Source organism: Bradyrhizobium sp. B117, assembly GCF_038969555.1.
Taxonomy (GTDB): domain Bacteria; phylum Pseudomonadota; class Alphaproteobacteria; order Rhizobiales; family Xanthobacteraceae; genus Bradyrhizobium.
Map to the genome: position 1 here is coordinate 7,454,108 of NZ_CP152414.1, position 54,643 is coordinate 7,508,750.

Consider the following 54,643-nt stretch of genomic DNA (forward strand, 5'->3'; position numbering starts at 1 on the left):
CTCGGCGCCTCCACGCTCACCGTCGGCTTCATCGAGGGCGTCGCGGAGGCGACCGCCTCGATCACCAAGATCTTTTCGGGCGCACTGTCCGACTGGCTCGGCCGCCGCAAGCTGCTCGCCGCCCTCGGCTATGGGCTGGCCGCGATGACGAAGCCGCTCTTCCCGCTCGCCCCCAGCGTCGGATGGCTGGTCGCAGCGCGCTTCATCGACCGGGTCGGCAAGGGCATTCGCGGTGCACCGCGGGATGCGCTGATCGCCGACATAGCGCCTGCAGGCCTGCGCGGCGCGAGCTTCGGCCTGCGGCAGTCGCTCGACACCATCGGCGCCTTCGTCGGGCCGCTCGCGGCGATCGGCTTGATGTGGTGGACGGCGGATAATTTCACCCTCGTGTTCTGGATGGCCGTGCTGCCGGCCTTCCTGTCCTTCGCCCTGATCGCGCTCGCGGTCCACGAGCCGGAGCCGGACCCGAGCCGGGAGCCCGCGACCAATCCGCTGAATCTGACGGCGATGCGGCAGCTCGGATCGGTGTACTGGCGCGTCGTCGCGGTCGGCGTCGTCTTCACGCTGGCCCGCTTCAGCGAGGCCTTCCTGATCCTGCGCGCGCAGAACATTGGGCTCAATGCGATGTGGGTGCCGGCGGTGCTGGTGCTGATGAACATCACCTACGCGCTGTCGGCCTATCCGGCCGGCGTGCTCTCCGACCGGATCAACCGGACCGCCCTGCTCGCGCTCGGCCTCCTCTTTCTCGCCGGCGCCGACCTCGCGCTCGCCTTGCTGCCGAGTCTTGGGGGCCTCGCGCTCGGCGTCGTGCTGTGGGGGCTGCACTTGGGATTGACGCAAGGCCTGCTCTCGGCCCAGGTCGCCGACGCTGCGCCGCCGAGCCTGCGCGGCACCGCCTTCGGCTATTTCAACCTATTCACGGGGATTGCCTTGCTCGCCGCCAGCGTGATCGCCGGCGCATTGTGGGATGCCTATGGTCCTGCGGGCACATTCCTCGCCGGGCTCGGCTTCGCACTGGTGGCGCTCGTGGGGCTGCTCACTGTGGGCAACGGCCCCGTCGCGGAGGACAAGTGATGCTGAGCGGAGTGATCGCGATCGCGATCGGCAGCGTGCTCGGCGGCTGCGCGCGCTATTTCGTCTCCGGCGCGATCGCCCGGCGGATGGGCGAGACGTTTCCGTGGGGCACCATGACCATCAACGTCACCGGCGCCTTCCTGATCGGCATCTTCGGCGCGCTGGCAACGCATCCCGGCTCGGTGTTCGCCGCGCCCAATCCCTGGCTATTCGCGGTGACCGGCTTCCTCGGCTGCTACACCACGGTGTCCTCGTTCAGCCTGCAAACGCTGACGCTCGCCCGCAACGGCGAGCCGATGCACGCGCTCGGCAATGTCGTGTTCTCGGTCGGGCTCTGCCTCGCCGCCGTCAGTTGCGGCTTCCTGCTCGCGGACAGTTTTGGAGGCTAACGGCAGATGAAGTCCCCCTCCTCCGCCGAGCGCTGGCGCACCGCGACGCTCTATGCCTGGGTGGCCGCCGGCAGCATCATTGGCGGGCTGACGCGCTACCTGGTCGGGCTCGCGCTCGACACCGGGCCCGGCTTCCCCATCGCGACGCTGTTCATCAACGCCACGGGCTCGCTGATCATCGGCTTCTACGCGGCGCTGACCGGCCCCGACGGCCGCGTGCTGGCGCGGCCCGAGCACCGGCAATTCGTGATGACCGGGTTCTGCGGCGGCTACACCACTTTCTCCACTTTCAGCCTGGAAACCTTCCGCCTGTTCCACGGCGGCATGAAATATACGGCGCTGGCCTATATCGCCGCGTCGGTCGTCTGCTGGCTGGTGTCGGTTTGGCTCGGCCATATGCTGGCGAGCCGCTATAATCGCCTGAAAAGGAGCTGACTATGCAGATTCCCAATCAGGCGGTTTCGCTCCGGATCTTCATCGGCGAGAGCGACCATTATGACGGCAAGCCGCTTTATGAAGCGATCGTGACGACGGCGCGCGAGCGGCACCTCGCCGGCGCGACCGTGCTGCGCGGCCCGATGGGCTTCGGTAAATCGAGCCGGCTGCACACTTCCAAAATCCTGCGGCTGTCCGAGGACCTGCCGCTCCTGATCGAGATCGTCGACAGCGAGGACAACATCAACGCATTCCTGCCCATCCTGGATGGCATGATGTCGAGCGGCCTGATCACCTTGGAGAAGGTGCAGGTCCTGCAATATGGTGCGAAGGCCGCGAGCTGATCGCTCCGGCAGGAACCCGAGCCCGCCCTGTCGGGGAGGCGGAATGAACGACACCGTCACGACGCCGAAAACCAAAACCAAGACCAAGACCAAGGTCGAGCGGCCGCGGCTGCACAAGGTCATCCTGATCAACGACGACTACACGCCGCGCGAATTCGTGACCATGGTCCTGAAGGCCGAATTCCGCATGACCGAGGATCAGGCCTACAAGGTGATGATCACCGCCCACAAACTCGGCACCTGCGTGGTCGCCGTGTTCACCAAGGACGTCGCCGAGACCAAGGCGACACGCGCCACCGATGCCGGCCGCGCCAAGGGCTATCCGCTGCTGTTCACGACCGAACCGGAGGAATAGGCCATCCGCGCTTTCCGACTTTGCATTCCCGCCAGAGATCGCCGACAATGCCGCAAAACCGGGGCAGGCCGGACAACAAGCAGGGCGGGAAACGACGGAAGTGGGCAAATCAAGAAGAAGCTTCGTGACAAGAGGCCGACTGATTCTGACGCTGGCGGCGATCACCTTCCTCACTAGCAGCATGGCGCAAGCGGCCGAACGGGTCCGCATCGGGCTGCTGAAACTCTCCTCGGCCGCCCCGTTGTTCCTCGCCAAGGAGCGTGGCTATTTCGAGCAAGAAGGGATCGAGGCCGATCTAAAGTTCTTCGACGCCGCCGTGCCGATCGCGGTAGCGAGCGTCTCCGGCGATATCGATATCGGCTTCACCGGCTTCACGGCCGCTTTCTACAACCTCGCGGGCAAGGGCGGACTGAAGGTGATTGCCGGCACGGCGCGCGAGGCACCCGGCTTCCAGAATACCGCTTACGTCGCCTCCAAGCGCGCGTATGATTCGGGCCTGAAGGCGCTGAAGGATTTTCCGGGCCATTCCGTCGGCATCACGCAAATCGGCTCGACTTTCCATTATTCGCTCGGCCTGATCTCCGACAAGCTGAAATTCGACGTGACCTCCGTCCGGGTCGTTCCGCTCCAATCGTTGCCGAATGTCGCCGCTGCCATCAAGGGCGGCCAGCTCGACGCGGCGCTTACCGCCACGACCACGATCAGCCCGGTGGTCGCCTCTGGCGACGCGATCATTCTCGGCTTCGTCGGTGACGAGACGCCTTGGATGCTCGGCTGCGTCGTGGCTTCGAACGCGACGATCGAGAAGAACCGCAAGCTGGTCGAGAAGGTGCTGGCCGCCTATCGCCGCGGCGCCGACGACTATGCGCGCGTGCTGTTGAAACGCGATGCGGACGGCAAGTTCGTCCGCAGCGAGGAAGGCGACGCGATGCTTGCGATCATCTCCAAATACACAGAGCAGAAGGTCGAGCAGCTCCGCATCGGGCTCTCGGTCGTCGATCCCGCGCTCGACAGCGCCGACATCGCCCGTCAGATCGCCTGGTTCAAGCGCCAGAAGATGATCGAACCCGACATCGATGCCGAGAAGATCATCGACAAATCCTTCGTCCCGGACCGGCCGACGACGCCGAGATGACTGACGACAACGACAACAAGAACACGGAGCGAGCCATGAGCACGAGCGAAGTCACCGCGGGCACCAAAATCGTCCGGCGTGCCGCAAACCAGAAGCCGTCGCGCGTCGTCGCCGACATCTGCGTGGTCGGTTCGGGCGCAGCCGGCATGTCTGCGGCAATCGAGGGCGCGCGCGCCGGGCGCAAGGTGGTGCTGGTCGATAGCCTGCCCGCGCTCGGCGGCCAGGCGGTCAACTCCATCATCGGCACCTTCTGCGGCCTGTTCTCGAACGGCAGCGACGGCTACCAGTTCACCCACGGTATCGCCGACGATCTGCTGGGCGACCTCGGTGCGCAGGAGAACGCGCTGTTCTACCGCCGCGGGCCGCACACCACCGTCGTCTATTACGACGAGGTCGCGCTCGGACGCTGGGTCGAGAAGGCGATGCTTGCGGCCGGCGTCACCGTGATCGTCGGCGCCGTCATGCGCAACGTCCGCGTCGCCGGCCGGCGTGTGACCGGGATCGATCTCTCCACCCGCTACGGCGACGTCGAGGTCGAGGCAAACGGCTTCGTCGACGCCTCCGGCGACGCCGCGCTGGTGTGGCAGGCGGGTTTTGCCTGCCGCGAGCCGGACGACGGCCCGATCTACGGCACGCAAATGCTGATCGTGGAGAATATCGACGAGAGCAAGGTGCCGAGCCGAGAGGAATTGCCGGCGCGCATGCGAGAGAAGGCCGGCGACTACGGCCTGTTGCGGCGCGAGGGCCTGTCCTTCGTCATTCCCGGGCGCGGCGTTGCCGCCATGAACATGACCCATGTCGAAACGCCGCTGGAGCCGCTGGAGGCGAGCCGCAAGGGCATCGAGGGCAAGGACCAGGCCGACCGCGCCTTCGCCTTCCTCAGGAACGAATTCCCCGCCTGCTTCGGCAAAGCGCGCATCCGCGCCTATGGCTTTCCGGGGATCCGCCAGACGCGCTGGATCGTCGGCCGCCAGCAATTGTCGGTCGATGACGTCAGCGCCGGCACCAAATTCGAAGACGCGATCGGCCGTACGGCGTGGCCGATCGAACTGCACGACCACGGCTCCGGCCATCACTGGCACGTCTTCGACAAGGACCACGTCCACTATGTGCCGTTCGGCAGCCTGGCGCCGCAGGAGGCCGACAACATCGTCGCGGCCGGCCGCTGCATCGATGCCGACAAGGCCGCACTCTCCAGCGTTCGGGTGATGGGACCCTGCATGGCGATGGGCGCCGCCGCAGCGCACGCGCTCGACCTCGCCGGCAGCGGCAGCGTGCATCAGATCGACATCGACGCACTGAAGTGGCGCGTGCGCGACAATCTGGAGCGGACGGACTGAGGCGCGCGGCAGCCGAGAGCGGCGGCCGCAGTGCTCTGCTCAGCCGATCCGCGCGATCGTCGGCCTGAACGCGCTCACGCCATCACCACCGGCGTCTCCTCGCCAAGCCCGTAGACGCGCTGGGCTTTCGAAAATCCCGCGATCGGAAAATCGCCGAGCGCGCGCCAGTCGTGGCGGCAGACATTGGCAAAACCTTCCGAGGCGACGACGGTGCGACCGAGCCGGCCGGCGATCTTCTCCAGCCGCGCGGCGAGATTGACGGCGGGGCCGATGCAGGTGAAGTCGAGGCGGTTGCCGCCGCCAATGTTGCCATAGAGGATGTTGCCGACGTGGAGCGCGACGCCGAAGCGGAAACGCTCGACGACGTCGCCGACCGGAAAGGCGAGCGCCTCGACGCTGGCGCGGGATTCGCGCGCGGCCTCGAGCACGCGGGAGCAGACATGCTGGGCATCGCCGACATATTCGTCGATCGGGAACACCGCGAGCAGGCCGTCGCCCATGAATTTCAGCACCTCCCCACCATGGCCGCGGATCGCGGTGACCTGGCAGTCGAAATACTGGTTGAGGATCTCGACCACGGTCTCGGCCGGCAGCCGGTCCGACAGCGCGGTGAAGCCGCGCAGATCGGAGAGCCAGATCGCGGCCTGCATGGTGTCGTTGTGGCCGCGGCGGATTTGGCCGCCGAGGATGCGCGCGCCGGCGCGGTTGCCGACATAGGTGTCGAGCAGCATCTCGGCGGTGCGGCGCAGGCTGATGATCTCGGCGACGCGCGCAAGCGGCGTCACGATGGAGCGGATGGCCGCGACGTGGTCGTCGCTGAAGCCGCCGGGATGTCGTGTCACCCAGCTCGTCGCATGCACCGAGCCGTCGAGAAACGGTAGCGGCACCGCGATATAGTCGGTCGCCCCTTCGGCCCGCATGTCGTCGAGAAACGGAAACCGCTTGCTGTCCGGATCGTCCATCCGTCCGCGGACCTCCAGGCCCTGCTCGAACACGATCCGGAGCGGGCTCTTGGCGAATTCGGGCGTCTCCAGGATCTCGAAATCGACGGTGCCGATCTCGACCTCCTCGCCCTGCCGCCAGATGAAGTTGCGGCCGAATATCTCCGGATGCAGCGTGCGGATGAAGACGCCGAACCGCCACAATGGCAGCCCGGCCTCGACCAGATGTTCGCAGATGTCGGCGATCATCTCGGCCGGGGTCCTGGACGACCGCGCGCCGTCGATCAGCCAGTTGGTGATGCGCTGGAGCTCGGAGGTTTCCATGCGCGCATTTGCGGACGAAGTTGTGCTGACGTCAAGCTGCGCGGTGGGCTGGTACCGCGAGATGAGAGCGTCACCGCGGTGTCTTCACCTCTCCAGAGCGGGGAGAGGTGAAGAACTAGCGGCCGACCTGCCCGCGATCCCGGATGAAATGATCCGCCAGCACGCAGGCCATCATGGCCTCGCCGACGGGGACGGCGCGGATGCCGACGCAGGGATCGTGGCGGCCCTTCGTAAAAATCTCGGTGTCGGCGCCCTTGCGGTCGACGGTGAGGCGCGGCTGCAGGATCGACGAGGTCGGCTTCACCGCAAAACGCACCACCACCGGCTGTCCCGTCGAGATGCCGCCCAGAATGCCGCCGGCATGATTGGAGAGGAAGCGCGTGCCGTCATTGCCGGTGCGCATCTCGTCGGCATTCTCCTCGCCAGTGAGCTCGGCGGCGCCAAAGCCGGCGCCGATCTCGACGCCCTTCACGGCGTTGATGGTCATCATCGCGCCCGCGAGATCGGAATCGAGTTTTGCGTAGATCGGCGCACCTAAGCCGGCCGGCACGCCCTCGGCGACGATCTCCAGCACCGCGCCGATCGAGGAGCCGCTCTTGCGGATGCCGTCGAGATAGGTCTCGAAGAAGGCGGCCTTGTCCTTGTCCGGACAGAAGAACGGATTTTTGGCGATCTCGTCCCAGTCCCATTTCGCGCGGTCGATCTTGTGCGGGCCGATCTGCACCAGCGCGCCGCGCACCTTCACGTCGGGCAGCACTTTTCGCGCGATGGCGCCGGCAGCGACCCGCATCGCGGTCTCGCGCGCCGAGGAGCGGCCGCCGCCGCGATAGTCGCGCAGGCCGTACTTGGCCTCATAGGTGAAGTCGGCATGACCCGGGCGAAACTTGTCCTTGATCTCCGAATAGTCCTTCGAGCGCTGGTCGGTGTTCTCGATCAGCAGGCCGATCGGCGTGCCGGTCGTCACCTGCACGCCGGTCTCCGGATGCGCCATTACGCCGGACAGGATTTTGACCTGGTCCGGCTCCTGGCGCTGGGTGGTGAAGCGCGACTGGCCGGGCCGGCGGCGGTCGAGATCCTTTTGGATATCGGCTTCGGTCAGCGGGATCATCGGCGGGCAGCCGTCGACCACGCAGCCGATCGCCACCCCATGGCTCTCGCCAAAGGTGGTGACGCGGAACATGTGGCCGAAGGTGTTGAAGGACATACCGAACTGCTGCCTAACGTTGGATGACAACGCTTTTGCTGAACGTGACGTAACGCGATCTGGATGGGGGGTCAAATGGTCGCCAAGCTCGTCATGGCCAGGCTTGTCCCGGCCATCCACGTTCTTGGTCACGGCAAGCAAGAAAACACGTGGATGCCCGGGACAAGCCCGGGCATGACGGCGGGGGGGCGGGGCGGCGAGCCGGGCTTAACTAAACTTTTCCAGCCGGCCGTCGCGGAACACGTAGACGGCGCCCTGCTCGATATAGAGCTCAGCGGCGCTGGCGGGGGTCTCGAGCCCCAAGGCCACCATCAGGGCCCGGCAGGTGCCGCCATGGGCGACCGCGACAGTGTCGGTCCGGAGCTCGTCGTACCAGGCGCGAACGCGGACCTGCACGTCGGCATAGGTCTCCCCGCCCGCGGGGCCGACGGTCCATTTGTCGGCAAGGCGCCTCGCATAGATGTCTGGATCCTTCGCCTCGCTCTCGGCCAGCGTCAGCCCCTCCCAGCTGCCGTAGCCGATCTCGCGCAGACGGTCATCGAGCCCATAGTCGGCAGGCGGCAATTCGAGCTTGCCGCGCGCGAGCTCCATGGTCTGGCGCGCGCGGCCGAGCGGGCTGGATACATAGGGCAGCGCGGCCTTGTCACGGCCGTCACGCCTGAACAGATCGGCCAGCACGCTGCCGGCCTGCACGGCCTGAGCGCGGCCGCGCGCGTTCAGCGGAACGTCCTTGGTGCCCTGAAGCCTGCCGAGCGCATTCCACTCGGTCTCGCCGTGGCGAAGGTAGTAGATCGTAGGCACGGGCATTCCAGCTAAAGACTAGTTCTCTTGTTTGAGCATGATCTGATCGGAAAACCGGTTGCCACTTTTCCGGATCATGCTCTAGCCACCGAGCGAAATGTCCGGCGCGTCCGGCCGCTTCATGCCGAGCACGTGATAGCCGGAATCGACGTGATGCACCTCGCCGGTGACGCCGCGCGAGAGATCGGAGAGGAAATACAGCGCGCTGCCGCCGACGTCCTCGGTCGACACGTTGCGCCGCATCGGCGCGTTGTACTCGTTCCATTTCAGGATATAGCGGAAGTCGCCGATGCCGGACGCGGCGAGCGTCTTGATCGGCCCTGCCGAGATCGCGTTGACGCGGATGTTCTTCTCGCCGAGATCGGCAGCGAGATAGCGCACGCTGGCTTCCAGCGCCGCCTTGGCGACGCCCATCACGTTGTAATGCGGCATCCACTTCTCGGCGCCGTAATAAGAGAGCGTGATCAGCGAGCCGCCGTCCGTCATCAGCTTCTCGGCGCGCTGCGCCACCGCCGTGAACGAATAGCAGGAGATCAGCATCGACTTCGAAAAATTCTCCTGCGTGGTGTCGACATAGCGGCCGTCGAGCTGCTCGCCGTAGGCGATCGCGTGCACCAGGAAGTCGATCTTGCCCCACTTCTCCTTCAGCACCGCGAACGCCGCGTCGATGGTCGCCGCGTCGGTGACGTCGCAATGGCCGAGCACGAGGCCGCCGATCTCGGCGGCGAGCGGCTCGACGCGCTTCTTCAGCGCATCGCCCTGATAGGTGAAGGCGAGCTCGGCGCCGGCGGCGTGGCATGCCTTGGCAATGCCCCAGGCGATCGAGCGGTTGTTGGCGACGCCGAGGATCACTCCGCGCTTGCCTTGCATCAGACCTGAATTCTGCGCCATTTCTTCACGTCCCATCGAGCGGGTTGAGGTTTGGAGGTACACCAGCCCTCCCCTGCGGTACAGCCCTAATACGCGGCGTTAACGCTGTTTCGAGCGCCGGAATAGCCGTTCCATTCGGGTGTTATGATGATCGAGGCGTTCGCGCCTGATGTGAGGGACGTCAAGACGGCAATGAGTGCGTTTCGCCAGAGTGTGGAAGCCATGATTCCGGCGCTGCGCCGCTACGCCCGCGCGTTGACGCGCGATGCGGATGCGGCCGACGATCTGGTGCAGGACACCTTGGTGCGGGCGCTGCGTTCGGAGCGCCTGTTCCTCGGAGGCGACGTCAGGAGCTGGCTCTACACGATCCTGACCAACCTCAACAAGAACCGGCGGCGCTCGCTGGCAAGGCGGCCGCAATTCATGCAACTGACGGAGAACAACCCGGATGCCAGCGGGACCGAAGCCGAAGGGCGCGACATCGAGAAGGCGCTGGCGACGCTGGTCGAGGAGCAACGCTCGGTGCTGCTGCTGGTGATGCTGGAAGGCATGAGCTACCGCGAAGTCGCCGACATCCAGGGCGTGCCGATCGGCACCGTGATGTCGCGCCTCGCACGTGCCCGCGCCCACGTCAAAGCCTCACTGGAGGGCGAGCGCCCGGCGCTCAGGCGGGTGAAATGATGGCAGAGTTGATGCATCGCGTTTTGTCCCGCCTGCCGATGAGGCGAGCAAAGTTGAGTCACGAAGAACATTTTGGGCCGCAGAGCCAGAGACGAACGATATGAACGACCGCAATATCCCAGTGACCGAGGACGAACTGCACGCCTATGTCGACGGCGAACTGCCGGCCGAGCGCCGCGCCGATGTCGAGGCCTGGCTCGCCGCCCACCCTGAAGATGCCGAGCGCGTGCAGACCTGGCGCGCCATGGCCGAGATGCTGCACGCCCGCTACGACGCCGTCGCCCTGGAGCCGGTGCCGGCGCGGCTGGAGCTCGAGCGCCTGGAGCGCCGCCCCCGGCAATGGATGTATGGCGCCGCAGCGGCTGTGCTGGTGGCTTTCGTCGCCGGCGGCTCCGCCGGCTGGCTCGCGCATGGCGCCGCCAACGCCCCCTCGACCTTCCAGAGCCTCACCGCGGACGCGCTCGACGCCCACCGCCTCTATGTCGTCGAGGTCCGGCATCCGGTCGAGGTCGGGGGCAACGAGCGCGACCATCTCCAGGCCTGGCTGACCAGGCGCTGCGGCTGGACGGTGTTCGCGCCGAACCTGGAGGCGAGCGGGCTGAAGCTCGTCGGCGGCCGGCTCCTGCCGGGGCCGAACGGGCCGGCCTCGTTCCTGATGTATGAGGGCGCCTCGGGCGAACGCTACACAATCTACAGCGCCAAGACCGAAAATGGTGCAACGCAGATGCGCTACGCCAGGACGGACAAGGACGGGGCGCTGTTCTGGGCCGAGCGCGGCGTCGGCTACGTCGTCAGCGGCGTCGGCGGCGACCGCGACAGGCTGAACAAGGTGGCGCAAGCCGTTTACGACCAGGCAGAGAAAAACGGCGGCTGAACAACTGCACGAGCGCGGTGCCTAGATTCCGTCATCGAAAATTTCGAATCAAGACATGTGTGCGTCTCATTATCGCACCGGGTGATCACGCGATTATGAGTGGCGTTCGATCCGCCGATCGACGCGGGCGGCCTCGATTGGGGTTTTTGGTACCGCGCTGGTCCCCCTCTCGAGGCCGCACCTTATTATCGGCTGCCCCGCCGGACAGCCGACACGTCTTAGACGTCAGCGTCGAAGCGCGGCCCGCGCTTCAGGCGTGTGTTGAGCATCATCCTTGTGGGGAAGAGAATGCTCCGATCGTCGACGCGGTCTCGGACAGCGCCCTAGTTCTTGGGCATGATTTTTTCGGAAAACCGCTACGCACTTTTCCGAATCATGCCTTAGCCGAGCCCGCTACGCGGATTGTACGGATGTTGGTCCCGCCACTTCTCCATCAATGCTTCAAGCTCGGCGTCGTTCCCGTCTGGTAGCATAATCCTGATGGTGACAAAGAGGTCGCCGGTTCCGCCGGCCTTCGGCAGGCCTTTGCCCTTGAGGCGGAAGGTCCGGCCGCTGGAGGTGTTTTTCGGGACCGACAGCTCAACGGCATTGCCGAGGGTGGGCACGCGGACCTTGCCGCCGAGCACCGCCTCATAGAGCGTGACCGGCAGATCGATCCGCAGGTCCGCGCCCTCGACCTTGAAGTAGGGATGCGGCGCGATGTTGATGGTGAGCAGCAGGTCGCCGGGCGGATGGCCCTGCGCGCTCTCGCCCTGCCCACGCAGCCGGATCTGCTGGCCCTCGGTGACGCCGGCCGGAATCTTGACGTTGAGCTCCTTGCCGTTCGGCAGCCGGACCCGCTTCTCGCCGCCCTTGACCGCCTCTTCCAGAGAGACGGACATCGCGACATTCACGTCGAGATCGAGCCCGATCCCGCCAGTGTCGAACTCGAACTGGGCGCCGCCGCCGGCGCCGGGCCGCGCGCCGCGCACCCCGCCTCCGAACATGCTGTTGAGGATGTCCTCGAACGCACCGCCGCCCGGGCCGCCACCCGCACCACCGCTGCGGAACGTGTAGCTCTCAAAGCCGCCGGGGCCGGCGCGACCGCGCGGACCGCCGCCGGGAAAGCCCTGGAAGCGCGGCTTGCCCTCGGCGTCGATCTCGCCGCGGTCGAACTGCTTGCGCTTGTCCTCGTCGCCGAGGATCTCGTTGGCCGAGTTGATCTCGGCGAAGCGCTCGGCGGCCTTGGGATCGCCTTTGTTGCTGTCGGGATGGTGCTTCTTGGCAAGCTTGCGATAGGCGCTCTTGATCGCGGCAGCATTGGCGCCCCGCGGCACCCCCAAGACCTCATAGGGGTCGCGCATCCGTCACGTCTCCTTCAAGAATTCGAATTTGTTCAAAGGGCTCCCCACCCCAGCTGTGATCCATGTGGGGGCGGAGTGGCATTTTTGCAACTAGTCGGGTGAAGCGGACCGCTTCGATTCGAGCACGATCTTATCGGAAAACCGGTTCACACTCTTTGCGAACCGTCCTTCCGGGTCAGGATCCTGCTCAGCTCCGCCATGGCTTTAGCGTATGAATCTCCCAACGGCCATGGCTGCTTTGGCAGCCGGCGCCCTGGAGCCAGCTTTCGGTGCTGCCGTTGACGTAGCTCGCCAGGAAATCGCGGCACTTGCGGCCGCCCTCGGCGGCATAGGACTGCGCGATCGGCGTCACCGAGCCGCGCGCCCCGGTCTCCGGGTTCTCCCAGTGCTGGCTCGAATCCTTGTCACCCTTGCTGAGGACATCGGAGGCGGCGTTGCGCGCGAAAGCGAGATCGGTCTCGGTCGGCGGGGCATCCTTCCGCGCGATCGAACCGGTGAGGTCGCTATCGTCGGCCTTGGCATAGGCGGTCTTGTCATTGCGGGAAAAGCTGCAGCCGCCCGCACCGAGCCCGATCAGGATGATCGTCAAGACAAGGCCCGACGGACGGATCGCCGATAGGCCAACGCGTCCCCATGCCCTATATAGGGTGGGAGCGGACAACAGCGCGTTTTGGGCCGCGGGACGCAACTCGGACTCCGGACATGACCGACACGACCTCGATGAAACACCAGACACCCTTAACATCCGGTGATTTCACCGCCGCCGACGAGCCCTTTGCGCTGTTCGAGGCCTGGCTCAACGAGGCGATCAAGAGCGAGCCGAACGATCCGAACGCGATGGCGCTCGCAACCGTCGATCCCGACGGGCTGCCTGATGTGCGCATGGTGCTGATGAAGGGCTTCGACACCGAGGGTTTTGTCTTCTACAGCCACATCGCAAGCCAGAAGGGCCGCGAACTCGCCGCAAATCCTAAGGCCGCTTTACTTTTTCACTGGAAGTCGCTGCGCCGCCAGGTCCGCATCCGCGGCAACGTGACGCCGGTGACCGACGCCGAAGCCGACGCCTATTTCGCGACACGGCCGAAGCAGGCGCAGATCGGCGCCTGGGCCAGCAAGCAGTCCGAGGCGCTGGAGAGCCGCTTCGCCTTCGAGCAGGCGATCGCGAAAGTCGCGGCCCGATACGTCATCGGCGAAGTCCCCCGGCCGCCGGGCTGGAGCGGCTGGCGCATCACGCCGGTGCGCATCGAGTTCTGGCACGACCGCCCATTCCGCCTGCACGACCGCATCGAATTTCGCCGTGACGCGGCCGGCCAGCCGTGGTCCAAGACGCGGATGTACCCCTGAGCTCGGGCCGACCTGAAAGATGTCCATGCCGCATTCGTCGAACGCGCCGCGCCGCACGCTGCTCCTGACCGGAGCGAGCCGCGGCATCGGCCACGCCACCGTGATCCGCTTCTCGTCGGCGGGCTGGCGCGTCATCACCTGCTCGCGGCATCCCTTCCCGGAAGACTGTCCGTGGGACGCAGGGCCGGAGGATCACATCCAGGTCGACCTCGGCAACCCTGAAGACACAGCGCGCGCCATCACCGAGATCCGAAATCGTCTCGAGGGCGGCACGCTGCACGCGCTGGTCAACAACGCCGCGATCTCGCCGAAGGGCCCCGGCGGCGGACGGCTCGGCTCGGTCGACACCGATCTCGACACCTGGACCCACGTCTTCCACGTCAATTTCTTCGCGCCGATCATGATGGCGCGCGGATTGATCGCGGAATTGAAGGCGGCGAAGGGCTCGGTGGTGAACGTCACCTCGATCGCGGGCTCGCGCGTGCATCCCTTCGCGGGCGCCGCCTACGCCACCTCGAAGGCCGCGCTCGCCGCGCTGACGCGCGAGATGGCCTCCGATTTCGGCCGCGTCGGCGTGCGCGTCAACGCCATCGCGCCGGGCGAGATCGACACCTCGATCCTGTCGCCGGGCACCGAGAAGATCGTCGACCAGCAGATCCCGATGCACCGGCTCGGCACGCCCGACGAGGTCGCCAAGATCATCTACGTGCTGTGCACGGACACCTCGTCCTACGTCAACGGCGCAGAGATCCACATCAACGGCGGCCAGCACGTCTAGGCCGAAGATGTGAGGTGAAGGATGGGCCGGTTCGCGAGCACGGCCTCGCTCTACGAGCATTTGCGGCCGCCCTACCCGCGCGAGTTCTTTCGCGCCGTCGCGCACAAGCTCGGCGTCACCGAGCAGAGCAGCCTGATCGACCTCGGCACCGGACCCGGCCTCCTGGCGCTCGGCTTTGCGCCCTATGTCGGCCGGCTCGTCGGCGTCGACCCCGAGCCTGCCATGCTCGATGCGGCGCGCCGCGCGGCTGCGAGCGCGGGTCACACAGTTGCGTTGATCGAGGGCAAGGCCGAGACGCTTGCTGACGACATCGCCAGCTTCGACGTCGTGACGATCGGCCGCGCGCTGCACTGGATGGATCGCGAGGCAACGCTTGCGCGGCTCGACCGGCTGGTCGAGCGCGACGGTGCGATTGCGATCTGCGCCTCGTTCCCGGCCGCCGACGGCCGCAACCCATGGCTCGACGGTTACAACGAGATCCGCCGCCGCTGGTCGCCGGCCAAGCTCTGGGAAGAGGCCGGCCGTGGCTCGCGGACCCATCGCGACCTGCCTGCGTTCTTTCGCGGCAGTGCGTTTCGGCCGGCCGAGCTCGTCGCGGTCGAGACCAGCCACAACGTGAGCGTGGAGGACCTGACACGCCGCACCCTCACCTACTCGTCGTCCTCGCCGGATGCGTTGGGCGAGAATGTCGAATCAATGCTACGCGATATCGGAGAATTGCTGGCAGGCTTCAGCCGCGACGGCATGATTGCCGAGAGCCTCGTCTCGACGGCAGAAATTGTGAAGCGCTAGGTGATTTGCCGAAACACGGAAGCAGGCGATCCAGACAACGCCGCCGCAAGACCTGGATCGCCCTTGCCTTCCGTTCCTCAATCGAGTCGAATCCGACGTGACCTCTCGCGCGGCCGCGGAGCCGCCGTGCTGAACGCAGTCGAGCAGTCGTCGTCGTTCTCGCCGTCGAGCAGCGGAGCACCACAGTGCCGGCACATGCGTGCCGACATCGACGACGCCTTGCCGCTCGCCACGGACTGACGATAGTTCGCCAGATCGATGACGTTGCGGGGCGACGTTATGTGTTTTTCAACCATGGCTGTTCCTCGCGGCTACGCACTGCTTATCGCAGACAAGTTTCGCGCAAACGTTCAGCCCACCGCTCAAATTTTACCGGAGGAATTGGGGCGGCGCGCACACATCACCGCGCAGCCGCAATCCCGCTCTATTCTGCGACACGATACACCGTCTCTCGGCGAACGGCGTAAGGTATCGGTAGGTATCTTTGCCTGACGATCCTGTATCGCTACGAACGTCAGGCTGACGTTTCCAGCATGATCTCAGCGCAAGCGAGTTCCGGCTTTACAGCCACTTCTTCAACTTGAAGATCCAGTACGGAACAATCGCGGCGATCAGCATCATCACCAGCGCCATCGGATAGCCGTGGACCCATTCGAGCTCCGGCATCACCTTGAAGTTCATGCCGTAGATCGAGGCGATCAGCGTCGGCGGCATCAGGACAACGGCCATGACCGAAAACAGCTTGATGATGTTGTTCTGCTCGAGATTGACGACGCCGAGCATGGCGTCGAGCACGAAGGTGATCTTGTTGGAGAGATAGGAGGCGTGGTCGGTCAGTGACGCCACGTCGCGCTGCATGGTCTTGAGCTGCTCGCGCATGTCCTTGGACCATTTCACGCCCTCAACCACCGCAGAGAGGAAGGTGACGACGCGGCCGATCGAGACCAGGCTCTCGCGAACCTTCGAGGTCAGGTCGCCCTTGCGGCCGATCGAGATCAGGATCTGGGAATATTGCTTGGCGTGGCCGTGGCGCTCGCTCTCCGGCTCGAAGATGTCGTGCGAGACCTGGTCGATGTCGGAACCGCAGCGCTCAAGGATGTCGGCGCAGCGGTCGATCACGGCGTCCAGCAGCTCCATCAGCACCATCTCGCCGGTGATGGAAGGGGTGCAGGAGCGGGCGAGCTTGGCCTCGACCAGGGCGAAGGGCTTCGGCAGGTCGTAACGCACCGTCACCAGGCGGTGGTCGCCGAGGATGAAGGTCACCGCCGTGGTCCGGGGCATGTCGGTATCGGAGTGGCACATCAGCGTCGCCGTCATGTAGCGCGCGCTGTTCTCGATATAGAGACGGCTGGAGATCTCGATCTCCTGCATGTCTTCCCGGGTCGGGATGGCGATGCCCAGGAGCCGCTCCACGGCCTTGTCCTCGGCCGCGGTCGGGCTGACCAGGTCGACCCACACCGCATTCTCCGGCACGGCCGCCAGATCCTCGACCACGGCCCTTTTGAGGGTGCCCTCGGAGGGAACGAAAACAGAAAACATGCACCAACTCCAGCAGGGGCCTGCGACAGAATGGCAGCCCTTAGCGCGATTCTGACAAGTTCATGATGACAAGCACATTAATGGAGCGTTTGCATTTGTGGCGGCGCCGTGACCCAACCGTGGCACGGAATCGACAGTTCGGCATTCCTCGCCCAAAAACCAACCCAAGACCGCAAAAATTGCGGCAAAAAAGCCACAGCTTGGGTCTTGCAGCGCGGGAAAAGGTCCGAAACGCTGGAATTGTGGCAGATTTCAACCATAATGGGCCCAACGGAGTCGTGGTTTGAGCTTGGCTCAAGCCCCGGGAAAGCTTGTTGTTGTCGATTGGAACCAAATCATGTCGTCGCTGAAAGTTACGCTGGGTATTTTGGCTGCGGGCCTGATGCTGTCGGGCTGCATGCAGGCCACACATTTTGAGGCGACCGATACCAAGGCCTTCAAGCCGAAGGACAAGGAACTTCTCGCCAAGGTCCGGTACGAGAACACCCCCGTCGCCGAGCCGTTCCGCCGCGCCATCGTCGATTACCACCGCAAGGAATCGCCGGGCTCGATCGTGGTCGATTCCGACAACCATTATCTCTACTGGGTCATGGATGGCGGCAAGGCGATCCGCTACGGCATCACCGTCGGCGAAGAGGCCATGGCCTGGTCGGGCATCGCCAAGGTCGGCAGCATGACCGAGTGGCCGGCCTGGCATCCGACCCCGGGTGAGATTTCGCGCCTGGGCGTTCCGACCTATGTCGCGCCGGGTCCGGACAATCCGATGGGCTCCCGCGCGATGTATCTCTACTCGGGCGGCAAGGACACGCTGTTCCGCATCCACGGCACCAACCAGCCGGAATATATCGGCGCCTCGATCTCGTCGGGCTGCATCCGCCTGACCAACGAGGACGCGATCGACCTCTACAATCGCGTCAAGGTCGGCACCATCGTCGTGGTGCTCGAGCCGAAGCACGGCGACTCGCCGTACAACTCGCGCCTCGCGCTCGGCAGCAGCCAGACCGGTCAGGCCGGCAGCTACTGATCGCTTCCTGATCTGACGAATCCAAAAGCGCCGGTTTCACCGGCGCTTTTTTGTTGCCGGCTTGTGCTGCCAGGCTTTGCCGCCATCGGCCGTCGGCTTGTCCGCAGGCGCCGGAGATTTCTCCGCCGCCTCGTCATCAGCCGCACCCTTATCCTCCGGCTTGGCCGCGACCTCGCGCGGCGGCGCGTCCTCGGGCCGTTCCGCCGGCAGAAGCGGAGCGACCTGCGGCATGGGATCCCAGACGTTCCACTGGCAGATCCGGTAGTCGTTGCGACGCTGCGCCAGATCGAGATGGATGTGGTCCTCGTGGTACCAGTCCGAGCCCGGACCGAGCACGGTGGAGAACCGCGAACAGACCGAATGCAGCACGCGCTCGCGCACGTCGCGCGACATGGTGCGGTCGGTGAGGCCGATCGACTGCCCGCTGGCGAGCTTGATGGCGCGGACGTCGAGCGCATTGGCCTTGCCGTGCTCGGACAGCATTGCGCCGACCACGCGGTTACGACCGCGGCACTCAAAACTGTCGAAATTGTCGAGATCGCTGATGGTCGAGCCGAGGCTCGCCGCCAGCGGCACCATGTCCTTGCGCACCCAGTCGGCGATCGCGGAGGCCATGGTGCAGCGGAGGATCGCCGCCGGCTTGACCGAAACCTTGCGCTTGTCCGGCAGCACGATGGCCTCGAGCCGCACCAGATCCTCGCCGCCGCAGGCGCCGGGACCGCGGATGTCGGGAATGGAGGGCGCGATCGCGATCTCCTCGGTCAGCGCCAGCCGGCACGCCGAGAGCTGCTTCTCGGGCGGCGCGGCCTCGGCGGGCTTGTTGGCGCCGGGCTTGTCGGGAGAAGCCTTGTCCGGGGAAGGCCTGCCATCGGGCTCCGGCGCGGCCTCGTCCGTCGCCTCGGGGGCTTCGTCAGGGCGAGGTTTGGGTAGCGGTATCTTCACCGAATGAACCGCCGCGCGCGGCCGTGGTGTACCAAGACCAAAGATATCGAGCGGCGCAGCATATTTGCGCGCCTCTGCCCGCTCAGTCAGCACGAGCGACAATCCGACTACAGCGGTAACCATTGCCGCGCGGGCGGACATATAGCCGCGACAAGACCATTTGCGGCGAAAGTCCGGCAGGCTAAAACTCATGACAATTCTTTGGCCCAACGCTGAGAGCTATAATCCGCCCAGCGAATTCTCGGAGGAACTTCGGAATGCTCGGTTTGATGCAAGATTGGCCCCTGCTCTGCCACCGGATCATCGAACACGCCGCCAGGATTCATGGCAAGCAGGAGGTGGTTACCCGATCGGTCGAGGGACCGATCCATCGCACCAACTATGGCGAAATCCACAAGCGCGCGCTGAAGGTCTCGCAGATGCTGGAGCGCGACGGCATCAAGCTCGGCGACCGCGTCGCAACGATCGCCTGGAACACCTGGCGCCATCTCGAAGTCTGGTACGGCATCATGGGGATCGGCGCCATCTGCCATACCGTCAATCCCCGTCTTTTCCCCGAGCAGATCGCCTGGATCATCAACCATGCGCAGGACCGCATCGTGATGACCGACATCACCTTCGTTCCAATCCTGGAGAAGATCGCCGACAAGCTCCCGAGCGTCGAGCGCTACATCGTGCTCACCGACAAGGCGCACATGCCGCAGACCACGCTGAAGAACGCGATGGCCTACGAGGACTGGATCGCGCAGGCCGACGGCAAATTCAAATGGAAGGACTTTGACGAGAACACGGCCGCGGCGATGTGCTACACTTCTGGCACCACGGGCGACCCGAAGGGCGTGCTGTACTCGCACCGCTCCAACGTGCTGCACGCGCTGATGGCCAACAATGTCGACGCGCTCGGCACCAGCGCCTCCGAGACGATGCTGCCGGTGGTGCCGCTGTTCCACGCCAACAGCTGGGGGATCGCCTTCTCCGCGCCCTCGCAGGGCACCAAGCTGGTGATGCCCGGCGCCAAGCTCGACGGCGCCTCGGTCTACGAGCTGCTCTCCACCGAGAAGGTCACGCACACCGCCGGCGTGCCCACGGTGTGGCTGATGCTGCTCCAGCACATGGCCGCCAACAATCTGAAGCTGCCGGAACTGAAGATGGTGATCTGCGGCGGCTCGGCGATGCCGCGCTCGATGATCAAGGCCTTCCTCGACATGGGCTCGAACGTCCGCCACGCCTGGGGCATGACCGAGATGAGCCCGATCGGCAGCGTCGCAGCGCTGAAGCCGCCGTTCCAGAACGCGACCGGCGATGCCAAGCTCGACGTGCTCCAGATGCAGGGCTATGCTCCCTTCGCCGTGCAGATGAAGATCACCGACGATGCCGGCAAGGAGCTGCCCTGGGACGGCAAGACCTTCGGCCGCCTCAAGGTCTCCGGGCCCGCCGTCGCCAAGGCCTATTACCGGGTCGACGCCAACATCCTCGACGAGGAAGGCTTCTTCGACACCGGCGACGTCTCGACCATCGACGAGGCCGGCTACATGCGGATCACCGACCGCTCCAAGGACGTGATCAAGTCCGGCGGCGAGTGGATCTCCTCGATCGACCTGGAAAACCTCGCAATCGGCCATCCCGCCGTGGCGGAGGCCGCGGTGATCGGCGTGTTCCACCCGAAATGGGACGAGCGGCCGCTCCTGATCGTGCAGCTCAAGCAGGGCCAGCAGGCTACGCGCGAGGACATCCTGAAATACATGGACGGCAAGATCGCCAAATGGTGGATGCCCGATGACGTCGCCTTCGTCGACGGCATCCCGCATACGGCGACGGGCAAGATCCTGAAGACGGCGCTCCGCGACCAGTTCAAGGACTACCGCTTCCCGAATGCGGCGGCGTGAGCGGACCGGAATAGCTTGCCCCAAGACCTTCTTGCCCCAAGACCTGGTCGGTCCTGCGGTTGCGAATTCGCTTCATCTCCCCCGCTTGCGGGGGAGCTCGGTTTCATCACGAACGCAAATCGATCCAATCTCGTGAGGGCCTCTGGCCCTCCGGGAAGTATCAAGGTCGGGCAGAGTGATCATGATCTGATGCGACCTTCGGCGGATCATGCTCTAAAGCGCGATGAGATTAGGATTGATCGTCATCGCGCTTTAGGTCGTTGTTTGAGCATGATCTTTTCGGAAAACCGCTGCGCACTTTTCCGGATCATGCTCTAACGCTTTGCCTCCGCCTGGCCGGTGCTCTTCTGCCATTTCAGGAATTGTTGATAGAGCGCCTCGTCCTGTTCCGGCGTTCGCGCGCCCTGCTGGCCGGTTTCGCGGGTCTGTGCGGCAAGGAACTGGTCGAATCTCGCGCGTGTGTCGGAGGCTGGACCGGAATGCTGGTCGAGCCACTCCTGCGCCGGCGGGAAGCGATTCCATCCCTTCAGTGGCGCGCTCAACACCACCTCCTTCCACTTCGGATGGAAGGGCGACCGCTGCAGGTCTTTCAGACGGTCGAAGAAGACCTGAACGAAATGCTCCACCTTACCGTATCGCTCGGTCTTTGCGGGCCAGTTGTAAGCCGCAAGGATGGCGGGCACAGCGATCGTGTCAACGCGGCCGCCAGGTGGGATCAGTGAAGGATAGTCCTCCGCCTTGAGGACGGATGGAAGATAGTCGCTCTGCAAGGGCCCGCTATATGGGATCGGCACGAAATGCAGGTCTTCTCCCTTCACCTGGCTCACGGCCTTGGAGGGACTTCCCTGCACCGCGATCACCGCGTCGAGTTCGCCGTTCTTCAGTTTTTCATAGGCGATGCGCTGCTCGATATAGGCGTAGACCGGCTTGACGCCGAGCCTCTCGAAGATCGTAATTGCGGTGACGAAAGTGCCTCCGTTCGGCAAGTCGACGGCAACACGCCGGCCGTTCAGGTCGGCAAGGCTGCGGATCGACGACCGCGCGACGACGTGCATCTCCTCATTGTAGAGCTTCGTGATATAGACGAACTGGTTGCGGATGTTGCCGGTGTAGCCCTTCCTTTCCAGGTAATCGAGCGTGTCGGCGCGCACGATGCCTAGATCGACCCCCTTGAGGAAAAGGATGTCCGCGATGCTCTGGACAGAGCCCCTCCCGATGATCGGCAGCACCCGCATCCGGTCGCCGTCATCCAGCGCGGAGGCAAGATCGGCGCCGAACTGGACATAGGTTCCGCCGATCGTGCCTGACATCAGCGTCACGGTGTTGGCGTTGAGCCGCTCGCGCGTGCTCTTGCTGGTGCTGGAATAGCTGAAAACCGCCTTCAGGCCCTCGCTTACTGCGGCCGGGTCGACCTCGCCTCCCCTGTCTTGGGAAAAGGCCGGCGTCGCCAGCAGCACCGCGACCCCGGCCGCGCAGCCGAATGCCAGGTCGGTCAAACGTCGGATGATCATGTCGTGAAACTCCGAATGGTCGAGATTGACAGGCGCGCGCGACGCACGCGGCCGGGATCAGCGGGCGGGCGTGAGCGTATCAAGCTGTCGCTGCGCCTCGGGGTCGCCCCATTCTTTTGCCCTCTGGTACCAGTTGCGGGCCTGCGCGAGGTCCGCGAGCGGTCCGCTGGCGCCCAACTGCTTGAGCACGTTCGGATCGTAGGTCCTGGCCACCAGCAGCGCGGCGCGCGCGTCTCCTGCTTCGGCCGCACGCAGCAGCAGGAGCCTCGCCGCCGAGACGTCGCCGCTGGTGAGCAAATCCTGTCCACGTTTGACGAGGCCAGAAATTTCCTTCGGATCCAGGCTACGCACGGCGTCCGTCTGCGGCGGTGGGGTGGCCACCAAGGAGCGCGCGGGCGGTACGGCCGTGACGGCTGTCGACGGCTGCGGAGCGTCTCTGGCGGCGGGTTTCCAGGAAAGTCGGCTCGAGCCAACCACGAGCACGGCGCCGTTGTTGTCACGCAATTCTGCCATCGCGACCATCTGGCCGACGAAACCGTCTGGCGGAATGACCGACACGGCGGAAACTTCCGACGCCGGCACGCGCCACTCGTTGGCGACGCGCTTGCCAGACGTCAACCGTGCGTCGGCTGGCAGTCCGTTGATGGCAACGATAGCGCCGGAAGGGGGAGCACCCACGCGCATCCCGAGCGGCAAGGGGGCGTCGGCAAGCCCGCTGCTGTCCTCCACCGCAAGGGTCGCGACCTGCTTGCGTTGCGGTGCCGGACCGATCGCGGCTTTCACCGATTGCCAAAGCGACGAGATCGATGTGGCGTCGTTCGATTGAACTCCAGGCCTTTGCGATGCCGGAATGACGATGACGAGAATCAGCGCGATGCCTCCCGCAACTGCTGCCGCGATCGCGAACCTGACCACTACGCTGAGCAGCGCGCTCCTTCCCGAGTTACGAAGGGCGGCCGGCACCTCCATGGGCTCCATCGCCTCGTGCATGGCTTGGGCGACGGCTTTGGAGAACACGTCCGAATGGTCACGACGTCGCGGGTTGCCGGGCGATTGCAGGGGCGCTCCACCGGCAGTCGACTCCGTGGATCGTCTTGGCGCCGCCGTCGGCTGCACCGTCCGCTCGCGCAAGTCGCGCGGCGCGTAGTACATCGGATCTTGCGGATCGATATCGCTTTCGTGCCGTCCACCACTCATACTGAACACTCGCCCTGATGGGGCGGCCCACCAGCCGCGCTGGTCGGCACCGGCTACGCTGTTTGCGATCCTTGCAGCTCATGAGGCGCAACCGCGCACATCCGGTCAGCCTTTGCGGCACGACCGGGAGCTGAGGTCACTCTTAACGTGTCCGGCTGACGCCCGCCGTTGTTCCTTGCCGTTGTTCTTTTTTGACCTTTCGCCGGACGGTCCCTCGCCTCGGCGGTTCCGACAACCTGCAGTAGAGCCTTGGGGCGAAACTGCGACCAAGTCAATCTACAACTAAAGATCATTTAGATTGAATGGTTAATCAATGAAGTTGCAAAATCCCGTCTGTTCTCTGTGCCGTATCGTCCGCAAACCTTGAAATTGCCGGGCCGCCGTGGTCTCAAGCAGCCAGTTTTCAATCGGCCCCCCTGGCGGCGGGCCAAGCCCCAACCCGGCAGTTTTCATCAATGGCCCGCAGGTTTTCCGCTCCCTATCAGTCGGAGCCCGTGTCCAGTCTCGCGAGCTGGGCGCGCAATCTGGCCGTGTTCGCGGTGGTGGCGGTGCTGGTGTCGATCCTCATCGTCCGCTTCGGCTTTCTGGAGCCGAAGCCGGCGCTCGTCACCTTCTTGGGGGGCCTTGCGATCGCCGGGCTCTCCATCCTGTTCGGTCTCGCCGGCTTTGCCGCGATCTGGCAGAACGGCTCGCGCGGCATGGCGCGCATCCTGCTCGCCTTCCTGATCGACGGCGCGATCCTCGCCTACCCCGCCTATCTCGGCCTGCAATACCGCAAGCTGCCAGCGATCCACGACATCACCACCGACCCGATCGACCCGCCGCGCTTCGAGGCGCTGGCGCCCCTGCGCGCCGTCGAAGGCGCCAACACCGCGGTTTATGCCGGTCTCTACTCGGCCGAACAGCAGCGCCAGTTCTATCCCGATATCGAGCCGATCGAGCTCGAGATCCCCGTCGACCGCGCCTATGCGATCGCGCGCCAGCTCGTCCTCAAGCGCAAATGGCTCGTCATCGACGAACGTGAGCCGAGGCCGCCGCGCCGCATCGGCCGCATCGAGGCGGTGGCGCGCACGCCGATCATGGGCTTGCGCGAGGACATTTCCATCAGGGTCGTGCCCGATGGTGACGATTCCCGCGTCGACATCCGCTCCGCCTCGCGCCATTTCGACAGCGACCTCGGCAGCAACGCCGCGCGCGTGACCAAGTTCATCGAGGACCTCAACACGGCCGCCGATGCCGACGCGCTGAAGCCGGTGAAGAAGACGCCGGTGACGCCGCCGAAGACGGTGAAGAAGTGAGATTGGCGAATGGAGAGTAGCGAATAGCGAGTGGAAGACCGCCTATTCGCTACTCCCCATTCGCTATTCGCCCTCAGGCCATCCGGTACGATCCCGTGATCACGGGATCGCCATCAGTGGCCACCACGCCGCGGGCGACGAGATCCTCCAGATGCGCCAGCACGGAATAGCCGGCGGCCGTCGTCAGGCGCGGGTCGATGCCGATATAGATCGCGCGCACCATGGTCGGGATGTCGGTCTCGCCCTTGGCGAGGCGATGCAGGATCGAGGCCTCGCGCGCCTTGCGGTGCCTGATCAGGAAACGCACGAAGCGCTGTCCGTCCGGGATCTCAGGGCCATGGCCGGAGAAATACAAATCCTCATCGCGCGCGGCGAGACGGTCGAGCGATTCCATGTAGTCGATCATCGAACCGTCGGGCGGCGCCACGATCGAGGTCGACCAGCCCATGACGTGATCGCCGACGAAGTTGAACTTCCGCTCGGGCCAGGCAAACGCCAGATGGTTGGCGGTGTGGCCGGGCGTTGCCACCGCCTCCAGCCGCCAGCCGTCGCCCTCGACGACGTTACCATGGGCGATCCTGATATCCGGCGCGAAATCGCGGTCGGCACCGGATTCCGGATTGTGCTTCTCGCTCTCGAAACGCGGACGCGAGGCGCGGTGCGGGCCCTCGGCATAGACCGGCGCGCCGGTCGCCTGCTTGATCCGCGCCGTGTTCGGCGAATGGTCACGGTGGGTGTGGGTGACGAAGATGTGGCTCACGGTCTCGCCGCGCACGGCATCGAGCAGCGCGGCCGCATGCGCCGCATCGTCAGGACCGGGATCGATGATCGCGACGTTGCCCTTGCCGACGATGTAGCTGACGGTGCCCGTGAAGGTAAACGGGCTCGGATTGTTACAAAGCACGCGCCGCACGCCGGGGCGGACTTCCTCGACGATTCCGGGCTTCAGCGGAAAGTTGCGGTTGAACGGGACGTCGTCGTTGTCGGACATGAGACTTCCTGTGCACTCCTGCCCCACCCCCGCCGTCATACCCCGCGAAGGCGGGGTATCCAGTACGCCGTGGCGTCAGTGGCGAAGGCGAGGTCTCTGGGATACTGGATCGTCCGCTTTCGCGGACGATGACAGCTGAGCAAAAACAACGACCACGGAATTCGTGGCGCTCAGAAAAACGCCTGAATGCCCGTAATCGCGCGACCCAGGATCAGCGCGTGGACGTCGTGGGTGCCCTCGTAGGTGTTGACCGTCTCGAGGTTATGGACGTGGCGCATCACGTGGTATTCGATCGAGATGCCGTTGCCACCGTGCATGTCGCGCGCGGTGCGGGCGATGTCGAGCGCCTTGCCGCAATTGTTGCGCTTCATGATCGAGATCATCTCGGGCGCGAACTTGCCCTCGTCCATCAGGCGGCCGACGCGAAGCGAGCCCTGGAGGCCGAGCGCGATCTCGGTCTCCATGTCGGCGAGCTTCTTCTGCACCAGCTGCGTTGCGGCGAGCGGCTTGCCGAACTGCTTGCGGTCGAGCGTGTACTGACGCGCGCGGTGCATGCAGTCCTCGGCGGCGCCGAGCGCGCCCCAGGAGATGCCGTAGCGGGCGCGGTTGAGGCAGCCGAACGGGCCCTTCAGACCGGAGACGTTCGGCAGCAGCGCGCCCTCGGGAACCACGACGCCGTCCATCACGACCTCGCCGGTGATCGAGGCGCGAAGCGACAGCTTGCCGCCGATCTTCGGCGCGGACAGGCCCTTCATGCCCTTCTCCAGCACGAAGCCGCGGATCTGGTTGTCATGCTCGGCCGACTTGGCCCAGACCACGAACACGTCGGCGATCGGCGCGTTCGAGATCCACATCTTGCTGCCGGTCAGGCGATAACCGTCCGAGACCTTCTCGGCGCGAGTCTTCATGCCGGCCGGGTCGGAGCCGGCGTCGGGCTCGGTCAGGCCGAAGCAGCCGACCCACTCGCCGCTGGCAAGCTTCGGCAGGTACTTCTTGCGCTGGTTCTCATCGCCATAGGCGTAGATCGGGTACATCACCAGCGAGGACTGCACCGAGTTCATCGAGCGATAGCCGGAGTCGACACGCTCGATCTCGCGCGCGACGAGGCCGTAGGCCACGTAGCTCGCATTGGCGCAGCCATATTCCTCGGGCAGCGTGATGCCGATCAGGCCGAGCTCGCCCATCTCGTTGAAGATCTCGCGGTCGGTCTTCTCTTCGAGATAGGCCTTGGAAACGCGCGGCAGCAGCTTGTCCTGGGCGTAGGCGCGGGCGGTGTCGCGCACCATGCGCTCGTCTTCGGTGAGTTGCTCGTCGAGCAGGAACGGATCGTCCCACTGGAAGGAAGCCGCAGCCGGCTTGTCCTTGGTTTGAGGGCGCACGCTCATGAAACGTCCTTTCGCGTCTGGTTCCGTCAAATAATTGCCCGACAAATTAAAGCGCCGCGGCAACAAGTGCAATTGCATCCTGGTTTCGGTCATTCCGGGCCGTTACGAAGCGTCAGACCCGGAATCCCTTTGCTCGCCGCTTCGAGATTCCGGGTCTGGCGCTTTCAGCGCCATCCCGGAACGACACTGCGTGTCAACTCTCGAGCTGCTCGTTGGCGACGATCTCGATGCCAAAGCCCGACAGGCCCTTGTAGTCGTGCACCGAGGAAGTGAGATGGCGGATCGAGGTGACGCCGAGATCGCGCAGGATCTGCGCGCCGACGCCGACTTCGCGCCACTGGCGGTTGCGGTCGGCCTCCGTCGAAGACTCGTCCGGCAGCGGCGACACGGGAACACCGGCCGCACCGTCGCGCAGATAGACCAGCACGCCGCGGCCGGATTTCTTGAAATGCTCGAGCACCGCCGCCATGCGCTTGTGGCCGGTAAAGGTGTCCTTGACGATGTTCGGCTTGTGGAAGCGCGTCAGCACGTTCTTGCCGTCGCCGACGCCGTTGTAGACGAAGGCGACATGGGCGATGGAGTCGAACGGCGAGCGGTAGGCGTAGCCCTGCAAGGGGCCGATCGGGCTCTCGGTGACGAAGGTCGAGACCCGCTCGATCAGCTTCTCGCGCGCCTGGCGGTAGGCGATCATGTCGGCGATGGTGACGTGCTTGAGCTTGTGCCTGGCCGCGAACTGCGCGACCTGCTCGCCCTTCATCACGCTGCCGTCGTCGTTCATCAGTTCGCTGATGACGCCGACCGGCGGCAGGCCGGAGAGCTTGCAGAGATCGACGGCGGCCTCGGTATGGCCGGACCGCAGCAGCACGCCACCATCCTTGGCGATCAGCGGGAAGATATGACCCGGACGGGCGAAGTCGTGGGCGCCGACATTGGGATTGGACAGCGCACGGCAGCACGAGGCGCGCTCCTCGGCCGAGATGCCGGTGCCGCCGTCGGGCTTGTAGTCGATCGAAACCGTGAAGGCGGTGGTGTGCGCGGAATCGTTGTGGGCGACCATCGGATCGAGCCGCAGGCGACGGGCGTCCTCGGTGGTCACGGGGGCGCAGACGATGCCGGAGGTGTGGCGGATGATGAACGCCATCTTCTCGGCGGTGCAGAGCGAGGCGGCGACGATCAGATCGCCCTCGCCCTCGCGGTCTTCGTCGTCGGTGACGACCACGAGCTCGCCCCGGGCAAAGGCTTGCAATACTTCCTGAACGCTATCGGGCATGTCCCAATCTCTATCGGTTATGAGCGGGAGGCTTAGCCGGACTTCGGCCGGGGCGCTAGTGTCCTGGACGCAACCGCATATTCCGGCTCGCGGGCCTGCCCGCGGCTTTCAGGCTTGCACCGCGGATACCAGCGATATAGGCGCGGATGGCCCAGGGGGAAGACCGCCGTCAGGGCAGCACTTCGCGCCGCTCGCCGAGCCGCAGGTCAAGCTCGGCGCGCTTGTCGGCCAGAAGCCCGGCCTGGGCGGCTTCGATCACGGTAAACAGCTCATGAGCGTCGCTGAGGCGGGTCACGGTGACGTAGCTGGCACCGGCCTCGTAGAGCTCGCCGACATCGGCCAGGAGGTCGGCGGTGGCCACGATCAGGGCGGTCGGGTTGAGGGCGCGGACGTGGCGGACCAGTTTTTCGTTGGTGGCGCCCTTGAGCAGCGAGTCCGGCACGCTGAGGATGATCATCTCGGACTTGGCGATGCCGGCATGGAGCAGCGTGTCGACATTGCTGATGTCGCCATAGATCACGTGCAGGCGGCGCGACAGCAGCGTCTGGTACACATTGGGGTTGAAATCAACCACCGTGATCTGCTCGAGCAGCACTGGTGTCTGCCGTTCGATCTCGGCCAGCAGCGCGCTCGCCGCGCGGAAAAAGCCGAGGATGACGATGCGGCGGGCCTCGCCATGGCCGCCCTCGTGGCCCTCCTCGCCGCGCGTCTGGCCGTCGTCGAGGTCCTTCAGGCCGATCCGCTTCAGGGGGCCGATCGCCCAGCGGGTGATCTCGTCGCTGCGGCTCATCGCGAAGGTCGAGAGCACCGCCAGCACCACGAAGGCGAACGAGGCCGCATTCGCCGTCTCGGGCGCGATGTGGTGGTCGGTGACGCCGGTCTGGATCACCACCAGCGAGAACTCGGAGATCTGCGCGAGGTTGAGTGCCGGCAGCAGGCTGGCGCGCAGGCCCTGCTTCATCAGATAGAGCGGGGTGAAGGTGGTGACGAGCCGGCTCACCACCGTGAACGCCGCGATCATCAGCGCGAGCCCAATCACGGAGAGACCGGGCACGGGAATGGTCATGCCGAGCGCGACGAAGAACAGCGTGATGAAGAAGTCCCGGAGCGTCGTGACCTTGGCGGTGACGTCGAGTGCGTAGGGAAAGGTCGAGAGCGAGACGCCGGCGATCAGCGCGCCCATCTCGCGCGACAGCGACAGCCGCTCGGCGGTCTCGGCGACGAGAAAGCACCAGGCCAGCGCGCCGAGCAGGATCAGCTCGGGCCGGCGGGCGATCTGGTGGAACAGACGCGGCAGCACGTAGCGGCTGACCAGGAGCGCAGCGGCGACCAGCACCGCGACGCGGCCGATCGAGAGCAGGATGACGCTGAATTCCAGGTTTGCGAGGCTCGGCTGCACCGCCAGGAACAGGATGGCGAAGATGTCCTGGAGCACCAGCACGCCGAGGGTGATGCGGCCCGGCAGCGTGTCGAGCTCGCGCTTCTCGTAGAGCACCTTGACGATGATGACCGTGCTCGACAGCGCGCAGGCGACGCAGAGATAGAGCGCATCGAAATGGCCGCCGCCGAGCGACAGGCCGATGCCGACGAAGAACAGCATCCCGAGCAGGCAGCCGCCGAGCAGTTGGCCCCCCGCCGCGAACAGGATCACCTTGCCCGCCCGCACGATCTTCTTCAGGTCGATCTCGAGCCCGATCATGAACAGCATGAAGATCAGGCCGAGCTCGGAGATGACGCTGATCGATTCCTGCGACTTGACCCAGCCGGCGCCGAATGGACCTATGCAGAAGCCGGCGATAAGGTAGGCCAGGATCAGCGGTTGCCGGGAGAAATGGGCCAAAAGGCCCAGCATCCAGGCAAACAGGATACAAAGAGTGATGTCGCGAATGAGCTCGTGCATGCCAAATCGGTCCGTTTTGCCGCACCCTAGTGACCGAGTGCAGCGCGGCAAGCGAGCAATTCGTCACATGCGGATCGTGCTCTGGCTGATAGCCTTACTAGGTTCGTTCGCGCCTGCAATCGCTCAGCCCAAGGTCAATATCGAGCAGGCCTTTGCCGATTCGCTCACCGCATTGCCGAAGGAGGACCTGGCCGTCTCCGGCGGGTTCTACGTGCCGGCCTATTCCAGCGTTGCGATGAGCCAGGGCAAGCTGCGTGTCGACTTCTCGGTGACCCTGAGCGTACACAACGCCTCCGAGACGCAAGCACTCGTGGTCAAACGCATCGCCTATTTCGACACCGCGGGCAAGCAGGTCGAGACCTATCTGAAGGCGCCAGTCGCGCTCAAGCCCCTCGCCACCGTCTCGATCTTCATTGCGACCGACGACGTGCGCGGCGGGACCGGGGCCAATTTCCTCGTCGACTGGGCCGCAACGGGCGAGATCGCCGAGCCGGTGGTCGAGGCCTTGATGGTTGGCGGCGTCGCCAATGCGCATTACGCTTTCATCAGCCAGGGCCGTCCGACCAGGACGGCCGGCAAGAAGTAAGGCCGCCTCTCCCGGGCGACCGGCAAGAAGAAACAAGGCTGGCCGGCGCAATGCCGGCTGCTCAACAAGAACAGAAACGAGGAACGCCCCATGACGTCCAGCTTCGATTTCGCCCCCCTGTTTCCCGCAGGGCTGCCGGCCCCTTCTGCGCGCTGGACGGGCCTTGCCAAATACAGTTTTGTCGGCGGCAATAACGATTCCGAGCAACTGCCACTCGATGGCCTGATCGAGGCGACGAACTCGGCCCTGCAACGCGAGGGCCGCTCGCTCGCCACCTACGGACTGGCGCATGGCCCGCAAGGCTATTTGCCCCTGCGCGAGTTCCTCGTGACGAAACTCAAGCGCGATGCCGGCATCAACTGCACCGTCGACGATCTCCTGATCGTGTCCGGCTCGCTGCAGGCGCTCGACCTCGTCAACAACACGCTCCTGGCGCGCGGCGACACCGTCATCTTCGAGCAGGATAGCTACCAGGGCTCGTTGACCCGCCTGGCGCGGCTCGGTGTCAACGTGGTCGGCATCCCGCTCGACAAGGACGGCATGCGCATGGACGTGCTGGCCTCGACGCTGGCCGATCTGAAAAGCCGCGGCATTCGTCCCAAATACATCTACACCATCCCCACCGTGCAGAACCCGACCGGCACCATCATGCCGGAGAGCCGCCGCGCCGAGCTGGTACGGCTCGCGACCGAGTACGGCGTGCCGATCTTTGAGGACGATTGCTATGCCGACCTCGTCTGGTCGGGACAGCGGCCGCCCGCGATCCACGCGATGAGCCCGAACGGCGGCGTGATCCATATCGGCTCGTTCTCGAAGTCGATCGCGCCGGCGCTGCGCGTCGGCTTCATCGTGGCGCCCTGGGATGTGATGTCACGGATGCTGGCGCTGAAGACGGATGCCGGCTCCGGCGCGCTGGAGCAGATGGTGCTCGCGGCCTATTGCAAGCCGCATTTTGCGAGCCACGTGCCGGCGCTGACGAAGGCGCTGCGCACCAAGCTCGATACGTTGATGGAGGCCTTGAACGAGCAGTTCGGCACGGCGGCCGAATTCGAGGAGCCGAAGGGCGGCATCTTCCTCTGGGTCAAGCTGCCCGATCAGGTCGATACGCTAAAACTGTATCAGGCTGCGCTCGCCGCCGGCGTCTCGATCAATCCGGGGCCGGAATGGTCGACCAACAAGAGCCATTCCAGCTCGCGGCTGCGGCTGTGCTTTGCAAGCCCCTCGCATCAGCAGATCCGCGAGGGCGTCGCCGTGCTGGCCGAGGTCTGCCGCAAGGAGTTCGGCGTGCCGGCCCGCAGCGCCAATGTGGAGAAGCGGGCCTAAGCTGGAGCGTTAGGCGGCCTGGGGCTGGCTGCCGTGGATCGCGGCGGCCAGCCGCAGCAGCAGCACGATCGAGACGTTGCCCTTGCCGGCCTCGATCTGGGCGATGTAGCGCTCGGAAATGCCGGAGCGGCGGGCCAGCTCCCGGCGCGACAGCTCGCAACGCGTGCGCGAGGTTCTCAAGCGCTCGCCGAGCTCGGCCAGAAACGCGGCCTCGGAATAAGGCGGCACGGCGCAGCTGCCCGGCAGCACCTCGCCCGCGAAATCCATGACTTGATTCAGCATCGCTCTCACCACGCATCGCCTTCGGGAGCGCCATCCTACGCCCGACGCGACCGGCCTCATTGACGCGGATCAAATTCGCGCGCGATCGGCAGCCGGCGTGGACGATCGCGCCCGGGATGCTACACTTTGGAACTATTCGAGGCGGGGTTTTCCAGGATATGACGCGTTGTCTCAGCCGCTGGACCACGGCGGCGGTGCTATGGATTGCGTTCGCGTCCACGGCCGGCGCAGAGACGCTGGCGGTAACGGTCGAGCAATGGGGCCTGCTCGGCTCATGGGCTGTCGATTGCGCAGCAAGGCCCGACCGAGAGAAGGGCGCGCGACTCACTTACGAAATCCGGAAGGACGGCCGGGTGATGTACCGGCGCAATTTTGGCGAAGCCAAGGACGAGAACGAGGTCGTGTCGGCGACGATCAACGCCGAAGGCCTGCTCAATGTGATGGTGTACTTCCCTTCGATGCAGCAGACGCGCGAGTTCGGCCTGCTGCTGTTGAAGGACGGCGGCTTGCGCGCGATCTACAATCGCAGCGAGCGAGGGGTGTACACGATCAGGGACGGCAAATACGTCGGCACGGGCGAGCCGACGCCGGCGCAGCAGCACTGCGATTAACCATTGCGTCCGAACATGATCTTCTCGAATCACTCTGTCTGAATATCCATTCAGAAATCTCTTCCCGTTCCTCCGGAACGTTCATGCGAATGCGCGGTTTAGATTTGCATTCGATTGGAGGAGGACATCATGAAGAAGCTTGGTTATGTGGTTGCGGCCCTCGGTGCGCTCGTGATCGCGGCGCCGACGCTGGCCAGCGCCGAGACGGTGGTGGTCAAGCGCGGTCATCATAACGGCCTGTACGGCGCGCGCGCCGAATACGGCATGCATCGCGACCACGGCTGGCATCGCGGCTGGCACCATCGCGACCGGGTCGTCGTGATCAAGCGCGGCCATCGTCATCACTGGGACTAATGCGCAACGCAACGAGGAAATGGCCCCTCACGGGGCCATTTCTTTGTGTGCTTTCTTCCTTCTCCCCTTGCGGGAGAAGGTGGCGCAAAGCGCCGGATGAGGGGTTGCCTCAGCGAAACTCCAACGCAAGAGATTCATGCGCGGAGAGATACCCCTCACCCGTCTCGCCGCTTCGCGGCGAGCCACCCTCTCCCGCAAGGGGAGAGGGTAAACAGTGGCTGCCTCGGCCTACTAATCCCAGGCAGGCGCAAAGCCCGGATTGACGCAGCGCCTGTCCTTCGGCAGCGCGGCGATCTTCTTGCGGTCGGCATCGTCGAGCGTGATCTTCAGCGCGTCGAGATTGGCCTGCTGGCTCTCGCGGCGCGAGGCTTTCGGAATTGCGGCGACGCCGTTCTGGTCGAGCAGCCATTTCAGCGCGACCTGGGCTGCGGTCGCATCGTGCTTGGCGCCGATCTCTGCCAGCACCGGATCCGAGGCGATGCGCCCCTGCGCGAGCGGGCAATAGGCGACCAGCGGGATCGACTTGCCGTTGAGATAGGCCAGCACCTTCGATTGATCGAGCATCGCGTGATATTCGATCTGGTTGCAGGCGATCGGCGCCTTGATGTCCTCGACCGCGATCTTGAGCAGCGCCGTGGTGAAATTGGCAACGCCAATCGCCCGCGTGCGCCCCTCCTCTTTCAGCTTCATCAGGGTCTCGAATACCGCGCCCCAGTTCGCGGACTTCGATGGCCAGTGCACGAGGTAGAGGTCGACGTGATCGAGCCGAAGCTTGGTCAGGCTGGCGTCGAAAGCCCGGCGGATGGCGTCGGGGCTGAGATTTTCGTGCCAGACCTTGGTGGTGACGTGCAGCTCGCCACGCGGCAGCCGGGCCGCGGCAAGCGCGGCACCGATGGCTTCCTCGTTGGCATACATCTCGGCGGTGTCGATGTGGCGATAGCCGATCGCAACCGCGCTCTCGACCGCGGCGCGGCAGACGTCGCCTTGCATGCGGAAGGTGCCGAGGCCGAGCTTGGGCATGCTGATGCCCTGTGTCTTCAGATGATCCATGAGCTAACTCCTGACGTCTTTCATGCCGCCAGACACGCGGTGGGACCGCGGGGGACAGACTCTTCGGTGATGGAAAAGAAGTGGCGGGAGCGGGCAGTGTAGCGCGTGAGGCGCGCGCCAGCCAATCAAGATCGGGTTAGGCCTCGGGGCGCGCAGTGCCTCCCCAACGTCATGGCCGGGCTTGTCCCGGCCATCCACGCCTCGCCGCGCGAAGAACGTGGATGCCCGGGACAGGCCCGGGCATGACGACCGGGGCGCAGAGCCGCCCCCCTCACGAATGCTGCGCCACCACAGCAGGGCGCGCCTGGGGTTGCGGCACGATGTCGACCGACCAGAGGTGGCGGTTGTCGACGTCCTTCAAGGTCACGGTCATCACGCCGCTGGCGCCGTCGATGTCGACGCGGCCGAAGAACTGGAGGCCGAAGCACGGCGCTAGGTTGTTGCCCTGCGCCGCGCTGCATCCGTTCTGGTACATCGCGACCGGGCCAAAGGTGTTGTCGAGCTCGCCCGGGCCCCAGCTGCCGGCATGCAGCGGGCCGGAGACGAACTCCCAGAACGGCTCGAAATCTTGGAACTGCGCCTTGTTCGGATCGTAATAGTGCGCCGCCGTGTAGTGCATGTCGGCGGTGAGCCAGACGATGTTGCGCACGCCGGCGCGCTTGATCGCACTGAGCAGATCGGCAATCTCGTGCTCGCGCCGGTCGGGCGCGCCGTCGCCAAGCGCGACGGCATCGAGACTGACGAGGCCGATGGGCAGGTCGGCCGCGATCACCTTCCAGGTCGCACGCGAGGCGGCGAGCTCCCGCTTCAGCCAGGCGAGCTGCTCGGCGCCGAGAATCCAGCCGCGATGATCGTCGCCCTTGTTCCAGCTCTCGTCGCGATAGCTGCGCATGTCGATCATGAAGACGTCGAGCAGCGGGCCGTAGCCGATCTTGCGATAGACCCGGCCCTTGCTCGTGCCGATGTCGCGGATCGGCATGAAGTCGAAGAAGGCGCGGCGAGCGCGTGCGACGAGGCGCGGGGTGCCGTCGTCCTCGAAGCCGGCGTCATCGTAGCTGCCGATGGGCGACCAGTCGTTGGTGACCTCGTGATCGTCCCACTGCGCGAACATCGGCACGTGCGCATGGAAGGCTCGAAAGTGCTCGTCGAGATGGTTGTATTTGTAGTTGCCGCGGAACTGCGCCAGCGTGTGTGCGACCTCGGCTTTCTCCTCGGTCACCACATTGCGCCAGATCTCGCCGTTCGGCAGCCTCTGCTCGGAGGGAATCGTGCAATCGGCGTAGATGTGATCGCCGGAATGGATGAAGAAATCCGGGTGGTTGTCGAGCATGGTACGATAGCTGCGATAGCCGCCGCGCGAGACGTCGATGCCCCAGCCCTGCCCGGCGACGTCACCGGACCACACGAACGAGATCGACTGGCCGGCCGCCGGCGCGGTGCGGAAATGGCCGATGCGGCTTTCGCCGGCGATGCCTGTCGCGATGTCGTCGAAGCGCACGCGATAGAAGATGTCCTGCCCCGCCGGCAGATCGTCGAGCTGCAGCTTTGCTGTGAAGTCGGCATCGGGCAGCGCGTCGCGCGAGGCGGATGCAATGATTGTCCTGAAGCTTTCGACAGTGGAGCACTCCACCTGCATGCGCGCAGGCCGATCCGCGCGCCCCCAGATCACGGCGGAGCCATCGCAGACATCGCCCGACTGGATGCCGCCCGCGATCTGCGGGCGATCGGCGGCGCGACTGATCGAGGGCTTCGCAAGCGCGGCGATGGCGAGGCTGGAGGCGGAGCGGACCAGGAATTGCCGCCGGGTCCATGCGCGCGAGGCGCGGAGCGATGCCATTCAGGAGACCTTCGTCGAATCGCGACGGAAGGTGCCTGCGCTCCTTGACTCCAAGCTTACGGTTTCTTGACTCCACGCCTACGGTTTTGCGACGCGGAGATGACGCATTGAACGGGAGCCGCAGCGGCGGTCCACTCCTCGCCCCGTTCTTACGGGGAGAGGGTTGGGGTGAGGGGCTCCATCCACACGTGCGATCGTCGCGGGACCTGTACCCCCTCACCCGGAATCCGCGCTACGCGCGAACTCCGACCTCTCCCCGCAAGCGGGGCGAGGTAAAGACACAGCGACAGCGCGCCTAATGCTTCCAGTTGCAGATGCCGCCGGAGCGGCACGGCCAGGTCTGGATGCGGGTGTCCATCGCCTGCGCGTCGAGCGGATTGCCGCGGCGATGTGCTAGCTTGGTGCGCGCTGCACCGCGCGGCTGGGCGCTCCTGGCATGCGCGACCTTCGGCTCGGGGACGTGCACACGCTCGGCGGCGACCTTCTTCGGCACATCCATCGGCTCGACACGGGCCTGCGCCTCGTTGCCGCCCTTGGCCTGGAGCGCCACTGGCGCGAACTGCGTCTCGGGTCCGAGCCGCTTCGGCGACAGCACGGCTTTGGAGAGGTCGAGGCTGAGATATTCGTCGGGCTTGTAGTCGTCAGCGCGTGCGAGACCGCCCCATGCGAGCACGAGGACAATGGCTGCAAAAGGCACGCTTTTCAGGACCACGGACGCCTCCTGAAATTGAATGATTAGAGGGGTAATTTACCCCTATTTAGGAGGCGTCTCGCGCAATTCCAGCGGCCAATTGCCGCCGTGGTTAAGAAGTTTGACGGTCTCAAGCGACCTTTCGCGTCGCACCTGTCCCGTCCAGGAACCCCATCAGGCGGCTGCGGATGATGGTTTCCGCCTCGCTCATGATGCGATCGACGAGTTCCTTGCAGGTGGGAATGTCGCGGATGAGCCCTGCGACCATGCCGCAGCTCCAGGCGCCCGCGTCCATCTGCCCGTCCAGCATGATTCTGGGGTAGACGCCCGCGACTTGGTCGTGGATGTCATCGATGGTGAGCTTGGCGCCCTTCTCGCGCTCGATCTCGAGCAGGCGGTCGACATTGGCGTTCTTGAGGACGCGCTCGGTGTTGCGCAGTGCGCGCATGATCAGGCGGGTGTCGAGTTCGGTGGCGGCGACCAGCGCGTTCTTCACGTTCTGATGCACCGGCGCTTCCTTGGTGGCGATGAAGCGCGTGCCCATGTTCATGCCGGCCGCACCGAGCGAGAGCGCCGCGACGAGGCTGCGCCCATCGGCCATGCCGCCGGAGGCGCAAACGGGATCTTCAATTCCTCGGCCGCGCGCGGCAGCAGAATCATGTTCGGAATGTCGTCCTCGCCGGGATGGCCACCGCACTCGAAACCATCGACGCTGACGGCGTCGCAGCCGATCTTCTCGGCCTTCAGCGAATGCCGCACCGAGGTGCATTTGTGGATGACCTTGATGCCGGCGGCTTTCAGCGCGGGCATGTATTGTTCGGGGCTGCGGCCCGCGGTCTCCACGGCCTTGATGCCGCCTTCGACGATGGCTGCGATGTATTCCGGATAAGGCGGCGCCGAGAAGGTCGGCAGGAAGGTGAGGTTCACACCGAACGGCTTGTCGGTCATGTCGCGGCAGCGCGCGATCTCCTTCGCGAGCAATTCCGGCGTCTTTTGCGTGAGACCGGTGATGATGCCGAGCCCGCCGGCATTGGAGACGGCGGCAGCCAGCTCGGCAAAGCCGACGAAATGCATGCCGCCCTGGATGATCGGGTGCTCGACGCCGAACAGTTCGGTAATCGCGGTCTTCACGTAAGTCCTCCTCCCGGAATTTGATCAGGTTGATTTCAGTCTAGCCGGACTTTTGCGCCGCGGTCACCATTTCTCTCCGAACGGGCGGATCTCCATCTCGAAGGTCCAGGCGCTCTTCGGCTGCCGGTAGAGCTGCCAATAGGAGTCGGCGACGGCCGACGGCGGCATCAGCAGATCGGGATTGTCGAGCGCATTGGGGCCAAGCGCTTCGAGCCGGCGCTGCCGCACCCATTCGGTGTCGACACCGGAATCGATGATGAGATGGGCGACGTGAATGTTCTTCGGGCCAAGCTCGCGCGCCATCGCCTGCGCCACTGCGCGCAGACCGAACTTCGCGCTGGCGAAAGCAGCAAAGCCGCTACCGCCGCGCAAGCTCGCGGTCGCCCCGGTGAAGAAGATGTTGCCGCCGCCGCGCGGCAGCATCAGCCGCGCCGCTTCACGGCCGGCGAGGAAGCCGGAATAGCAGGCCATCTCCCAGACCTTGCGGAAGACGCGTTCGGTGGTATCGAGGATCGGAAAGTTGACGTTGGCGCCGACATTGAAGATGCAGACTTCGAGCGGTGCAAGCTTGTCGGCATCCTCGAGGAATGAAATGACCTCCTCCTCCTTGCGCGCATCGAGCGAGCGCGCGTGAATCTCGCCGCCGGCAGCTTCGATATCCTTCACCAGCGGCGCGAGCTTGTCGCCGTTGCGGCGGCCGGCGAAAATCGAAAAGCCCTCTGCGGCGAATTTCTTGGCGATCTCCGAACCGATGAAATCGCCGGCGCCGATCACGGCCGCTGTCGCGTTTCGCTTGGGCAAGGTCGCCTCCTCCTCCGAAGACACGTGATTGGGCCGGAGGCTATAATCCCAGCATAAAGCCGTCAAATACCCACGAACTCAATGCCCCCGCGCCGGCGCATGCAGATCGATCGGCCGCAGCACCGCCGCGGTGGGGATCATCAGCACCGCGACGATCGCAAGCGTCCAGAACACGTCGATATAGGCGAGGAAATCGACCTGCTGCTGCAAGGTGCGGCCGACCCAGGCCACCGCCTGTGACGCCGCATCGCTCGCATTCGAGCCCTGCGCCTGGAAGTAGCGCGTCATGGCGTCGATGGTCTGCTGGTAACCGAGGTCGGACGGTGCGGCGTGCTCGATCAGACGGCTCTGATGGAATTGCTGGCGCTGCGCCAGAATGGACTGCGCCAGCGCAACGCCCATGGATCCCCCGATGTTGCGCGCGACGTTGATCAAGGCAGAAGCCTGGTTGGTCTTGTCCGGCGGCACGCCGTCATATGAGGCGGTCGTCACCGGCAGGAACAGGAAGGGAAGACCTATCGCGAGGAAGATGCGCGAGAGGGCCGCATAGCCGTAGGTGATGTCGCCGCTGAGCCCGGTGAGATGCCACATCGAGAACGCGACAATCGCGGCGCCGAACATGATGAGATATTTCGGCTGCACGGTGCTGACGAGACGGCCGACCACGGGCATCAGCACCAGCGTCGCCATGCCGCCGGGGGACAGCGCGAGACCGGCCAGCGTGGCCGTGTAGTTCAGCTCGGTCTGGAGCAGTTGCGGCAAAAGCTGCGTGGTCGAGATCAGCACCGCGCCAGTGCCGAGCATGACCAGGAAGCAGGCGCCGAACTGGCGGCGGCCGAGCAGGCGGAGGTCGACAATGGGGTCCTCGCGCGTCAGCTCCCACGGGATCAGCGCAAGCAGGGAGACCGCCGCGAGCACCGCGAAGACGATGATCATGTTCGAGCCGAACCAGTCGTTGCGCTGGCCTTCGTCGAGCACGAATTCGAGCGAGCCGAGACCGATCGCGACCAGCAGGAAGCCGACATAGTCGACCCGCAGCCCGCTGCTCAGCAGTTTCTGCCTCTCCTCCTCCGCGCCCGAGGGCTCCTTGACCAGCGTGCCCACCAGGAACAGCGAGAGCAGGCCCATCGGCACGTTGATCAGGAAGACCCAGTGCCAGCTGTAGGTGTCGGTGATCCAGCCGCCGAGCGTCGGACCGATCACCGGCGCGACCACGACGGCAACGCCGTAGATCGCAAAGGCCTGGCCGCGCTTGTGCGGCGGGAAGGAGTCGGCGAGGATCGCCTGCTCGCTGGTCGCCATGCCGCCGCCACCGAGACCCTGGAGAATCCGGAACAGCACCAGGGCCTCCAGATTCCAGGCAAAGCCGCACAGCAGCGATGCCACCGTGAACGTTGCCACGCACATCATGTAGAAGCGCTTGCGGCCGATCACGGTCGAGAGCCAGCCCGAGATCGACAGCACGATGGCATTCGCAACGAGATAGCTGGTGATGACGTAGGTGCTCTCGTCGAGGCCCACCGCGAGCCCGCCGGCGATGTGACGCAGCGCGACATTGGCGATGGTGGTGTCGAGCACCTCCATGAAGGTCGCGATCGAGACCACGAAGGCGATCAGATAGGGATTGTGCCCGCCGGCCGCCGAGCGCTCCGGCGACCAGCCTCCGGCGCCCGCTTGCGTGGCGTCCGTCATCGCACCCTGGTCCAGGGCACGACCGACATGCCGGGACCGACAGGCAGATCGGCCGGCCAGTTGTCGACCACGATCTTCACCGGCACGCGCTGCACCACCTTGACGTAATTGCCGGTGGCGTTCTCCGCCGGCAGCAGGCTGAACGCGGTGCCGGAGCCTGGCTGCACGGAATCGACATGGCCAGTCAGCTTGCGGCCGGGATAGGCGTCGATGCGGACCTCGACCGGCTGGCCCGGACGCATGTCGTTGAGCTGCGTCTCCTTGTAGTTGGCGACGATCCAGACCTCGTCCGGCACGAACATCATCAGGCTCTGGCCTGCGGTGACGAAGGTGCCTTTGGCGCCTGACAGCTTCACCACGCGGCCGGACTGCGCAGCGACGACATTGGTGTACTGCAAATTCAATTTGGCCTGATCGAGCTGCGCCTGCGATTGCTCCAGCTGTGCCTTGGCGCCTGCGAGCTGGGCTTGCAGCGTCTTGATGCCGACCTGTGCGGTCGTGACCGCGGTCTTGGCGCGCTCGGTGTTGGCCTGCTGCGCCTGAAGGTCGGAGCGTGTCTGCTGCTGGCGCTGCACGGTGCCGGCGCCCTTCTCGACGAGATCTTCTGCGCGCTTGAACTCCTCCTGCGCGAACTGGAGCTGGGCCTGCGCCTGATCGAGCTGCGCCTGGGCCTGCTTGATCTGCTCCTCCTGTGAGACGATCTGCGCCTCGACGTTGCCGATGTTGGCCCTGGAGACTTCAACCTGAGCCGTGGCCTGATCGACTGCGATCCGGTAGTCGCGCTCGTCGATCTTCGCCAGCAGATCGCCGGCACTGACATGCTGGTTGTCGCTGACCGGCACGTCGGTCACGTAGCCGCCGACCTTCGAGGCCACGGAAAAGCTGCGCGCCGCGACGAAGGCGTCGTCGGTGGACTCGTAGTGGCGGACCTCGAGCCAATAGAGCGCGCCGCCGATGAGGGCCGCGATCAGCACGACGGTGCCGACGGTTGCCAGCAGCCAATGCTCACGCAGCCGGTCGCGCAACGACGGTGTCTTCGCCGACTTCTGGCCGTCGGCGTCGCGGGTCTGATCAGGAGGGGTTTTCGGAGCCTCCTTTGCCCTCTGCGGCTGCTCCGCGGACGGATCGCGCTGCCGTGTCTGAGCATCCACGGTGAACACCTTTCTTGCGAATCTTGCGAACTAAACCGGCGGGAGAGCAGAGAAGAGCAACTCGCGCGCTGCGAGCCTAACCGCAGCACTGAGGCATGGTTCCGGCTTGAAGAAGCTCACTGTCATTCGTGATTGCACGGCTCAAAGAACAAGCGCGGCACTCTCGGTGCCGCGCTTGCCTGAAGTGCCGGTGTGGCGCACTTGGTTCAGTGCGCCTTGGTTCAGTGAGTCTTGGTCTCGTGCCATTTCTCGAGATCGGGCTTCACCTTGCCCGACCCCTGCTCCTTCTCCGGAGTGCCCTTCCAGGGCGTGTCCGTCTGACTGTGCGAACCCCAATCGTTCTGCTGCCGGGGATCGTCGTTGGGTCGTTCCTTGCTCATCGCAGGCTCCTTCGCTGGCTCCTACGCGAAGGGAACGCCGTAATAGGAGTTGATGCCGCGAACCGCGGCGTCATCACCCCAGTTCCAGTCGCTCCTATCGCCGTATTTCGGCGCGCCTTCCAGTTCCTTGGTGGTGATGCCGGTGACATAGCCGCCGAGCTCCGTGTCGTATTTGAGCGACTGCCAGGGTAACGGATAGTGATCATTGCCGAGCCCCAGGAAGCCTCCGAAGCCGAGCACGGCGTAGGACACCTTGCCGCTGACCTTGTCGATCATCACGCGCTCGATCGAGCCGATCCGGTTGCGATCCGCGCCATAGACCGATGTTCCCTCGACCTTGTCGCTGCCGATCAACCGGCCCATCTCGCTGCGGTCCAGTTCGCCTTGATTCAGCATGTCAATTCTCCACTCAGCCAATGTGTGAATCAACCGCACAGGCAAGCGATCGTTCCGGCACGCAACCTGCGCAACATCAGGAACATCGCCGGAAACGCGCGGTTCTCTAACGTCACCGCGAAGGAAACCGGGAGCCGCCTCGATGTCCCAGACCGTCTCCGACTTCATCATCCAGCGCCTGCAACAATGGGGCGTGCGGCACTTGTTCGGTTATCCCGGCGACGGCATCAACGGAGTGTTCGGCGCGCTGAACCGGGCGGACGGCAAGATCGGCTTCGTGCAGGCGCGGCACGAGGAGATGGCCGCGTTCATGGCAACCGCCTATGCGAAGTTCTCGGGCGAGCTCGGCGTCTGCATCGCGACCTCCGGCCCCGGCGCCTCGCATCTCATTACCGGCCTCTACGATGCGCTGCTCGATCATCAGCCGGTGCTGGCGATCGTCGGCCAGCAGGCGCGCGATGCGCTCGGCGGGAACTACCAGCAGGAACTCGACCTGGTCTCGATGTTCAAGGATGTCGCCGGCGCCTATGTCATGCAGGCGTCCTCGCCCGCGCAGGTGCGGCACCTGATCGATCGCGCGGTGCGGACCGCACTGGCTCGACGCGCCCCCACAGCGATCATCCTCCCCAACGATCTCCAGGAGGAACCCTACGAAACGCCGCCCCGTGCGCACGGGACACTGCATTCCGGCATCGGCTACAATTCGCCCAGCATCATGCCGCGCGACGCCGACCTCGACCGCGCCGCGGAGGTGCTCAACGCCGGCAGGAAGGTCGCGATGCTGATCGGCGCCGGCGCGCTCCATGCGACCGACGAGGTCATCGCGGTCGCCGACCGCTTGTCGGCCGGCTGCGCCAAAGCGCTGCTCGGCAAGGCCGCGCTGCCGGACGACCTTCCATGGGTGACCGGCTCGATCGGCCTGCTCGGCACCGAGCCCAGCTACAACATGATGATGGGCTGCGACACGCTGCTGATGGTCGGCTCCGCCTTTCCCTATGCCGAATTCCTGCCGAAAGAAGGCGCCGCGCGCGGCGTGCAGATCGACATCGACGCCAGCATGATGTCGATCCGCTTTCCCATGGAGGTCGGCCTCGTCGGCGATGCCGCCGAGACGCTGCGTGCGCTGCTGCCGAGGCTCGCACCCAAGACCGATGCCGCCTGGCGCAAGGGCATCGAGGACGACGTCGCGAAATGGTGGAAGACGCTGGACGACCGCGCGCATCAGCCGGCCGCGCCGGTCAATCCGCAACTGGTCGCCTGGGAATTGTCCCCGCGCCTGCCCGACCGCGCCATCGTCACCAGCGATTCCGGATCCTGCGCCAACTGGTTCGCGCGCGATCTGAAGATGCGCCGCGGCATGATCGCCTCGCTCTCCGGCGGCCTCGCCTCGATGGGCGCCGCAGTGCCTTATGCGCTCGCCGCGAAATATGCTCATCCGGACCGGCCGGTGATCGCGCTGGTCGGCGACGGCGCGATGCAGATGAACAACATGGCCGAGCTGATCACGGCCGCCAAATACTGGCGCTCCTGGCGCGACCCGCGCTTCATCGTCTGCGTCTTCAACAACGAGGATCTCAACCAGGTCACCTGGGAGCAGCGCATCATCAACGGTGATCCCAAGTTCGAGGCCTCGCAGCGCATTCCCGACGTGTCCTATTCCCGCTTCGCCGAGATGATCGGCCTCACCGGCATCTTCGTGGATAGTCCGCAGCTGATCGGCTCGGCCTGGGATCAGGCGCTGGCGAGCGAGAGGCCCGTCGTGCTGGAGGTGAAGACCGATCCCGAGGTGCCGCCGCTGCCGCCGCACATCACGCTGCAGCAGGCCAAGAACTTCTCGCTCGCGCTGATGAAGGGCGATCCGAACGAGAGCAGCGTCATCAAGGGCGCGGCACGGCAGGTGCTCGAAACCATCCTGCCCGGAAAGGAGTGAACCATGAGCGACTTCCGCGATATCCAGCATGGCGTCAACGATCCCGTCGATGGCGTCGACGTGAAGCAGCACTTCAACGACAACAAGACGCCCCACGAGCGCGCACAACACCATGCCGACGTGCGTGCGGAGCCTTCGGCCTCGCCAAGCGAGCCGTTTCTGCCCGAGCGACTGCGGCGCAAGCCGACCGATCCGATCAATCCGCGCACCGGCCGCAACCCCACCGATTAGCCGTTAGGAACCTCGGTCCCTGCGGTGTGTTGGTCGACGCAACGTCGCGCGGCGGGAGGCTGCGCGCCCACATTGGAGGGATCGGACCATGAAACGGACCATCATCGCGATTGCCTGCGTGCTGCTTGCAGGCCCCGCGCTCGCCCAGTCGCTGGGCGAGAAGACCGGGGTCAATTCGGCACTCGGCGTCGCGCCCACCACAGCCGACTTTGCCAAGGAGGTCGCGATCAGCGACATGTTCGAGATCGAATCGAGCAAGCTCGCCGAGCAGAAGGGCAACGCACAGGAGAAGGCCTTCGCCCAGCAGATGGTGACCGACCACACCAAGACCAGCGGCGAGCTGAAGGGCTTGGTCAGCGACGGCAAAGTGCAGGCGACGCTGCCGACGGCGCTCGACAGCTCGCATCAGAGCAAGCTCGACAAGCTCAAGGGCGCGACGGGCAAGGATTTCAGCTCTGACTACAATTCCTACCAGGTCAGTGCCCACGAGGACGCCGTGTCGCTGTTTGAACGCTACGCCAAGGGCGGCGACAATTCCGCGCTGAAGGACTGGGCCGGCAAGACGCTGCCGGCGCTCAAGCACCATCGCGACATGGCCAAGGAGCTCGGCAAGGCGCCGAGTGTCGGTCAGTCGAAGTAACCATCTTCTGATGGACGCCGGCCCTTCCGGCGTCCTCCCGGTTAGCAACGATGCCCGTCTCCGCGGATTGATCTCAAAATCGCGGAGATCATCGTGACACAGCAAGACAAGACCTCATTCACCCGCCGGCACGTCGTCCACGCCGCGAGCGCAACGCTCGCGGCGGCTTCGCTGGCGTCTTCGTCAGCGAAAGGAGATACATCCATGTCCGAGCAGAAGCTGATCGACCCCGTCGGCCGCTATCCGAAGCCGCCGTTCAAGAAGCAGTCACAGCCCTGGCCGGGTCTTGCCGGCAAGATGGAGCCGCGCCCCGATCATGGCGAGACCAGCTACAAGGGCTCCGGCCGCCTCGCCGGCCGCAAGGCGCTGATCACCGGCGGCGATTCCGGCATGGGCCGCGCCGCCGCAATTGCCTATGCGCGCGAGGGCGCCGACATCGCCATCAACTATTTCCCGACCGAGGAGGCGGACGCACAGGACGTGATCGCGCTGATCAAGAAAGAAGGGCGCAGCGGCGTTGCCATCCCTGGCGATCTCCGCGACGAGGCATTCTGCGAGACGCTGGTCGAGCAGGCCGTGCAGCAGCTGGGCGGGCTCGATATCGTCGTCTGCAACGCCGCGCGCCAGCAGAGCCGCGAGTCGATCCTCGACGTTTCGTCGGAGGATTTCGACGCGACCATGAAAACGAACATCTACGCGCCGTTCTGGATCATCAAGGCGGCGCTGCCGCATCTCAAGCCGGGCTCGTGCATCATCGGCACGACATCCGAGCAGGCTTACGATCCGTCTCCGGAGCTCTATGATTACGCGCAGACCAAGGCGGCGACGATGAACTACGTGAAGTCGCTGGCCAAGCAACTCGCCTCGAAGGGCATCCGCGTCAACGGCGTCGCGCCGGGCCCGATCTGGACGCCGCTCCAGGTCTCCGGCGGCGCATCGATGGAGAAGCTCGAGAAGTTCGGCGGCATGACACCGCTCGGGCGCCCCGGCCAACCTGCCGAGCTCGCCTCCATCTACGTGCAACTGGCCGCGGCGGATGCAAGCTACGCGACCGGTCAGGTGTATGGATCCGCCGGCGGATCAGGTCAGCCATAGCCTCGGCGCCGCGGGCCGACGACAGGGTAAAGTCCAGGAACCATCGCCGTCTTCCGGCTTTACACAACTGACATAGAGGAACCACCGCCTGCGGACCGATGGCGCTCGTAACAGTCAAACCCACCCGGATCGATACGGCGATCGCGAACGAGATCGCGGACCACACCAACCCAGGGCTTGAGCACACCGCCGAGACATTGACGTGGGGAGCCGACGAGCACGTGCTGCTCGCGCTCGCCGCGGCAGGATGGCTCTACACAAGGCTGCGGCAGCCGCAGACGCGCCAACTTGCCGATCACGTGCTGATAGTGTCGCTGGCGGCAACCGCGCTGCCGCACGTCCTGAAGTCGGTGTTCAATCAGACAAGGCCGGACCGGCTGACGGTGCGCGGCCATTGGCGCGGCATTCCCTTCTCCGGACGATCCCGGGACGCATTTCCCTCAGGTCACGCCGTGCATATGGGCGCACTCGCCTCCGCCGCCGGCCTGTTGCCGCCGGCGCGACGCCAGGTGGCGCGCGCACTCGCGGTGGCGCTGTCGTTGACGCGCGTGGCACTGCTTGCGCATTGGACCAGCGACGTGGTGGCAGGTTTCACGCTCGGCGTCCTCGTCGAGCGACTGCTCAGGCCGTTCACACTTGGAAAGTCACGGCAGCCGCGGCCTTCAGGTTCACGAGTCCGACCATGACGGAATATCTCCTGCGTTTCATCGCCGGCGGTCTGATCGTCTCCGTGTTCGCGATCTGCGGCGACATGCTGCGGCCGAAAAGCTTTGCCGGGCTTCTCGGCGCAGCACCCTCGGTCGCGCTGGCGACCCTTGGCATCGCCATGGTCCAGCATGGCCCGCAATATGCTGCGGCCGAGAGCTGGACGATGATCTACGGTGCGACTGCCCTTGCCTGCTACAGTCTCGCGGTCTGCCATTTGCTGATGAGGCTTCGTCTCGCCGCGCTGCCGGCCACCATTGCCGCCTTCGCGGTATGGCTCGTGGTCGCCTTCGGCCTGCTCGCGGGCTTCGGAGGTGCGGCCTGATGCTGGTCAAGCTGTCGTCATCGGCGCTGAAACAGGCGCGTTGGTATGAATACGCCGTTCGCTTCCTGCTCGGCGGCCTTGCGACGGTGCTTGCGGGATTCATCGGCTCGCGTTTCGGTGTCTCCGTCGGCGGGCTCTTCCTCGCGCTTCCCGCCATCTTCTGTGCCAGCGCGACCCTGATCGAAAGCCACGAGCGTCAGGCCAAGGAGAAGGCCGGGCTGAGCGGGGGGCGGCGCGGACAGAAGGCGGCGGCGCTCGATGCGGCAGGTGCGGCGCTGGGCAGTATCGGCCTTGCGGCATTCGCCCTGGTGTTCCATCTCGCGGTCGGGTCAAGCGCTGCGGCGGCTTTCATCGCCGCGCTGACGGTTTGGGCTATTGTTTCCGTGGCGGCCTGGTGGCTCAGGCGCAAGCTTCGCATCGTCTCCCGCCACCCTCGGCGATCAGCGCATCCGGCAAAGAGCCACGGCCTTTCCTCGTGAAGGCTTAACCCGCTTTCGCCCGCGACGGCTGCGATGTCGGCGGCTGAAGACCGGGGCTGTTGGCCCAGCGCTCCACTTGCTCGATGATCTTCTGGTGGCTTGGTCGCACCGGCTTGAAGGCATCGGCCTCTTCGGAAAGCTTGCGGGGCAGTCGGACTTCGTCCGTCATCACATCTCTCCCGTTTCTGCCCTTTGGCCGAAGATGCGCCTTCTCCGAGCGAGATGCAATAACCTATCTTATTGATTTTGCTTTTATTTTTTTACTCATTTGGAGTCTTTATCGCCACCTGCGGAACTCTTGCCAAGTTGGTTTGTTGAGTAAACTACTCAAACTGCTCATTTGGTGTGGTTTGCTATGAATGATCTTCGCGCCGAGCGACTTCAGGTAATGCTCTCGCCGGAGGAGCTGTCCGCTCTCGACGATTTCCGGTTCAAGCATCGAATGCCGACGCGCGCGGCGGCCGTCCGCGAACTGCTCAAGCTTGGGCTCGCGGCTGCGGGCGTCGATGCCCGCGCCGGCATCAAGTCCAGCGATTACGGAGTGTTCGGCCGCGGGCCGGAGGGGCACACGCAGACCAACGGCGAGCACGACGCCGAGGATTGACCGGCCTTACCGGAGCTCACAAGCAAAACGGCCCCGGCACGGGGGTGCCAGGGCCGTCCTTGGAGATTGCTTCCGGCGCACCGGGGGCATGACAGCCGAAAGCACTCCGTCGACTCTTCGCGCTGGGATTCGTTCCTCGCGCTATTCTGGGAGCATGATCTCTTCGGAAAACCGCTTCACACTTTTGCCGATCATGCCTAGCCGCTCGGTGCGGAGCCGGAATCATCCGGCGTCATGCCCGAGCCCGGTGTCTTGCTGTTGTCGTTGAGCTTGGGATCGCGCGTCGCTTCACGCGACGGCGAGCCCTTCGGGTTCGTTGTTTGGGGATCCGTCTTGTGCACGGTCTGTGCGCGCTGCTTGTCGCGGGGCTGCTCTTCAGCGCGCTTGTCCCTGACGATGCCGTGGTCAGAATGCGCCATGATGTCCTCTCGCTTCTCCGATGTCTCGAAGCGCTTACGCACCGCGGCGCCGAATGTTCCGGCGTGACACTAACTGTGCGCGGCGTGGACCGCGACCGATGCCTTCTCCAGATGCACCTGCCGGACGGTCGTCACGGCCGCGAACGCGACCGAGACGCCGAAGGCGAGAATGAGTGAAAGCAGAGCCAGACGTGGAGCCATCGCAAAACCTCCTTCCGGAATCGGAAAAATCAGCGCGATCGACTGTTGCTCAATGATCCCAAATTGGTCGCTTGCATTCCGTGAGCGGTCTCACACGCGGGTTTACGAAGCGAGAGTTGCTTACGCACTCCGCGTTTGAGGGGTCCGGATCGTAACGGGCGGGATTTCGCCATCAAGCCAATCCTGCTCGTTGGCGAGCGCCGTCCAGGCGTCCGCCATGCGCGAGTAGCGCTTGTGGGCAGGTAGTCCTCCCGCCCGCTCGGCGAGCTGAAGACAGTTGTCGGCGTTATCCCTGAAAATGTCGGACTGTTTCATCACCAAGATCTGGGGATGGAACTCCCGGGTCGCAACCGGCCCTTACTCGATCGTAACGTCCAGGGAACTTCGCACGCCACCAGTTATTGGAGCTGCATGAGGATTCTTGTCGCGATTGTCCTGACCTTCATCAGCACCGCGGCGCTCGCCGACAATACGGGTGAGCGAACCGCCGGCGACCGCACGCCGACCGCGACCGATGTCATCAGCGGCCTCTACAGCTTCAGCCGTTTCCAGCAGGGCCTTCTGGAGAGTACCGATCTGAAGGGCAACGCGGAGGTCAAGAACCTCGCCGCCTTGCGCGCCGAAGAGGCGGCCAAGCGCGACAAGGCGCTGAAGCAGATCCAGGAGGCGATCGGTACGGAGCCGCGCGCCGGCAAGACGACGTCGGTGAGCGCAGGTCTCGTCGAACCCGAGAATTCCGACGGTCCGACTTACGTCAGAAGCTTCTATGCCGCGCAGATTCCCGAGTATGAATCCGCCATCAGCCTGCTCGAGCACTATCTGAAGGGACCGGACAATGCGGCACTAGCCGCCTTCGCGCGCGAGCAGCTCCCGAGGCTGCGCGCGCAGGTCAGGGACGCCGAGCGCACCATGGCGGACAAGTAGCCGCTCCTACTTGTCGTTCGGATGATGTTGCTGGCTTTCCGGCCGCACGGTGCGGTCGCTGTCCGGCATCCTGTCCCGGCCCGCATCGCCATTGTCATCCTTGCCGCCCGAGGTCGAGGTGCCGCTGCCGCTCGGGTTCGACCTGGTCGACAGACCTGTGGTTGACGTGTCCGCATGCGGGGTGGCGGAGCTGGCGGCAGGATCGCCGGTCTCGGCCCCCCGCCCGCTGGGCGTACCCTGGGCAAACGCCGATCCGGCGGCGAACGATAGGACGATGATCGCGGCAATTCCTGCTCTCATATGCTCTCTCCCTCTGTCGGGCTAACCGCAGGATCGACGCTCCGTTCCGAGGCATTGCCGGTGTTGGAGGGGCACCCGCCTATGGCAATTTATTCCGAAGCCGCGTGGAACCAATCCGATGGATCGCGGTTAAATCGGCCGGGCTGAGCAAAGCAGGTTCCATTTCCCGGCGTCGCAACCTTGGCGCTTGATTTCGAATTTGGCTGACGCTCTATTTTGACCAAACGCGTCGTGCCAGGATTCGGCCGATGCTTGCGGGGGAATCAGTATGAGCGACCTCGATCCCGGAACTGCATCACGCTCCGGTCGTCGCGTCCCAAAACCAAAAACCAACGGTATGTCAGAGCCGGATTCCCGCGCGGAACTGCTACTCGCCTTACAGGCCATGCGCAGCGGCGATTTCTCCGTGCGGATGAGCGGCGACTATCTCGGCATCGACGGCAAGATTGCCGACACTTTTAACGAAATCATCGCCGCCAACCAGCGCATGGCGCAGCAGCTCGAGCTGGTCGGCCAAGTGGTCGGCCGCGAGGGCAAGACCCGCCAGCGCGTGAAATTCGGCCTCGCCTCGGGCTCCTGGGCCGACATGGAAGGCTCGGTCAACACGCTGATCGACGATTTGCTCTGGCCGACGCGCGAGGTGACCCGCGCGGTCGCCGCCGTCGCCCAAGGCGACCTGCTCCAGACCGTCAAGCTCGACGTCGACGGCCGGCCGCTCCGCGGCGAATTCCTGCAGTCGGCAACCATCGTCAACACCATGATCAAGCAGCTCGGCGTGTTCACCTCCGAGGTGACGCGCGTCGCGCGCGAGGTCGGCACCGAGGGCAAGCTCGGCGGTCAGGCCCAGGTGCCCGAGGTGACCGGCGTCTGGAAGGACCTCACCGAGAGCGTCAACTCGATGGCGAACAACCTGACCAACCAGGTTCGCAACATCGCCGAGGTGACTATCGCGGTCGCCAACGGCGACTTGTCGAAGAAGATCACGGTCGACGTGCGCGGCGAGATCCTTCAGCTCAAGGAAGCCATCAACACGATGGTGGACCAGCTGCGCTCCTTCGCCTCCGAAGTGACGCGCGTCGCGCGCGAGGTCGGCACCGACGGCAAGCTCGGCGGCCAGGCGATCGTGCCTGGCGTCGCCGGCACCTGGAAGGACCTGACCGACTCCGTCAACGCGATGTGCGGCAACCTCACCGCACAGGTCCGCAACATCGCCAACGTCACCACGGCCGTGGCGCGCGGCGACCTCTCGCGCAAGATCACGGTGGACGTGCGCGGCGAGATCCTGGAGCTGAAGGACACCATCAACACCATGGTGGACCAGCTCAACTCCTTTGCCTCGGAGGTGACGCGCGTCGCGCGCGAGGTCGGCACCGAAGGCAAGCTCGGCGGCCAGGCCCAGGTGCCCGGTGTGGCCGGCACCTGGAAGGATCTCACCGACAACGTCAACTTCATGGCGTCGAACCTGACCGCGCAGGTCCGCAACATCGCCGACGTCGCCACAGCGATCGCGAGCGGCGACCTTTCGAAGAAGATCACGGTGAGCGTCTCGGGCGAGATCCTTCAGCTGAAGGAAACGCTCAACACCATGGTCGACCAGCTCAACGCCTTCGCCGGCGAAGTGACGCGTGTCGCGCGCGAGGTCGGCACCGAAGGCCGGCTCGGCGGCCAGGCCAACGTGCTCGGCGTCGCCGGCACCTGGAAGGACTTGACGGAAAGCGTCAACTCGATGGCGTCGAACCTGACCGCACAGGTCCGCAACATCGCCGAGGTGACGACGGCGGTCGCCGGCGGCGACCTGTCGAAGAAGATCACCGTGGACGTTCGCGGCGAGATCCTGGAGCTCAAGGACACCATCAACACCATGGTGGACCAGCTCAACGCGTTTGCCGGCGAAGTCACGCGCGTCGCGCGCGAGGTCGGTACCGAGGGCAAGCTCGGCGGGCAGGCCCAGGTGCGCGGCGTCGCCGGAACCTGGAAGGACTTGACGGACAGCGTCAACTCGATGGCCTCGAACCTGACCGGCCAGGTCCGCAACATCGCCGAAGTCGCGACCGCGGTCGCCAAGGGTGACCTTTCGAAGAAGATCACCGTGAACGTGTCGGGCGAAATCCTTCAGCTGAAGGAGACGCTCAACACCATGGTCGACCAGCTCAACGCCTTCGCCGGCGAAGTCACGCGCGTCGCGCGCGAAGTCGGCACCGAAGGCAAGCTCGGCGGCCAGGCCCAGGTAACCGGCGTCGCCGGAACCTGGAAAGACCTCACCGATAACGTCAACTCGATGGCGGGCAACCTCACCGCCCAGGTCCGTAACATCGCCGAGGTCGCGACCGCCATCGCCGGCGGCGACCTGTCGCGCAAGATCACGGTGGACGTGCGCGGCGAGATCCTTCAGCTCAAGGACACGCTGAATACGATGGTCGACCAGCTCAACCGCTTCGCGGGCGAGGTGACGCGCGTCGCGCGCGAGGTCGGCACCGAAGGCCGTCTCGGCGGCCAAGCCAATGTGCCCGGCGTCGCCGGCACCTGGAAGGATCTGACCGACTCCGTGAACTCGATGGCGGGCAACCTCACCGCCCAGGTCCGCAACATCGCCGAAGTCACCACCGCCGTGGCGCGCGGCGACTTGTCCCGCAAGATCACCGTGGACGTGAAGGGCGAAATCCTCGAGCTCAAGAACACCATCAACACCATGGTGGATCAGCTCAACGGCTTCGCTGGCGAAGTGACGCGCGTCGCGCGCGAGGTCGGCACCGAAGGCAAGCTCGGCGGTCAGGCCGAGGTGCCCGGCGTCGCCGGCACCTGGAAGGACCTCACCGACAACGTCAACTTCATGGCCTCGAACCTGACGGCCCAGGTCCGCAACATCGCCGAGGTCGCGACCGCGATCGCCGGCGGCGACCTGTCGAAGAAGATCACGGTGGACGTGCGCGGCGAGATCCTGCTGCTCAAGGACACCTTGAATACCATGGTCGAGCAGCTGCGCTCCTTCGCCGCCGAAGTGACGCGCGTGGCGCGCGAGGTCGGCACCGAAGGCCGGCTCGGCGGTCAGGCCGTCGTGCCCGGCGTCGGCGGCACCTGGAAGGACCTCACCGACAACGTCAACCTGCTCGCCGCGAACCTCACGACGCAAGTCCGCAACATCGCCGAAGTCACCACCGCCGTGGCGCGCGGCGACTTGTCCCGCAAGATCACCGTGGACGTCAAGGGCGAAATCCTCGAGCTGAAAAACACCATCAACACCATGGTGGACCAGCTCAATGCCTTCGCCGGCGAAGTGACGCGCGTGGCGCGCGAAGTCGGCACCGAAGGCGAGCTCGGCGGACAGGCCCAGGTGCCTGGCGTCGCCGGCACCTGGAAGGATCTCACCGACACCGTCAACTTCATGGCGGCGAACCTTACCGAGCAAGTCCGCGGCATCGTCAAGGTGGTGACGGCGGTCGCCAACGGCGATCTCAAGCAGAACCTCACCGTGAAGTCGAAGGGCGAGGTCGCAGCGCTCGCCGACACCATCAACAACATGACCGAGACGCTCGCGACCTTCGCCGACCAGGTGACGTCGGTGGCGCGCGAGGTCGGCGTCGAGGGCCGTCTCGGCGGTCAGGCCGACGTGCCCGGCGCCGCCGGCACCTGGAAGGACCTCACGGGTAACGTCAACCTTCTGGCGGCCAACCTCACCTCGCAGGTGCGCGCGATCGCGGAGGTGGCGACCGCCGTGACCAAGGGCGACCTGACGCGGTCGATCCAGGTCGACGCCCGCGGTGAAGTGGCCGAGCTGAAAGACAACATCAACACGATGATCACGAATCTCCGTCTCACGACGGACGTGAACACCGAGCAGGACTGGCTGAAGACCAACCTCGCCAAATTCACCAACATGCTGCAGGGCCAGCGCGACCTCGCCACCGTCGGCCGGCTTCTGCTCACCGAGCTGTCGCCGCTGGTGAACGCCCATACCGGCGTGATCTACCAGGTCGAGAGCGAGGACAATCCGCAGCTCCTGCTGCTGGCCTCCTACGCCAGCGACGGAGTCTATCCCTATCAGCGCGTGCTCCAGTTCGGCGAAGGCCTGATCGGCCAGTGCGGCCTCGACAAGCGGCCGCGCGTGGTGGCCGACATTCCGTCCGACGTCGTGCCGATCAACTCCGCGCTGTTCCGTGTCGCACCGAAGAACCTCGTCGTGCTGCCGGTGCTGTTCGAGGGCCAGGTCAAGGCCGTCATCGAGCTAGCTTCGCTGGTCTCGTTCACGACCTCACAGATGACGTTCCTGGAGCAGCTCACTGACTCCATCGGCATCGTGCTCAACTCGATCGAAGCGACGATGCAGACCGAAGGCCTGCTCAAGCAGTCGCAGCAGCTGGCTGGCGAGCTCCAGACCCAGCAGCGTGAATTGCAGCAGACCAACGACCAGCTCGAGCAGAAGGCGCAGCAGCTCGCCGAGCGCAACGTCGAGGTCGAGCGCAAGAACCAGGAGATCGAGCAGGCCCGCCGCGCGCTGGAGGAAAAGGCGACCGAGCTCGCGCTGACCTCGAAGTACAAGT

At 65.0% G+C, this 54,643-nt stretch carries 57 protein-coding genes and 1 pseudogene (2 of these 58 cut by a window edge); 29 read left to right on the forward strand and 29 right to left on the reverse strand.

Annotated elements, in window-relative coordinates; genetic code table 11:
• From AAFG16_RS36055 to AAFG16_RS36085, 7 genes are all read left to right on the forward strand, one after another.
• A protein-coding gene (locus tag AAFG16_RS36055; RefSeq protein WP_342732985.1) for an MFS transporter crosses the window boundary here: on the forward strand, window positions 1–1,074 show its 3' portion. 132 nt of this gene lie to the left of the window's left edge; 1,074 of the gene's 1,206 nt are visible here — the last part of the coding sequence; its start codon lies off the left edge, out of view; its stop codon occupies window positions 1,072–1,074.
• Window positions 1,074–1,463 (forward strand): fluoride efflux transporter CrcB, encoded by a 390-nt coding sequence (gene crcB, locus AAFG16_RS36060; protein ID WP_342732987.1) that lies wholly within the window; start codon window positions 1,074–1,076, stop codon window positions 1,461–1,463. The genes AAFG16_RS36055 and crcB (AAFG16_RS36060) overlap by 1 nt, the downstream gene beginning before the upstream one ends.
• A gap of 6 nt (window positions 1,464–1,469) precedes the next feature.
• On the forward strand, window positions 1,470–1,898 hold the full coding sequence (crcB, locus tag AAFG16_RS36065) for a fluoride efflux transporter CrcB (RefSeq protein ID WP_283081158.1): 429 nt from the start codon (window positions 1,470–1,472) through the stop codon (window positions 1,896–1,898).
• 2 nt (window positions 1,899–1,900) lie between these two features.
• Complete coding sequence (locus AAFG16_RS36070) at window positions 1,901–2,242, forward strand: DUF190 domain-containing protein (protein ID WP_027558303.1); 342 nt, start codon at window positions 1,901–1,903, stop codon at window positions 2,240–2,242.
• A 43-nt stretch (window positions 2,243–2,285) separates the two neighbouring features.
• Window positions 2,286–2,597, forward strand: a complete 312-nt coding sequence (gene clpS / locus AAFG16_RS36075; protein WP_342732990.1) for an ATP-dependent Clp protease adapter ClpS — start codon at window positions 2,286–2,288, stop codon at window positions 2,595–2,597.
• A gap of 124 nt (window positions 2,598–2,721) precedes the next feature.
• Window positions 2,722–3,732 (forward strand): ABC transporter substrate-binding protein, encoded by a 1,011-nt coding sequence (locus tag AAFG16_RS36080; protein ID WP_342732992.1) that lies wholly within the window; start codon window positions 2,722–2,724, stop codon window positions 3,730–3,732.
• A 35-nt stretch (window positions 3,733–3,767) separates the two neighbouring features.
• Complete coding sequence (locus tag AAFG16_RS36085; protein WP_342732994.1) at window positions 3,768–5,072, forward strand: FAD-dependent oxidoreductase; 1,305 nt, start codon at window positions 3,768–3,770, stop codon at window positions 5,070–5,072.
• Window positions 5,073–5,146: 74 nt separating this feature from the next.
• Here AAFG16_RS36085 and AAFG16_RS36090 read toward each other — a convergent pair whose 3' ends face one another.
• The 4 genes from AAFG16_RS36090 to fabI form a co-directional block, all read right to left on the reverse strand.
• Complete coding sequence (locus AAFG16_RS36090) at window positions 5,147–6,337, reverse strand: adenylate/guanylate cyclase domain-containing protein (protein ID WP_342732996.1); 1,191 nt, start codon at window positions 6,335–6,337, stop codon at window positions 5,147–5,149.
• Window positions 6,338–6,452: 115 nt separating this feature from the next.
• Complete coding sequence (gene aroC / locus AAFG16_RS36095; RefSeq protein ID WP_342732998.1) at window positions 6,453–7,541, reverse strand: chorismate synthase; 1,089 nt, start codon at window positions 7,539–7,541, stop codon at window positions 6,453–6,455.
• Between the two features lie 207 nt (window positions 7,542–7,748).
• Entirely contained in the window at window positions 7,749–8,348 is a 600-nt protein-coding gene (locus AAFG16_RS36100; protein ID WP_342733000.1) for a histidine phosphatase family protein, read from the reverse strand.
• A gap of 75 nt (window positions 8,349–8,423) precedes the next feature.
• Window positions 8,424–9,233 (reverse strand): enoyl-ACP reductase FabI, encoded by an 810-nt coding sequence (gene fabI / locus AAFG16_RS36105; protein WP_342733002.1) that lies wholly within the window; start codon window positions 9,231–9,233, stop codon window positions 8,424–8,426.
• 171 nt (window positions 9,234–9,404) lie between these two features.
• Between fabI and AAFG16_RS36110 the strand changes: the two genes are divergently transcribed.
• The gene (locus AAFG16_RS36110) at window positions 9,405–9,893 is read left to right on the forward strand and encodes a sigma-70 family RNA polymerase sigma factor (protein WP_011085414.1); all 489 of its coding nucleotides are present in this window, start codon (window positions 9,405–9,407) and stop codon (window positions 9,891–9,893) included.
• A gap of 100 nt (window positions 9,894–9,993) precedes the next feature.
• The gene (locus AAFG16_RS36115; RefSeq protein WP_342733004.1) at window positions 9,994–10,767 is read left to right on the forward strand and encodes an anti-sigma factor; all 774 of its coding nucleotides are present in this window, start codon (window positions 9,994–9,996) and stop codon (window positions 10,765–10,767) included.
• Window positions 10,768–11,147: 380 nt separating this feature from the next.
• Here the strand turns inward: AAFG16_RS36115 and AAFG16_RS36120 are convergent, their stop codons facing one another.
• Window positions 11,148–12,110 carry a J domain-containing protein gene (locus tag AAFG16_RS36120; protein ID WP_342733006.1) on the reverse strand — a complete coding sequence of 321 codons (963 nt, stop codon included), beginning with the start codon at window positions 12,108–12,110 and terminating at the stop codon, window positions 11,148–11,150.
• A gap of 187 nt (window positions 12,111–12,297) precedes the next feature.
• The gene (locus AAFG16_RS36125; RefSeq protein ID WP_342733008.1) at window positions 12,298–12,699 is read right to left on the reverse strand and encodes an RT0821/Lpp0805 family surface protein; all 402 of its coding nucleotides are present in this window, start codon (window positions 12,697–12,699) and stop codon (window positions 12,298–12,300) included.
• 113 nt (window positions 12,700–12,812) lie between these two features.
• Here AAFG16_RS36125 and pdxH point away from each other — a divergent pair, with 113 nt between their 5' ends.
• From pdxH to AAFG16_RS36140, 3 genes are read left to right on the forward strand one after another with little or no spacing between them, the layout of a single operon-like run.
• Window positions 12,813–13,454 (forward strand): pyridoxamine 5'-phosphate oxidase, encoded by a 642-nt coding sequence (gene pdxH, locus AAFG16_RS36130; protein ID WP_130370227.1) that lies wholly within the window; start codon window positions 12,813–12,815, stop codon window positions 13,452–13,454.
• A gap of 25 nt (window positions 13,455–13,479) precedes the next feature.
• Window positions 13,480–14,232 carry an SDR family oxidoreductase gene (locus tag AAFG16_RS36135; RefSeq protein WP_283087053.1) on the forward strand — a complete coding sequence of 251 codons (753 nt, stop codon included), beginning with the start codon at window positions 13,480–13,482 and terminating at the stop codon, window positions 14,230–14,232.
• Window positions 14,233–14,253: 21 nt separating this feature from the next.
• Window positions 14,254–15,024 (forward strand): methyltransferase domain-containing protein, encoded by a 771-nt coding sequence (locus AAFG16_RS36140; protein WP_342733013.1) that lies wholly within the window; start codon window positions 14,254–14,256, stop codon window positions 15,022–15,024.
• A 561-nt stretch (window positions 15,025–15,585) separates the two neighbouring features.
• Here the strand turns inward: AAFG16_RS36140 and AAFG16_RS36145 are convergent.
• A complete protein-coding gene (locus AAFG16_RS36145; protein WP_283081169.1) occupies window positions 15,586–16,563 on the reverse strand; it encodes a magnesium transporter CorA family protein in 978 nt (325 codons plus the stop codon).
• Between the two features lie 337 nt (window positions 16,564–16,900).
• On the opposite strand from AAFG16_RS36145, the gene AAFG16_RS36150 reads away from it, so the two are divergent.
• Window positions 16,901–17,587, forward strand: a complete 687-nt coding sequence (locus AAFG16_RS36150) for a L,D-transpeptidase (RefSeq protein WP_283081170.1) — start codon at window positions 16,901–16,903, stop codon at window positions 17,585–17,587.
• Window positions 17,588–17,623: 36 nt separating this feature from the next.
• Here AAFG16_RS36150 and AAFG16_RS36155 read toward each other — a convergent pair whose 3' ends face one another.
• A complete protein-coding gene (locus AAFG16_RS36155) occupies window positions 17,624–18,721 on the reverse strand; it encodes an extensin family protein (protein WP_342733017.1) in 1,098 nt (365 codons plus the stop codon).
• 65 nt (window positions 18,722–18,786) lie between these two features.
• Here AAFG16_RS36155 and AAFG16_RS36160 point away from each other — a divergent pair, with 65 nt between their 5' ends.
• Window positions 18,787–20,415: a fatty-acid--CoA ligase gene (locus tag AAFG16_RS36160; RefSeq protein WP_283081172.1), complete on the forward strand. Its 1,629-nt coding sequence runs from the start codon at window positions 18,787–18,789 to the stop codon at window positions 20,413–20,415.
• 314 nt (window positions 20,416–20,729) lie between these two features.
• Here AAFG16_RS36160 and AAFG16_RS36165 read toward each other — a convergent pair whose 3' ends face one another.
• Window positions 20,730–21,926, reverse strand: coding sequence for a TAXI family TRAP transporter solute-binding subunit (locus tag AAFG16_RS36165; RefSeq protein WP_342733019.1), 1,197 nt, complete (start codon window positions 21,924–21,926; stop codon window positions 20,730–20,732).
• A gap of 57 nt (window positions 21,927–21,983) precedes the next feature.
• Window positions 21,984–23,123, reverse strand: a complete 1,140-nt coding sequence (locus AAFG16_RS36170; RefSeq protein WP_342733022.1) for a hypothetical protein — start codon at window positions 23,121–23,123, stop codon at window positions 21,984–21,986.
• A gap of 455 nt (window positions 23,124–23,578) precedes the next feature.
• On the opposite strand from AAFG16_RS36170, the gene AAFG16_RS36175 reads away from it, so the two are divergent.
• Window positions 23,579–24,421: a DUF1499 domain-containing protein gene (locus AAFG16_RS36175; RefSeq protein ID WP_342733024.1), complete on the forward strand. Its 843-nt coding sequence runs from the start codon at window positions 23,579–23,581 to the stop codon at window positions 24,419–24,421.
• Window positions 24,422–24,494: 73 nt separating this feature from the next.
• On the opposite strand, the gene AAFG16_RS36180 is transcribed toward AAFG16_RS36175, so the two are convergent.
• The 4 genes from AAFG16_RS36180 to AAFG16_RS36195 all read right to left on the reverse strand — a co-directional run bounded on the left by AAFG16_RS36180 (window position 24,495) and on the right by AAFG16_RS36195 (window position 29,967).
• Complete coding sequence (locus AAFG16_RS36180; RefSeq protein WP_342733026.1) at window positions 24,495–25,412, reverse strand: MBL fold metallo-hydrolase; 918 nt, start codon at window positions 25,410–25,412, stop codon at window positions 24,495–24,497.
• 170 nt (window positions 25,413–25,582) lie between these two features.
• Entirely contained in the window at window positions 25,583–26,797 is a 1,215-nt protein-coding gene (locus tag AAFG16_RS36185) for an acyl-CoA dehydrogenase (protein WP_342733028.1), read from the reverse strand.
• Window positions 26,798–26,990: 193 nt separating this feature from the next.
• Window positions 26,991–28,067, reverse strand: a complete 1,077-nt coding sequence (gene ribB / locus AAFG16_RS36190) for a 3,4-dihydroxy-2-butanone-4-phosphate synthase (RefSeq protein WP_283081178.1) — start codon at window positions 28,065–28,067, stop codon at window positions 26,991–26,993.
• 169 nt (window positions 28,068–28,236) lie between these two features.
• Complete coding sequence (locus AAFG16_RS36195; protein WP_342733030.1) at window positions 28,237–29,967, reverse strand: cation:proton antiporter; 1,731 nt, start codon at window positions 29,965–29,967, stop codon at window positions 28,237–28,239.
• Window positions 29,968–30,034: 67 nt separating this feature from the next.
• On the opposite strand from AAFG16_RS36195, the gene AAFG16_RS36200 reads away from it, so the two are divergent.
• Both AAFG16_RS36200 and AAFG16_RS36205 read left to right on the forward strand, forming a co-directional pair.
• Window positions 30,035–30,553, forward strand: a complete 519-nt coding sequence (locus AAFG16_RS36200) for a DUF3124 domain-containing protein (protein ID WP_342733032.1) — start codon at window positions 30,035–30,037, stop codon at window positions 30,551–30,553.
• Between the two features lie 90 nt (window positions 30,554–30,643).
• Complete coding sequence (locus tag AAFG16_RS36205) at window positions 30,644–31,876, forward strand: PLP-dependent aminotransferase family protein (RefSeq protein ID WP_283081181.1); 1,233 nt, start codon at window positions 30,644–30,646, stop codon at window positions 31,874–31,876.
• Between the two features lie 9 nt (window positions 31,877–31,885).
• Here AAFG16_RS36205 and AAFG16_RS36210 read toward each other — a convergent pair whose 3' ends face one another.
• Window positions 31,886–32,158 (reverse strand): helix-turn-helix domain-containing protein, encoded by a 273-nt coding sequence (locus AAFG16_RS36210; RefSeq protein ID WP_283081182.1) that lies wholly within the window; start codon window positions 32,156–32,158, stop codon window positions 31,886–31,888.
• Between the two features lie 158 nt (window positions 32,159–32,316).
• Between AAFG16_RS36210 and AAFG16_RS36215 the strand changes: the two genes are divergently transcribed.
• Entirely contained in the window at window positions 32,317–32,769 is a 453-nt protein-coding gene (locus tag AAFG16_RS36215; RefSeq protein ID WP_342733036.1) for a hypothetical protein, read from the forward strand.
• A 129-nt stretch (window positions 32,770–32,898) separates the two neighbouring features.
• Window positions 32,899–33,123 (forward strand): hypothetical protein, encoded by a 225-nt coding sequence (locus tag AAFG16_RS36220; RefSeq protein WP_283081184.1) that lies wholly within the window; start codon window positions 32,899–32,901, stop codon window positions 33,121–33,123.
• Between the two features lie 231 nt (window positions 33,124–33,354).
• Here the strand turns inward: AAFG16_RS36220 and AAFG16_RS36225 are convergent, their stop codons facing one another.
• The 9 genes and pseudogenes from AAFG16_RS36225 to AAFG16_RS36265 all read right to left on the reverse strand — a co-directional run bounded on the left by AAFG16_RS36225 (window position 33,355) and on the right by AAFG16_RS36265 (window position 42,252).
• The gene (locus AAFG16_RS36225) at window positions 33,355–34,173 is read right to left on the reverse strand and encodes an aldo/keto reductase (RefSeq protein WP_283081185.1); all 819 of its coding nucleotides are present in this window, start codon (window positions 34,171–34,173) and stop codon (window positions 33,355–33,357) included.
• 271 nt (window positions 34,174–34,444) lie between these two features.
• On the reverse strand, window positions 34,445–36,010 hold the full coding sequence (locus tag AAFG16_RS36230; protein WP_342733040.1) for an alkaline phosphatase D family protein: 1,566 nt from the start codon (window positions 36,008–36,010) through the stop codon (window positions 34,445–34,447).
• Window positions 36,011–36,305: 295 nt separating this feature from the next.
• The gene (locus AAFG16_RS36235) at window positions 36,306–36,722 is read right to left on the reverse strand and encodes a hypothetical protein (protein WP_342733042.1); all 417 of its coding nucleotides are present in this window, start codon (window positions 36,720–36,722) and stop codon (window positions 36,306–36,308) included.
• Window positions 36,723–36,831: 109 nt separating this feature from the next.
• Window positions 36,832–37,832, reverse strand: a pseudogene (locus tag AAFG16_RS36240) (nitronate monooxygenase family protein).
• A gap of 63 nt (window positions 37,833–37,895) precedes the next feature.
• Window positions 37,896–38,633: an SDR family oxidoreductase gene (locus AAFG16_RS36245; protein WP_342733044.1), complete on the reverse strand. Its 738-nt coding sequence runs from the start codon at window positions 38,631–38,633 to the stop codon at window positions 37,896–37,898.
• A 78-nt stretch (window positions 38,634–38,711) separates the two neighbouring features.
• Window positions 38,712–40,325, reverse strand: a complete 1,614-nt coding sequence (locus tag AAFG16_RS36250) for a DHA2 family efflux MFS transporter permease subunit (protein WP_342733046.1) — start codon at window positions 40,323–40,325, stop codon at window positions 38,712–38,714.
• A complete protein-coding gene (locus AAFG16_RS36255) occupies window positions 40,322–41,476 on the reverse strand; it encodes an HlyD family secretion protein (RefSeq protein ID WP_342733048.1) in 1,155 nt (384 codons plus the stop codon). The genes AAFG16_RS36250 and AAFG16_RS36255 overlap by 4 nt, the downstream gene beginning before the upstream one ends.
• Window positions 41,477–41,697: 221 nt before the next feature.
• Window positions 41,698–41,856 carry a hypothetical protein gene (locus AAFG16_RS36260; protein WP_167336523.1) on the reverse strand — a complete coding sequence of 53 codons (159 nt, stop codon included), beginning with the start codon at window positions 41,854–41,856 and terminating at the stop codon, window positions 41,698–41,700.
• Between the two features lie 21 nt (window positions 41,857–41,877).
• On the reverse strand, window positions 41,878–42,252 hold the full coding sequence (locus tag AAFG16_RS36265) for a PRC-barrel domain-containing protein (RefSeq protein WP_342733050.1): 375 nt from the start codon (window positions 42,250–42,252) through the stop codon (window positions 41,878–41,880).
• A 142-nt stretch (window positions 42,253–42,394) separates the two neighbouring features.
• Between AAFG16_RS36265 and AAFG16_RS36270 the strand changes: the two genes are divergently transcribed.
• The 7 genes from AAFG16_RS36270 to AAFG16_RS36300 all read left to right on the forward strand — a co-directional run bounded on the left by AAFG16_RS36270 (window position 42,395) and on the right by AAFG16_RS36300 (window position 47,657).
• A complete protein-coding gene (locus AAFG16_RS36270; protein ID WP_342733052.1) occupies window positions 42,395–44,182 on the forward strand; it encodes a thiamine pyrophosphate-requiring protein in 1,788 nt (595 codons plus the stop codon).
• Window positions 44,183–44,185: 3 nt separating this feature from the next.
• Window positions 44,186–44,413: a hypothetical protein gene (locus AAFG16_RS36275; RefSeq protein ID WP_027558261.1), complete on the forward strand. Its 228-nt coding sequence runs from the start codon at window positions 44,186–44,188 to the stop codon at window positions 44,411–44,413.
• Window positions 44,414–44,501: 88 nt separating this feature from the next.
• A complete protein-coding gene (locus tag AAFG16_RS36280; RefSeq protein WP_342733057.1) occupies window positions 44,502–45,053 on the forward strand; it encodes a DUF4142 domain-containing protein in 552 nt (183 codons plus the stop codon).
• A gap of 204 nt (window positions 45,054–45,257) precedes the next feature.
• A complete protein-coding gene (locus AAFG16_RS36285) occupies window positions 45,258–46,148 on the forward strand; it encodes an SDR family oxidoreductase (protein ID WP_342733059.1) in 891 nt (296 codons plus the stop codon).
• Window positions 46,149–46,246: 98 nt separating this feature from the next.
• Window positions 46,247–46,834, forward strand: a complete 588-nt coding sequence (locus AAFG16_RS36290) for a phosphatase PAP2 family protein (protein WP_342733061.1) — start codon at window positions 46,247–46,249, stop codon at window positions 46,832–46,834.
• Window positions 46,831–47,178: a DUF3147 family protein gene (locus AAFG16_RS36295; RefSeq protein ID WP_342733063.1), complete on the forward strand. Its 348-nt coding sequence runs from the start codon at window positions 46,831–46,833 to the stop codon at window positions 47,176–47,178. Before AAFG16_RS36290 ends, AAFG16_RS36295 begins: the two co-directional genes overlap by 4 nt.
• On the forward strand, window positions 47,178–47,657 hold the full coding sequence (locus AAFG16_RS36300) for a DUF3147 family protein (RefSeq protein WP_283081198.1): 480 nt from the start codon (window positions 47,178–47,180) through the stop codon (window positions 47,655–47,657). The genes AAFG16_RS36295 and AAFG16_RS36300 overlap by 1 nt, the downstream gene beginning before the upstream one ends.
• 4 nt (window positions 47,658–47,661) lie before the next feature.
• Here AAFG16_RS36300 and AAFG16_RS36305 read toward each other — a convergent pair whose 3' ends face one another.
• Window positions 47,662–47,826, reverse strand: a complete 165-nt coding sequence (locus tag AAFG16_RS36305; protein WP_342733066.1) for a hypothetical protein — start codon at window positions 47,824–47,826, stop codon at window positions 47,662–47,664.
• Window positions 47,827–48,012: 186 nt separating this feature from the next.
• On the opposite strand from AAFG16_RS36305, the gene AAFG16_RS36310 reads away from it, so the two are divergent.
• Window positions 48,013–48,261 carry a hypothetical protein gene (locus AAFG16_RS36310; RefSeq protein ID WP_283081200.1) on the forward strand — a complete coding sequence of 83 codons (249 nt, stop codon included), beginning with the start codon at window positions 48,013–48,015 and terminating at the stop codon, window positions 48,259–48,261.
• A gap of 197 nt (window positions 48,262–48,458) precedes the next feature.
• Here the strand turns inward: AAFG16_RS36310 and AAFG16_RS36315 are convergent, their stop codons facing one another.
• From AAFG16_RS36315 to AAFG16_RS36325, 3 genes are all read right to left on the reverse strand, one after another.
• Window positions 48,459–48,680, reverse strand: a complete 222-nt coding sequence (locus tag AAFG16_RS36315) for a hypothetical protein (RefSeq protein ID WP_283081201.1) — start codon at window positions 48,678–48,680, stop codon at window positions 48,459–48,461.
• Between the two features lie 69 nt (window positions 48,681–48,749).
• Window positions 48,750–48,881, reverse strand: a complete 132-nt coding sequence (locus AAFG16_RS36320; RefSeq protein WP_283081202.1) for a hypothetical protein — start codon at window positions 48,879–48,881, stop codon at window positions 48,750–48,752.
• A 120-nt stretch (window positions 48,882–49,001) separates the two neighbouring features.
• Entirely contained in the window at window positions 49,002–49,196 is a 195-nt protein-coding gene (locus AAFG16_RS36325; protein ID WP_342733069.1) for a hypothetical protein, read from the reverse strand.
• Window positions 49,197–49,292: 96 nt separating this feature from the next.
• On the opposite strand from AAFG16_RS36325, the gene AAFG16_RS36330 reads away from it, so the two are divergent.
• Entirely contained in the window at window positions 49,293–49,805 is a 513-nt protein-coding gene (locus AAFG16_RS36330; RefSeq protein WP_342733071.1) for a DUF4142 domain-containing protein, read from the forward strand.
• A 6-nt stretch (window positions 49,806–49,811) separates the two neighbouring features.
• Here AAFG16_RS36330 and AAFG16_RS36335 read toward each other — a convergent pair whose 3' ends face one another.
• The gene (locus AAFG16_RS36335; protein ID WP_283081205.1) at window positions 49,812–50,105 is read right to left on the reverse strand and encodes a hypothetical protein; all 294 of its coding nucleotides are present in this window, start codon (window positions 50,103–50,105) and stop codon (window positions 49,812–49,814) included.
• A gap of 268 nt (window positions 50,106–50,373) precedes the next feature.
• Here AAFG16_RS36335 and AAFG16_RS36340 point away from each other — a divergent pair, with 268 nt between their 5' ends.
• Window positions 50,374–54,643, forward strand: partial view of a HAMP domain-containing protein gene (locus tag AAFG16_RS36340; protein WP_342733073.1) — the 5' portion only. It continues 2,024 nt past the right edge of the window; the window shows 4,270 of its 6,294 coding nt (coding positions 1–4,270); the start codon lies at window positions 50,374–50,376; its stop codon lies beyond the right edge, outside the window.

What these genes read in the sequence shown, in the direction of transcription:
- AAFG16_RS36270 (WP_342733052.1), top strand. Translation starts at nt 42,395, where the DNA reads ATGTCCCAGACCGTCTCCGACTTCATCATCCAGCGCCTGCAACAATGG.
- AAFG16_RS36170 (WP_342733022.1), bottom strand. Translation starts at nt 23,123, where the DNA reads ATGAGTGGTGGACGGCACGAAAGCGATATCGATCCGCAAGATCCGATG.
- AAFG16_RS36115 (WP_342733004.1), top strand. Translation starts at nt 9,994, where the DNA reads ATGAACGACCGCAATATCCCAGTGACCGAGGACGAACTGCACGCCTAT.
- AAFG16_RS36165 (WP_342733019.1), bottom strand. Translation starts at nt 21,926, where the DNA reads ATGATCATCCGACGTTTGACCGACCTGGCATTCGGCTGCGCGGCCGGG.
- AAFG16_RS36070 (WP_027558303.1), top strand. Translation starts at nt 1,901, where the DNA reads ATGCAGATTCCCAATCAGGCGGTTTCGCTCCGGATCTTCATCGGCGAG.
- AAFG16_RS36175 (WP_342733024.1), top strand. Translation starts at nt 23,579, where the DNA reads ATGGCCCGCAGGTTTTCCGCTCCCTATCAGTCGGAGCCCGTGTCCAGT.
- crcB (WP_342732987.1), top strand. Translation starts at nt 1,074, where the DNA reads ATGCTGAGCGGAGTGATCGCGATCGCGATCGGCAGCGTGCTCGGCGGC.
- AAFG16_RS36100 (WP_342733000.1), bottom strand. Translation starts at nt 8,348, where the DNA reads ATGCCCGTGCCTACGATCTACTACCTTCGCCACGGCGAGACCGAGTGG.
- AAFG16_RS36090 (WP_342732996.1), bottom strand. Translation starts at nt 6,337, where the DNA reads ATGGAAACCTCCGAGCTCCAGCGCATCACCAACTGGCTGATCGACGGC.
- fabI (WP_342733002.1), bottom strand. Translation starts at nt 9,233, where the DNA reads ATGGCGCAGAATTCAGGTCTGATGCAAGGCAAGCGCGGAGTGATCCTC.
- AAFG16_RS36305 (WP_342733066.1), bottom strand. Translation starts at nt 47,826, where the DNA reads ATGACGGACGAAGTCCGACTGCCCCGCAAGCTTTCCGAAGAGGCCGAT.
- AAFG16_RS36085 (WP_342732994.1), top strand. Translation starts at nt 3,768, where the DNA reads ATGAGCACGAGCGAAGTCACCGCGGGCACCAAAATCGTCCGGCGTGCC.
- AAFG16_RS36205 (WP_283081181.1), top strand. Translation starts at nt 30,644, where the DNA reads ATGACGTCCAGCTTCGATTTCGCCCCCCTGTTTCCCGCAGGGCTGCCG.
- AAFG16_RS36260 (WP_167336523.1), bottom strand. Translation starts at nt 41,856, where the DNA reads ATGAGCAAGGAACGACCCAACGACGATCCCCGGCAGCAGAACGATTGG.
- AAFG16_RS36145 (WP_283081169.1), bottom strand. Translation starts at nt 16,563, where the DNA reads ATGTTTTCTGTTTTCGTTCCCTCCGAGGGCACCCTCAAAAGGGCCGTG.
- AAFG16_RS36185 (WP_342733028.1), bottom strand. Translation starts at nt 26,797, where the DNA reads ATGAGCGTGCGCCCTCAAACCAAGGACAAGCCGGCTGCGGCTTCCTTC.
- AAFG16_RS36280 (WP_342733057.1), top strand. Translation starts at nt 44,502, where the DNA reads ATGAAACGGACCATCATCGCGATTGCCTGCGTGCTGCTTGCAGGCCCC.
- AAFG16_RS36110 (WP_011085414.1), top strand. Translation starts at nt 9,405, where the DNA reads ATGAGTGCGTTTCGCCAGAGTGTGGAAGCCATGATTCCGGCGCTGCGC.
- AAFG16_RS36275 (WP_027558261.1), top strand. Translation starts at nt 44,186, where the DNA reads ATGAGCGACTTCCGCGATATCCAGCATGGCGTCAACGATCCCGTCGAT.
- AAFG16_RS36265 (WP_342733050.1), bottom strand. Translation starts at nt 42,252, where the DNA reads ATGCTGAATCAAGGCGAACTGGACCGCAGCGAGATGGGCCGGTTGATC.
- AAFG16_RS36310 (WP_283081200.1), top strand. Translation starts at nt 48,013, where the DNA reads ATGAATGATCTTCGCGCCGAGCGACTTCAGGTAATGCTCTCGCCGGAG.
- AAFG16_RS36215 (WP_342733036.1), top strand. Translation starts at nt 32,317, where the DNA reads ATGACGCGTTGTCTCAGCCGCTGGACCACGGCGGCGGTGCTATGGATT.
- AAFG16_RS36250 (WP_342733046.1), bottom strand. Translation starts at nt 40,325, where the DNA reads ATGACGGACGCCACGCAAGCGGGCGCCGGAGGCTGGTCGCCGGAGCGC.
- AAFG16_RS36230 (WP_342733040.1), bottom strand. Translation starts at nt 36,010, where the DNA reads ATGGCATCGCTCCGCGCCTCGCGCGCATGGACCCGGCGGCAATTCCTG.
- AAFG16_RS36140 (WP_342733013.1), top strand. Translation starts at nt 14,254, where the DNA reads ATGGGCCGGTTCGCGAGCACGGCCTCGCTCTACGAGCATTTGCGGCCG.
- AAFG16_RS36155 (WP_342733017.1), bottom strand. Translation starts at nt 18,721, where the DNA reads ATGAGTTTTAGCCTGCCGGACTTTCGCCGCAAATGGTCTTGTCGCGGC.
- ribB (WP_283081178.1), bottom strand. Translation starts at nt 28,067, where the DNA reads ATGCCCGATAGCGTTCAGGAAGTATTGCAAGCCTTTGCCCGGGGCGAG.
- AAFG16_RS36330 (WP_342733071.1), top strand. Translation starts at nt 49,293, where the DNA reads ATGAGGATTCTTGTCGCGATTGTCCTGACCTTCATCAGCACCGCGGCG.
- AAFG16_RS36150 (WP_283081170.1), top strand. Translation starts at nt 16,901, where the DNA reads ATGTCGTCGCTGAAAGTTACGCTGGGTATTTTGGCTGCGGGCCTGATG.
- AAFG16_RS36180 (WP_342733026.1), bottom strand. Translation starts at nt 25,412, where the DNA reads ATGTCCGACAACGACGACGTCCCGTTCAACCGCAACTTTCCGCTGAAG.
- AAFG16_RS36200 (WP_342733032.1), top strand. Translation starts at nt 30,035, where the DNA reads ATGCGGATCGTGCTCTGGCTGATAGCCTTACTAGGTTCGTTCGCGCCT.
- AAFG16_RS36300 (WP_283081198.1), top strand. Translation starts at nt 47,178, where the DNA reads ATGCTGGTCAAGCTGTCGTCATCGGCGCTGAAACAGGCGCGTTGGTAT.
- AAFG16_RS36335 (WP_283081205.1), bottom strand. Translation starts at nt 50,105, where the DNA reads ATGAGAGCAGGAATTGCCGCGATCATCGTCCTATCGTTCGCCGCCGGA.
- aroC (WP_342732998.1), bottom strand. Translation starts at nt 7,541, where the DNA reads ATGTCCTTCAACACCTTCGGCCACATGTTCCGCGTCACCACCTTTGGC.
- AAFG16_RS36315 (WP_283081201.1), bottom strand. Translation starts at nt 48,680, where the DNA reads ATGGCGCATTCTGACCACGGCATCGTCAGGGACAAGCGCGCTGAAGAG.
- AAFG16_RS36220 (WP_283081184.1), top strand. Translation starts at nt 32,899, where the DNA reads ATGAAGAAGCTTGGTTATGTGGTTGCGGCCCTCGGTGCGCTCGTGATC.
- AAFG16_RS36135 (WP_283087053.1), top strand. Translation starts at nt 13,480, where the DNA reads ATGCCGCATTCGTCGAACGCGCCGCGCCGCACGCTGCTCCTGACCGGA.
- clpS (WP_342732990.1), top strand. Translation starts at nt 2,286, where the DNA reads ATGAACGACACCGTCACGACGCCGAAAACCAAAACCAAGACCAAGACC.
- crcB (WP_283081158.1), top strand. Translation starts at nt 1,470, where the DNA reads ATGAAGTCCCCCTCCTCCGCCGAGCGCTGGCGCACCGCGACGCTCTAT.
- AAFG16_RS36295 (WP_342733063.1), top strand. Translation starts at nt 46,831, where the DNA reads ATGACGGAATATCTCCTGCGTTTCATCGCCGGCGGTCTGATCGTCTCC.
- AAFG16_RS36285 (WP_342733059.1), top strand. Translation starts at nt 45,258, where the DNA reads ATGTCCGAGCAGAAGCTGATCGACCCCGTCGGCCGCTATCCGAAGCCG.
- AAFG16_RS36225 (WP_283081185.1), bottom strand. Translation starts at nt 34,173, where the DNA reads ATGGATCATCTGAAGACACAGGGCATCAGCATGCCCAAGCTCGGCCTC.
- AAFG16_RS36320 (WP_283081202.1), bottom strand. Translation starts at nt 48,881, where the DNA reads ATGGCTCCACGTCTGGCTCTGCTTTCACTCATTCTCGCCTTCGGCGTC.
- AAFG16_RS36195 (WP_342733030.1), bottom strand. Translation starts at nt 29,967, where the DNA reads ATGCACGAGCTCATTCGCGACATCACTCTTTGTATCCTGTTTGCCTGG.
- AAFG16_RS36160 (WP_283081172.1), top strand. Translation starts at nt 18,787, where the DNA reads ATGCTCGGTTTGATGCAAGATTGGCCCCTGCTCTGCCACCGGATCATC.
- pdxH (WP_130370227.1), top strand. Translation starts at nt 12,813, where the DNA reads ATGACCGACACGACCTCGATGAAACACCAGACACCCTTAACATCCGGT.
- AAFG16_RS36325 (WP_342733069.1), bottom strand. Translation starts at nt 49,196, where the DNA reads ATGAAACAGTCCGACATTTTCAGGGATAACGCCGACAACTGTCTTCAG.
- AAFG16_RS36120 (WP_342733006.1), bottom strand. Translation starts at nt 12,110, where the DNA reads ATGCGCGACCCCTATGAGGTCTTGGGGGTGCCGCGGGGCGCCAATGCT.
- AAFG16_RS36290 (WP_342733061.1), top strand. Translation starts at nt 46,247, where the DNA reads ATGGCGCTCGTAACAGTCAAACCCACCCGGATCGATACGGCGATCGCG.
- AAFG16_RS36210 (WP_283081182.1), bottom strand. Translation starts at nt 32,158, where the DNA reads ATGCTGAATCAAGTCATGGATTTCGCGGGCGAGGTGCTGCCGGGCAGC.